This window comes from Pseudomonas sp. 5P_5.1_Bac1 (genome assembly GCF_025466015.1).
In the GTDB taxonomy this organism is placed as follows: Bacteria; Pseudomonadota; Gammaproteobacteria; order Pseudomonadales; family Pseudomonadaceae; genus Aquipseudomonas.
Window position 1 is genome coordinate 57275 of record NZ_JANLNX010000087.1, and the last position, 50073, is coordinate 107347.

Here is a 50073-nt window from a genome sequence, read left to right on the forward strand (position 1 = left end):
ACCCAGCAGCAGGTCGCCCACTTCATTGCCGAAGGCAAACAGCGCGCTGCCGTTGAAATAGGTGCCGTTGCCCAGCTCACCGATACCGTGGCCGGCGCGCAGGCGGCCGCCGTATTCCTTGTCCGGGCCGAGGAACTCACTGGCCTGAACGGTGTTGAAACTGGCGATCCCGCCCAGCACGCCGGCGCCGCCCATGCCCGACTGCGAGCCCTTTTCGATTTCCACCGAACTGACGAACTCCGGGTCCACCACCATGATGCCGTTGCGCTGCTGGTGACCGTTGACGTTGAAGTTCTGGCGCATGCCGTCGATGTTCATGTTCACCCGGCCGTAGTCCTGCACGCCGCGGATGTTCACCGACAGGCCGGGGTCGCGCTGGTTGACCGCGGTGTAGACACCGGCGGTCTCTTCCAGCATGTCGGCGGCATGGCGTGGTGGACGTTTGTCGATCTGGTCGCGGGTGATCACGCTGACCGAACGCGGCGCGGTGTAGACCCAATCGCCATCGCCCTGGGACTGAATGTGAGTGCTGCCCAGTTCCATCGCCTTGCCGTCGTCGCTCAGGCGCTCCAGACCGACCCGGTCGTTGCCGCTGAACTGATAGCGCACCGGGTTGCCGTGCAACAGAATCGCCAGGCCGTCCTGCGGCGAATGTTCGCCCCGCAGCCCTTCACTGCGCAGGCCGACCAGCTTGCGGCTGTCGAAGAACACCTGGACCTTGGCCTGCTCGGCGAAGACGAGCACGGCGCTGTCCAGCGACTGGGCGGGAATGTCGAACCGGATCAGCGCATTGCGCTGGCTGGCGCCACTGCCCTGTTCCACGGCATGCACCGAAGCGATCCCCATCGGCAAAGTGCAGGCGCCCAGCATCAGGCTGCTGGCCAGGGCAACCCGATTGAACCGGTTACGTCGTTGTTGTGGATTGGTCACGTCTGTTGCTCGCTGTGTTGGCGTTTTCTATTAATGAAAATCAATCTCAACAAACAGACGCGTTGGGGCGGAAAAGTCAGTAAATAAATTTTTTTGGGGGCTGGTCGGTGCTGGTCTTGATCTTTGCGGGGGCCCTCAGATCGAGCGCCCCGCAGAATCTTCAATAAATCAGCGTCAACCCAGGCACATCCACCCGCCTGGCCTTCAGCTCATCCGTCAGCATCGCCAGCGACTGATCGAGGTTATCCAGGCGGAACATGCCGCTGACTTCACGCTTCGCCAGCGCCGCATCGCCGATCATCACGTGCCCGCCACGGTAGCGGTTGATCTGCGCGACCACCGCAGCCAGCGGCTCGCGCTCGAACACCAGCAGGCCACGCTGCCAGGCGCTGGCGCGCAGTGGATCCTGTTGCGGCCAGGGGCGGATACCGTGTTCGCGGTCATAACGCAGGCTTTGCCCTTCGTTGAGCACCTGCTCGGCCACGCCCGCGGCCGGCGGCTCCTGCAAGCTGACCCGGGTGCTGTGTTCGAGCATCCCGACCCAGCCGCCCTGCCCTGCGCCACCCACCACGAAGCGCGTGCCCAGGGCCCGGGTGCTGGCGCCGGCGTACTCGACCACGAACGGCCGCGCCTCGCGCTCGCCAATCGGGGCCGCGGAAAACACCGCATCCCCGGCCAGCAGCTTCACCCGCCGCTCGCTGTCGCTGAAGGCGAGGCTGATGGCGCTGTGACTGTCGAGGTCGATGCGGCTGCCGTCCGGCAGTGTCACCTGGCGGATTTCGCCGCGGCCGGTGGCGTAGTCGGCGCTCATCTGGATCAGCACGCCCGGCGCCCGATCGACCGCGAACACCGCCAGCAACAACAGGGCGGTGCTGGTGGCCGCCCAGCCCAGCCGCGAGCGGCGCCGCCGTCCCGTGACCGGACGCGGTGCCGCTGCCAAAGCGGCCGGCGGCGGGACGGCGACGGTTTCGTCCAGATGCCCCAGCCGCCCCAGATCAGCCCAGGTGCCCTGGGCAAACGTCAACGCCGGGGCATGACGCGGGTCGGCGTCGCGCCACGCGGCCAGCGCCTGCCGTTGCTCGGGGCTCAGGCACCCGGCATCCAGCAGGACCGCCCACTCGGCGGCCTGCTCGCGAATTGCTTGCTCTGGCGGAATCTCGCTGCTCACACGGTTCTCTCGAATTCTGGTTATGTAAGGGCTGACGTCTGACGGCGCATTTCCCAGTAAACAGTTCGTCATTCGGGCTCCTGCAAACACTGCATCACATAGGCCAGCGCCTTGGAAAGGTGCTTCTGAACCGAGCTGTCGGAAATCTCCAGGCGCTGCGCCACCTCAGCATGGGTCAGGCCCTCCAGACGGTTGAGACGGAAGATTTCGCGGGTTCGCGGCGGCAACGCGTTCATCGCCGCGCGTAACCGGCGCATGTGCTGTTCGGCCGCGGTGGTTTCTTCCAGGCCGGGGCTGTCTTCGACGATGCCTTCGAGGGCTTCGTGGGGCACCAGATCGGTCTTGCGCCGCTGCTGCTGGCGCACGTGGTCGATCATCAGGTTGTGCGCCGTGCGGTAGAGGTAGGCCGGGGTGTTTTCGATGCGCTCGCTGGCCTGCTGCTCGGCCAGGCGCAGGAAACTTTCCTGCACCAGGTCGGCGGCCAGTTGCGGGTCGCGCACCTTGCGCGTGAGCAGGCCTTGCAGGGTTTTCGCGTGCTTGAGGAACAGGCGCTTGAGGTCGGACTCCGCCACGCGAACTCCAGAAGGCTATCGGAATGGAGGCGCCATGCTACTCGTTAGTGAGAATCAGTTGCAAGAAACCCCTTGCCTGCGCCTCATTCCTCGAACAATGCGTCCAGCGCCTGTTCCAGACGGGTCACCGCCACCACTTGCAAGCCCGGCGGGGCCTCTTTCGGGGCGTTGCCCTTCGGCACGATGGCGCGCTTGAAGCCGTGCTTGGCCGCTTCTTTCAGGCGTTCCTGGCCACTGGGCACCGGCCGCACTTCGCCAGACAAACCAATCTCGCCGAACACCAGCAGGCCATGGGACAGCGGCCGGTTGCGCAGGCTCGACATGACCGCAGCCATCAGCGCCAGGTCCGACGCGGTTTCCAGCACTTTCACGCCGCCGACGACGTTGAGGAACACGTCCTGGTCGTGGGTCGGGATGCCGCCATGGCGGTGCAGCACCGCCAGCAGCATGGCCAGGCGGTTCTGATCGAGACCGAGGGTGACCCGCCGCGGGTTCGCCAGGTGGCTATCGTCCACCAGCGCCTGAACTTCCACCAGCATCGGCCGGGTGCCTTCCCAGGTGGCCATGACCACGCTGCCCGGCACTTCTTCCTGGGCCCGGGTCAGAAAGATCGCCGAGGGGTTGGACACTTCCTTCAGGCCGCGATCGGTCATGCCGAACACGCCCAGTTCGTTGATCGCGCCGAAGCGGTTCTTCACCGCCCGCAGCAGGCGCAGGCGACCGTCGGATTCACCTTCGAAATACAGCACGGTGTCGACCATGTGCTCCAGCACCCGCGGCCCGGCCAGGGCGCCTTCCTTGGTGACGTGGCCGACAAGGAAGATCGCCGTGCCGCTCTGCTTGGCGTAGCGCACCAGCAACGCGGCGCTTTCGCGGACCTGGGCGACGCCGCCGGGGGCCGACTGCAGTTGTTCGGTGAAGATGGTCTGGATCGAGTCGATCACCATGACCTTGGGTTTCTCGACCCGGGCAGTGGCGATGATGGTTTCGATGCAGGTTTCGGTCATGACCCGCAGTTTGTCTTCCGGCAGCCCCAGGCGGCGGGCGCGCATGGCCACCTGCTGCTGGGATTCCTCGCCGGTGACATACAGCGCCGGCATGCGCGTGGCGATATTGCAGAGGGTCTGCAAAAGGATGGTGGATTTGCCGATGCCGGGGTCGCCGCCAATCAGCACCACCGAGCCGTCCACCAGGCCGCCGCCGAGCACGCGGTCCAGTTCGGCGCTGGCGGTGGAGAAGCGCGGGATCTCTTCGACCGAAACTTCAGCCAGGGTCTTGATCTTCGCCTGCTCGCCGGCCCAGCCGCTGCGTCCGCTGGGGGCCGCGGCGGCGCCGCTTTCGATCATGGTTTCGGTCAGGGTGTTCCAGGCACCGCACTCACCGCACTGGCCAGCCCATTTCGGGAAAGTCGCGCCGCACTCGGTGCAGCCGTACAACCGCTTGGCTTTGGCCATGGGGCAATCTCCTGGAAAAAGTCGCCATGATAGCCGCCGCACCGGGAAAGGCGCCAACGCGACCAAACCATTGGCTATGAGCGAGGTCATTTGAAAGCGGCGCAGCGCATGAAGCGGAAGGCTGATTTACACTGCGTTCACCCCTTCAATTGTTACAAGGAATAAACCATGGGCATGATCAGTGAATTCAAGGCCTTCGCGGTCAAGGGCAATGTCGTGGACATGGCGGTCGGTATCATCATCGGCGCAGCCTTCGGCAAAATTGTTTCGTCTTTCGTCGGCGACGTCGTGATGCCACCCATCGGACTGCTGATCGGCGGTGTCGACTTCAGCGACCTGGCGGTCACCCTGAAAGCGGCGGAAGGTGACATTCCGGCGGTGGTCCTGGCCTACGGCAAGTTCATCCAGACCATCATCGACTTCGTGATCGTGGCGTTCGCCATCTTCATGGGCGTCAAGGTCATCAACCGCCTGAAGCGCGAAGAAGCCGTGGCGCCGAGCGCTCCACCGGCACCGACGCCACAGGAAACCCTGCTGACCGAGATTCGTGACCTGCTCAAGGCGCAAAACGACAGGCCTTGAACCCAGACAAATGAAAACGGCGCCCCGAGGCGCCGTTTTACTGTCTGGCCTGATCACTCACCAATACGTCTCGACCGCCACCTGCCCCGGCCGCCGACTCAGGCTCAGGTTCATGTCGCGGGCTTTCAGCACCTGGCGGGTGTCGTCGATCATCTGCGGGTTGCCGCACAGCATCACCCGCGAGTGCTCGGGGGTCAGCTCCAGGCCCGCGGCGCGCTCCAGCTCGCCGTTCTCGATCAGCGTGGTGATGCGCCCGTTCAGCGCCCCCGGATGCTGTTCGCGCGTCACCACCGGAATGAACTGCAATTTGCCGGCGTACTCGGCCAGGTACTCGCGCTGTTCCAGGCCGGCGATCAGTGACTGATAAGCCAGCTCGCGGGACTCGCGCACCGAATACACCAGCTTGATGTTGTCGAAGCGCTCCCAGGCCTCGAAGTCCTGCAGGATCGACAGGAACGGCGCGACACCGGTGCCGGTGGCCAGCAGCCACAGGTCACGCCCATCGGCAAAGCGATCGAGGGTCAGGTAACCGAACGCCTGGCGGTCGATCAGCAGCTCATCGCCTTCGCGCAGACGGCTCAGTTCGCTGGTGAACTCACCGCCCGGCACCACGATGGAGTAGAAGTCCAGGTGCTCGTCGAAGGGCGACGAGACCATCGAGTAAGCGCGCCAGACCACACTGCCGTCGGCCTTGGTCACGCCAAGGCGGGCAAACTGCCCGGCGCGGAAACGGAAACCGCTGTCGCGCGTGGTGCGCAGGCTGAACAGGCTGGGGGTCAGCGGCTGGACATCGAGCAGGGTCTGGCGGGTGTATTTCTCCGCGCTGGCAGTCATGGTTGGCTCCGGAAATCAGGTGCGCCCAGTTTCGCGCAAAGCCGCCGGAATAAACACCGCCGGTTTGTGGTGGTTTCCCGGAGCCGAGCTAAACATTAGCGTTACGCCACATAGCCTTTCGGAGTCATGACATACGTCAAGTTATAGCGAAAAAAACCAATCGCCATGTAGGACAATTCCTATACTCAGCCTGCACCATTGAGCAGTTGGATCCATATCAGGGAGCACCGTTGAGATGCCGCATTGGAAGCAGGATCAACTCGAGCAACTGATCAGGGAGCACAACCCCGAACAATTGTTTCACCAGGCCCTGGCCCTGGCACAGCAACTGGATATGGAATACCTGAGCCTGGTGGTGCAGAGCCAGGCCTCCGGCCTCACGCCGCAGACCCTCATGCTCAACAACTTTTCCGCCGAGTGGAACGACCACTACCGAGCCTGCAACTACCTGATCCAGGACCCGACCTTCACCCATTGCCGCCACTCGTTGATCCCGCTGCTGTGGGAAGACGAGGTATTTCACGAAACCCCGCAACTGCGCATGGACGCCAAGGCCCACGGGCTGGTCTATGGCTGGAGTCAGGCCGCCCACGACATGCGCGGCAACAACAGTGTGCTGAGCCTGGTACGCAGCCAGCAGGTCGTCACTGTCGCCGAGTTCTATGACAAGACCGGCCAGGCGCTGTGGCTGTGCAATGTCCTGCACACACTGATGCTGGAACAGATCAATCCACTCAAGCCCAATGGTTTCGGCTTGTCCGACCGGGAGCGGGAAGTGCTGAAATGGTCCGCCGCGGGAAAGACCGCCTCGGACATCGCCTGCATCCTCACCCTTTCGCAGAGCACCGTGAATTTCCACATCCGCAGCGTCATCACCAAGATGAACGCCAACAACAAGGCCGGCGCCGTGGCCCTCGCCGCGCTGCACGGTCTGCTCTGACCCCGTTGGGCAATAAAGCCCTGTAGAATCGGCACCTGTCTGTCACCCCGCCTGCCCAGAGCAGCGCGGTGCACACCCATGCCCCAGAGCCCTCGTACCATGCCCCTGCTGAACAGCCCCTTTGCCGACCTCGACCTGATCCGCCAGCCCGAATACGCCAACGATCCCCTGCAAGCCTTCGATGCCGCCGACGAATACCTGCTGGAGCACCTGGCCGGGCAGGCGCTGCCCGCCAGCACGCGGGTGCTGGTACTCAACGACAGTTTCGGCGGCCTGGCCATCAGCCTGCGGCCGCACTTCGCGGTGACCAGCAGCGGCGACTCGTTCCTCGCCCGCCTGGGCCTGGAGAAGAACCTGTCACGCAACGATCAGCCCTGGGACAGCGTGCCCTTCGTGCCGGCCAGTGAAGCCTGGCAAGGCCCGTTCGATCACGTTCTGGTGCGCGTGCCGAAGACCCTGGCCCTGCTCGAAGAACAACTGATCCGCCTGCAAGGCCAGTTGGCGCCGGGCGCGCGAGTAGTAGCGGGGGCGATGATCAAGCACCTGCCGCGGGCGGCCGGTGAATTGCTGGAAAAGTACATCGGCCCGATGCAGGCCTCGCTGGCCCAGAAAAAAGCCCGCCTGCTGATCGCCACCTACGAAGACAAGCCCCGCGTCGCCTCGCCTTACCCGAGCCGCTATCGCCTCGACAAACCGGCGCTGGAACTGCTCAACCACGCCAACGTGTTCTGCCGCGAAGGGCTGGATATCGGCACCCGCGCCTTCCTGCCGCATCTGCCGAAAAATCTCGGCAGCGCCCGGGTCGCGGACCTTGGCTGTGGCAACGGGATCCTCGCCATCGCCAGTGCACTGGACAATCCACAGGCGCACTACACGCTGGTGGATGAGTCGTACATGGCAGTGCAGTCGGCGCGGGAGAACTGGCAGGCGGCGCTGGGCGAGCGCGATGTGGAGGTGCGCGCGGCGGATGGTCTGGCCGGGCAGCCGGAGGATTCGCTGGATATCGTGCTGTGCAACCCGCCGTTCCACCAGCAGCAGGTGGTGGGTGATTTCATCGCCTGGCGGATGTTCCAGCAGGCGCGGGAAGCGCTGGTGACCGGCGGTTCGCTGTACGTCGTCGGCAACCGCCACCTGGGTTACCACACCAAGCTGGCGCGGTTGTTCCGGGGCGTGGAACAGGTGGCGGCGACGCCGAAGTTCGTGGTGCTCAAGGCGCGCAAGTGATGCCGACGATCGCGACGGTTGGCTGAACCGTCGCGATCGCCGGCAGGACTAGTGCGTGGTCAATCCCGCCGCACTCATGAACATCCGCATCAGCCACGCCACCACCGCGAGGGTCGCGACGCTGGCGGTCCAGATCAGCGCCAGCCAGCCGAGCCGCTGCCACAGCGGCTTTTTCTCGGCGTCGAAGGTGTCTTTACCGGTCATGTCCTGAACCCTCCTAGTGGTAGCCGTCTTCGTGGGTCACCTTGCCGCGGAACACGTAGTAGCTCCAGTAGGTGTAACCCAGGATGAACGGCAGGATGAACAGCGTGCCCACCAGCATGAAGCCCTGGCTCTGCGGCGGCGCGGCGGCGTCCCAGATCGAGATCGAAGGCGGGATGATGTTCGGCCACAAGCTGATGCCCAGGCCGCTGTAGCCGAGGAAGATCAACACCAGGGTCAGCAGGAACGGCGTGTAGTGCGCGTTACGCGCCACCGCCCGAAGCAAACCGTAGAAGGTGACCATCACCAGCAATGGCACCGGCATGAACCACAGCAGGTTGGGCATGCTGAACCAGCGTTTGGCGATGTCCGGGTAGGCCAGCGGTGTCCACAGGCTGACCACGCCGATCACCGCCAGCAGCACCAGCGCCAGCGGCCGCGCCAGGTTGTGCATCTGCTCCTGGAGCTTGCCTTCGGTCTTCATGATCAGCCAGGTGCAGCCGAGCAAGGCGTAGGCAACGATCAGGCCCAGGCCGCTGAACAGGGCGAACGGCGTCATCCAGTCCAGCGTGCCGCCGACGAACTGGCGGTCCACCACCTTGAAGCCCTCGATGAAGGCGCCCAGCGCCACACCCTGGAAGAAGGTCGCCACCAGCGAGCCGCCGATGAACGCCTTGTCCCACAGGTGGCGCTTGTCGGCCTTGGCCTTGAAGCGGAACTCGAAGGCCACGCCGCGGAAGATCAGCCCCACCAGCATCAGCATCAACGGCAGGTACAGCGCCGACAGCACCACCGCGTAGGCCAGTGGAAAGGCCCCGAACAGCGCCGCACCGCCCAGCACCAGCCAGGTCTCGTTGCCGTCCCAGACCGGCGCGACGGTGTTCATCATGACGTCGCGGTCGGTGTCGCCCTTGACGAAGGGAAAGAGAATGCCGATGCCGAGGTCGAAGCCGTCCATGACCACGTACATCATGATCCCGAAGATGATGACCACAGCCCAGATCAGTGGAAGATCAATACCCATGATTCAGTGTCCTTTGTTCAGGCTGGCGCCTTCTTCGTGATCGTCGTCGGCAGCCGACAACGGCCGCGCCGGGGTGCGTGGCTGGCCAGGGCCACCCGGATTGGTTTCCTCGCCTTCGCCGGTCTTCGGCCCTTTGCGCACCAGGCGCATCATGTAGCCGAGGCCCGCACCGAACAGGGCGAAATACACCACCACGAATATCACCAGGGTGATCCCCAGTTGGGCGTAACTGTGGTTGGACACACCGTCGGCGGTGCGCATCAGTCCGTAGACCACCCACGGCTGGCGACCGACTTCAGTGGTGAACCAGCCCGCGAGAATGGCGATCAACCCGGACGGGCCCATCCACAGGGTCAGGTAGAGGAACGGCCGCGAGCTGTACAACGTGCCGCGCTTGCGCAGCCAGACGCTCCACAGACCCACCGCGATCATCAGCATGCCGAGGCCGACCATGATCCGGAACGACCAGAACACCACCGTCGAGTTGGGCCGGTCCTCTGGCGGGAAGTCCTTCATCGCCGGCACCTGCTTGTCCAGGCTGTGGGTCAGGATCAGGCTGCCCAGCGCCGGGATTTCCAGCTTGAAGCGCGTGGTTTCGGCCTTCATGTCGGGGATGCCGAACAGGATCAGCGGGGTCGGCTCGTCGCCGACGTTCTCCCAGTGGCCTTCGATGGCGGCGATCTTCACCGGCTGGTGCTTGAGGGTGTTGAGGCCGTGGAAGTCGCCGATCACCGCCTGGATCGGCGCGACGATCAGGGCCATCCACATGGCCATCGACAACATTTTGCGGATCGCCGGGTTGTCGCGACCGCGCAGCAAGTGCCAGGCCGCCGAGGCGCCGACGAAGAACGCGGTGGCGACGAACGCGGCCGTGGCCATGTGCATCAGGCGGTAGGGGAACGACGGGTTGAAGATCACCGCCAGCCAGTCCACCGGGATCACCCGGCCATCGATGATTTCGTAGCCCTGGGGCGTCTGCATCCAGCTGTTGGACGCGAGGATCCAGAACGTCGAGACCAGCGTGCCGATCGCCACCATGACCGTGGCGAAGAAGTGCAGGCCACGGCCCACGCGGTTCCAGCCGAAGAGCATGACGCCGAGGAAACCGGCCTCGAGGAAGAACGCGGTGAGCACCTCGTAGGTGAGCAAGGGGCCGGTGACCGCGCCGGCAAAGTCGGAGAAGCGGCTCCAGTTGGTGCCGAACTGGTAGGCCATCACCAGACCGGAGACCACCCCCATGCCGAAGTTGACGGCGAAGATCTTCGACCAGAAATGGTAGAGATCGCGGTAGACGTTCTGGTTGGTTTTCAGCCACAGGCCTTCGAGCACCGCCAGGTAGCTGGCGAGGCCGATGGTGATGGCCGGGAACAGAATGTGAAAGGACACGGTAAACGCGAACTGGATTCGGGCGAGATCGAGTGCCTCTGATCCGAACATAGTGCTTCCTCTTTCAGGTAATCCGGCGTCAGGGTCCGTTGCCTTGGCGCCAACTGCCCCTACGGTGGTTGAGTGCGGCAAGTTGGAATTGTTCTGAAAACTTTCGCACCACAGGGATTTCGGCCCGAGGGCCCATCGCTGACGCATCGATCGTTGCAAAAACAACTATTGATCCAGATCAACGACAGGGAGAAAGGATAGTCGCGAAGACGCCGCACGGTTGTGTGGTGCGTTGCCGCGTGACCGGTTGCCTCACCCCCCTTTACGAAAAGGTGAATCGGTGCGCTGACCGCACGACAACGGCGGGTTCTGCAACCTTTTGTTACAGCCCGGTGTTAACCTGCAACGCCCCTCCCCTCATGAAGGCCCGGCAGTCCGTCATGTCAGCACACGCCCCGTTGTTGCTTCGTCATCACCGTCCGTTTCTTTCGTTCTGGCTGGCCCGGGTATTCACCGCCAGCGGTTTCCAGATGCTCACCGTGGCAATTGGCTGGCACCTCTACCAGTTGACCGGCAACGTGCTGGACCTGGGCCTCGTTGGTTTGGTGGAGTTCGCGCCACGGGTGCTGTTCATGCTGCACACCGGGCATGTCGCCGACCGCTACGACCGCCGCCGCGTCGCCGCGCTGTGCCAGAGCCTGCAGGCGATGATCGCCCTGGCCTTGGCGATCGCCAGCACCACCGATTCGGTGAGCCGCGAGCTGATCTTCGTGCTGGCTTTCCTGCTCGGCAGCGCCCGCTCCTTCGAGATGCCGGCGACCCAGGCGCTGCTGCCCAACGTGGTGCCCGCCGAGCTGTTCCCGCGGGCGGTGGCGGCGTCGGCCTCGGCGATGCAATCGGCGACCATCGTCGCGCCGGCGGCGGGCGGTTTTCTCTACGCCTTCGGCAGCGTCTGGGTGTACGGCCCAACGGTGTGCCTGTACGTGATCGCCTGTTGCCTGACCCTCGGCCTGACCTCGCGCCAGACCCCGCTGACCCAAGGCCGCGCCAGCCTGGAATCGCTGCTGACGGGGATTCGCTTTATCCGCAGCCGCCCGGACATCCTCGGCGCCATCTCCCTGGACCTGTTCGCCGTGCTGCTCGGCGGCGCCACCGCGTTGCTGCCGGTGTTCGCCAAGGACATCCTGCTGACCGGGCCGTGGGGCCTGGGCCTGCTGCGTTCGGCGCCAGCGGTGGGCGCGCTGCTGATGTCCGTGTGGCTGGCGCGCTTCCCGGTGGAGCGCAAGGTGGGCCGGGTAATGTTCACCGCGGTGGGCGTGTTCGGCGTGGCGACCATCGCCTTCGGCCTGTCCACCTCGTTCTGGTTCTCCCTCGCGGTGCTGGCCGTGCTCGGCGCGGCGGACATGATCAGCATGGTGATCCGCAGCTCCTTCGTGCAGTTGGAGACCCCGGACGAAATGCGCGGGCGGGTCAGCGCGGTGAATGGCTTGTTCATCGGCGCGTCGAACCAGCTCGGCGAGTTCGAATCGGGGGTGACGGCGCACTGGTTCGGGACCGTGCCGGCGGTGGTGATGGGCGGCGTCGGGACGCTGGTGGTGACGGGGCTGTGGATAAAACTGTTCCCGACACTGGCAGGAAGGGATCACATGCACAGCCGGCGCTCGGACACCTGAGTCGAGCGCCGTCGCTCTGGGGGGCCTCATCGCTGGCAAGCCCCCGCCCCGCCGGCGGTCCGGCGCATTACCCTCGGCCAGTCATGCTGGTATGATGCGCGGCTTTTTTCCGACCAGTAAAAATCACGGAAAGGCCGGGAGCTTTGTGCTTTTCTGACTGAGTCGACAATTTTTGGCGTCACATCGCGCCACGGGGAGCAGGGCATGCTGGAAAGGCTGTTTCAACTAAAAGCACACAACACCAATGTGCGGACCGAGATCCTGGCGGGCGTGACCACGTTCCTGGCCATGGCCTACATTCTCTTCGTCAACCCGAGCATCCTCGGCGAGACCGGCATGGACAAAGGCGCGCTGTTCGTCGCCACCTGCCTGGCCGCAGCCATCGGCTCGACCACCATGGGCCTGATCGCCAACTACCCGATCGCCCTGGCGCCGGGCATGGGCCTCAACGCCTTCTTCACCTACACCGTGGTGCTGCACCTGGGCCACACCTGGCAGGTGGCGCTGGGCGCGGTGTTCATCTCGGCGGTGATGTTCTTCCTGCTGTCGATCTTCCGTATCCGCGAATGGATCGTGAACAGCATCCCGCTGCCACTACGCTCGGCGATCGCCGCCGGCATCGGCCTGTTCCTGGCGCTGATCGCCCTGCATAACGCGGGCATCGTCGTCGATAACCCGGCCACCCTGGTGGGCTTGGGCGACCTCAAGCAGCCGGCGCCGATCCTCGCCATCCTCGGCTTCTTCTTGATTGTCGCGCTGGAAGCGCTGAAGGTCCGTGGCGCGGTGTTGATCGGCATCCTCGCCGTGACCATCGCCTCCATCGCCCTGGGCGTCACGCCGTTCGAAGGCGTGGTGTCGATGCCGCCATCGCTGGCACCGACCTTCCTGCAACTGGACATCAAGGGCGCGCTGGACGTTGGCCTGATCAGCGTGATCTTCGCCTTCCTGTTCGTCGACCTGTTCGACAACTCCGGCACCCTGATCGGCGTCGCCAAGCGCGCCGGCCTGATGGGCAAGGACGGCCATATGCCGAAAATGGGCCGTGCGCTGATCGCCGACAGTACCGCCGCCATGGCCGGTTCGCTGCTGGGCACCTCGACCACCACCAGCTACATCGAGTCGGCAGCGGGCGTCAGCGCCGGCGGCCGCACGGGCCTGACCGCCATCGTCGTCGCCATCCTGTTCCTCCTGGCACTGTTCTTCGCGCCGCTGGCGGGTAGCGTGCCGGCCTTCGCCACCGCGCCGGCGCTGCTGTTCGTCGCCGTGCTGATGGCCTCGGGCCTGGCTGAAATCAACTGGGACGACATCACCGAAGCCGCACCCGTGGTGATCACCGCCCTGGCCATGCCGCTGACCTACTCCATCGCCAACGGCATCGCCTTCGGCTTCATCTCCTGGACTGCGATCAAGCTGCTGTCGGGCCGCCGTGGCGACCTGAACCCGGCGCTGGTGATCCTTTCCATCCTGTTCGTCATCAAGCTGGGCTGGTTCAACGCATGAGTGCTGTCTTCGACCCTTCCACCTACGACCAGCAAATCGCGGCCAAGGTCGAGCGCCTGCGCGAGTTGCTGGCGCCGTTCGACGCGCCGGAACCGGTGGTATTCGACTCGCCGCGCGAGCACTACCGCCTGCGCGCCGAGTTCCGCCTGTGGCGCCAGGACGGCCAGCGCCATTACGCGATGTTCGCGCCAGGGGAGAAACACACGCCGATCCTGATCGACGACTTCCCCATCGCCAGCCTGCGGATCAACGAGCTGATGCCACGCATGAAAGCCGCGTGGCAGGCCAGCGAGGCGCTGAGCAACAAGCTGTTCCAGGTGGAGTTCCTCACCACCCTGGCGGGCGACGCGATGATCACCTTGTGCTACCACCGCCCGCTGGACGCAGAGTGGGAGGCAGCGGCGCAGCAACTGGCCGCCGATCTGGGCGCGAGCATCATTGGTCGCTCCAAGGGCAAGCGCCTGGTGATTGGCCGTGATTACGCGGTGGAAGAACTGCAGGTGGCGGGTCGCAACTTCCGCTACCGCCAGCCGGAAGGCGCGTTCACCCAGCCCAACGGCCAGGTGAACCAGAAAATGCTGGGCTGGGCCTTCGATGCGCTGGGCGAGCGTGAAGATGACCTGCTGGAGCTGTATTGCGGCAACGGCAACTTCACCCTGCCGCTGGCGACCCGGGTGCGCAACGTGCTGGCCACCGAGATCAGCAAGACCTCGGTCAACGCGGCGCTGCACAACCTGGACGACAACGGCGTGGACAACGTGCGGCTGGTGCGGCTGTCGGCCGAAGAACTGACCGAAGCGCTGAACGAGGTGCGGCCGTTCCGCCGCCTGGAAGGCATCGACCTGAAGAGCTACGCGTTCGGCAGCGTGTTCGTCGACCCGCCGCGTGCCGGCATGGACCCGGACACCTGCGAACTGACCCGGCGTTTCGACAACATCCTGTACATCTCCTGCAACCCGGAGACGCTGGCGGCCAACATTGCCCAGTTGCAGGACACCCACCGGATCGAGCGCTGCGCGTTGTTCGATCAGTTCCCGTACACCCACCATATGGAAAGTGGGGTGTTGCTGGTTCGGCGGTGATCACGGTCGGGCCTGCTTTGCAGGCCCGACAGCTATCACGCCATCAACAACGGCACCAACTGATCCGCATCGGTCAATGCCCCATGGTGGCCTTGCCAACGACTGGCATCGCGCTCCACCTCGCTGCGAATGATCCCGCCAGCCCCGGTCGGAATCACGATCAGATCGCCGATCCGCGCCTCCGCCTGGCTCAATACCACATCGCCGAACAGCCCGCTGCCAATCGCATCGGCCTTGCTCAACACCTGATAACCGTCTCCCAACCGTCCGCGCCAGCGCTCCTGCACCCGATCCTGATGGAGCCCGCCGGTGTAGACATGCCGTGCGCGAATATCCCCAGCCAGCGCCAGCACATCCTCCCGCAACCCCGGCTCGCGGTCGAAATCCACCACCGCGGCACTGTCCAGCGCCAGCATGCCGTGGTCCGCCGTCACCAGCAGTTGCGCGCCAGCGGGTAGCTGACGGTAGATGCTTTCGGCCAGCCGGTCGGCGTTGCGCAGTTGCACCAGCCACTGCTCGGTGCCAGGGCCGCAGAGGTGCCCGACAAAATCCAGGTCGCCGAAATAGGCAAAGCAGAACGACGCCGCATCCAGCGTCAGCGCCTGACGCACCAGCGCCGGGTACGCCTCGTAGCTCGGAGCGCCGAGAATCTGCGCGCCTTTGTAGATCGCCCGGGTATAGGGGGAATCGGCAAAACGCGCCGACATCACCGTGCTGATCCGCACGCCCTGTTCGGCGGCCTGTTCCCAGGCGGTCTGCGGGACGATGAACTGTTCCGGCGGCGGTGGTGGCGTGACCAGCCTTTCAGAGCCAAAGGGCGCGCAGGTCCAGCTCAGAGGCGAAAACTCAGTCCCGGCATCCAGGGCGAAAGTGCAGCCGACGATGCCATGAGCGCCGCTGCCCAAACCCGACGCCAGCGCCGCCAGGCTTGAGGCGGTGGTCGCGGGAAAGCCGACGCGGAACACACCTTCCGGGCGCATCAGCGAAGCGAGAAACGGCGCATGCCGGGCATGCGCCTGAAGCAGGTGCTGGCCCAGCCCGTCGATCAACAGCAGGCAGGTCGCGGGCGACGGCGCCAGACCGAACGGATTGCGACCCTCCGCCCCCAGCCCCGACAGGATCGACTGAGTAAGACTGGCCAGCCCCGGCCACGTCAGTTCATCCGTCACTTGTGCTTGAAAAGCCATCCCTCGCCCCTCCTCCTCTGATGAACCACAAGGTTTAGCACAGCCTGTTCGATCAGCGAACACTTATGACGCTGGCCGATTGATTCCTGTTAACCAACCGGTACATTTTAGCGGGACACTCCTCCCCGACTTTTTCCCAAGAACAACAACGGAGTCTTTACCGATGAATCTGGCCAAACCGCCCGGCATTCTCGCCGGCCTTATAGGCGCGGGCATCCAGGCCTCGCGCACCCCCGCGCTGCACGAGCACGAAGGCGCCGCCCAGGGCCTGAATTACCTTTACCGGTTGATCGACCTGGACCAGCTCAAGCTCGACAGCACGGCCCTCGAAGAACTGCTGACCGCCGCCCAGTACATGGGCTTCACCGGCCTCAATATCACCTTCCCGTGCAAGCAGGCGATTCTGCCGCTGCTCGATGAACTGTCCCCGGAAGCCCGCGGCATCGGCGCGGTCAATACCGTGGTGCTCAAGGACGGCCGCCGTATCGGCCACAACACCGATTGCCTGGGCTTCGCCGAAGGCTTCCGCCGCGGCCTGACGGATGTCTCGCGTCAGCGCGTGGTGCAGATGGGCGCCGGTGGCGCAGGCGCGGCAGTGGCTCATGCCCTGCTGAGCGAAGGCGTGGAACAACTGACGGTGTTCGATGTGGAAACCGAGCGCGCGCAGGCCCTTGTGGATAACCTCAACCAGCACTTCCCGGCGGCCCCGGCGAAAGTCGGCCACGACCTGGAAAGCGCCATGGCCCAAGCCTGCGGACTGGTCAACACCACGCCGATGGGCATGGCCAAGCTGCCCGGCATGCCGGTGCCCAAGGCGCTGCTGCGGGCTGAATTGTGGGTCGCGGAAATCGTCTATTTCCCGCTGGAAACCGAACTGCTGCGCGAAGCCCGGGCGCTGGGCTGTCGCACGCTCAATGGCGGCACCATGGCGGTGTACCAGGCGGTCAAGGCGTTCGAGCTGTTCAGTGGCGTGCAGCCCGATCCGGAACGGATGACCGGGCACTTCCACAGCCTGGGTAACTGAGGACCATCGCGGGCCGCGCCCGCGATGAACACATCAGGCCTGCAGGTAACGCAGGACCGACTCGCAGATCATTTCCTTGTGCCGGGCCTTCACGGCCTGGTCCTCGAAATCGATCTGGAAGATTTCACCGAAGGTGTGACGGTTCGACACCCGGTAGAAACAGAACGAACTGATCAGCAGGTGCACATCCAGTGCATCCAGCCCCTCGCGGAACAACCCTTCGCTTGCCCCCCGAAGCAGAATCTCGTTCAGCGCCTTGAGCACCGTATTGTTCATCGAGCGAATCGCCGAAGACTGCTTCACGAACTCGCCGTGGTGCATGTTCTCGTTGCACACGATGCGCACGAAATCGACATTGCGGTCGTGGTGATCGAAGGTGAATTCGATCAGCCGGCGGATGCCCTGGCGGGGCTCCAGTTCAGCAAGGTGGAGGTTGCTTTCGGTGCTGCGGATATCGCCGTAGAGCTTCTCCAGCACTTCGACGTACAACTGCTCCTTGCTGTTGAAGTAGTAATAGATCATCCGCTTCGAGGTCTGGGTGCGCTCGGCGATGGCGTCGACGCGCGCACCGGCCAGTCCCTGATGGACGAACTCGGTGATCGCCGCCTGGAGGATGTTCTCGCGGGTTTTTTCCGGATTGTTCTTGCGACCTTTGCGTGGCGCGGTTTCGGGCGCGACGTAAAGTGCTGGAGTGGTTGTCATACGCAGCTCATGGCCTTCGATTAACCGCGCAATTATGGGCCTCGGTTGCGTCAGAAGAAAGCCTTGCAGGTGTAGGGGATTTTGCATTGACCCCATCGCGAGCTCGCTCCTACAACTATAGGAGCGAGCTTGTCGGGGGCGCCGAACCGTCGCGATGTACGCTCAATCGAATCAGAGCTTGGCGTGCCGCAACCCGCCCGCCCGGGCCTTGGCCATCGCCGCCAGGCGCACCGCCACGTTCGCCGCGCCATACCCGGCATAACCATTGCGCCGCTGAATCACCTCGAAGAAGAAACGCTCCTCGAACGGTTCGGTGTAGACGTGGAACAGCTCGCCACCGTTGGCATCACGGTCATACAGCACGTTGTAGTACGCCAGCTCGCTGAGGAACTCGTCGTCGAAATCAAAACGCGCGGCGAGGTCGTCGTAGTAGTTCAGCGGAATGTCCAGCAGGGCCACGCCGGCTTCCTTGGCACGCTTGACCGCGGAGAAGATGTCCTCGCAGTCGAAAGCGATATGGTGCACGCCCGAACCACGGTAGTTGGACAGCGCATGGGAGATCGCGGTGTTGCGGTTCTCGGAGATGTTCAGCGGCAGGCGAATGGTGCTGCACTTGCTGCGCAGGGCGCGGCTCTTCACCAGGCCATACGGGTCGGGCAACACCACTTCGTCGTCAGCGGTGAAGTCCAGCAGGCTTTTGTAGAACAGCACCCAGTTATCCAGGCTGTCGGCCGGCAGGGCCATGGCCATGTGGTCGATGCGGGTCAGGCCGAGGCTGGTCGGTGCCGGCTGGCCGTTGAGGCTGAAGTCGGTGTCGTAGATGGTGCGGCCATCGACATCCTGGTCCACCAGGTAGATCAGGCTGCCGTCCGGCGCGCGCACTGCCGCCAGCTCACGCTCGTTCGGGCCGACCAGGCCGCGATAAGGCTGGCCGTGATAAGCCACGGCGCGGGCCAGGGCCTTGGCGCTGTCCTTGACCCGCACGGCCGTGGCGCACAGCGACGGGCCGTGGCTTTCGAAGAAGTTGTGGGCGAAGGAATAGGGCTCGGCGTTGAGGATCAGGTTGATATCGCCCTGACGCAGCAAGCTGACGTTCTTCGAACGGTGCTGGCCAACGCGGGCGAAGCCCAGTTGCTCCAGCCAGTTGCCGAGCTTGGCGCCCAGCGCGTCGTCCACGGCGAATTCAAGGAATTCGATGCCGTCGTAAGCGCCGACCGGTGGCGTGCTGAACAGCAGGTCCGGCTCGACGGCCACTTCGGGCGCGACCTGGGCCAGACGCTCGCGGGTCTTCTCTTCCAGGTACAGCAACGAGCGCAGGCCGTCGGCGGCGTTGGCCCGTGGCGGCGCGGCGCGGAATCCATCGTTGAAGATTTCCAGCGACAGCGGGCCGCGATAACCGGCCTGCAGGATCGGGGCGAGGAACGCCGGCAGGTCGAATTCGCCCTGGCCGGGGAAGCAGCGGAAATGCCGGCTCCACTCCAGCACGTCCATCGCCAGGATCGGCGCGTCGGCCATCTGCACGAAGAAGATCTTGTCACCCGGAATCTTGGCGATGCCGCTCGGGTCGCCTTTGATCGAGTAGGTGTGGAAACTGTCGAGAATCATGCCCAGGCTGCGGTGATCGGCCTCGCGCACGATGTCCCAGACCTGCTCCCACTGGTTGACATGACGCCCCCAGGCCAACGCTTCGTAACCGATGCGCAGATCACGGGCGCCGGCACGTTCGGCCAGCAGGCGCAGGTCGTCCACCAGAATCTGCCGCTCGCCCAGGGCGTCGGCGGCGACGTTGCTGCAGACCAGCACCAGATCGGTGCCCAGTTCCTGCATCAGGTCGAACTTGCGCTCGGCGCGGTCGAGGTTGCGCGACAGACGGTCGCGGCGGCAGCCCTCGAAGTCGCGGAACGGCTGGAACAGGGTGATCGCCAGGCCCAGATCGGCGCAGCGCTGGCGGATCTCACGGGGGCTGCCGTCGTAGTACAGAAGGTCGTTTTCGAAAATCTCCACGCCGTCGAACCCGGCGGCGGCAATGGCTTCGAGCTTTTCTGGCAAAGTGCCGCTCAAGGACACGGTGGCAATCGAACGCTGCATCTTCAGTCTCCAACGGGCAGGCAGTGCCCCAACTGTGACGAATTATTGGCCGGCGCGGAAAACACCTCAACCAAAAGGTACGAACCGGTTAGTTTTGTGTGCGATTATCGCCCGAAATGCGCTGTGACGAATTGACCCTTTTTTGAGCAGTGCGCACCATTTCCATCCATGAAGCGGGTACTCATCGGCCACCTGACCGGGACGATCCTGCCAAGTAATCCACATGCACTACGTTTTCTTGCGTCACCCAGGCTCGACCCATAAACATAAAAATACGGGTAACCCACGATGATACAAAGCTCCAGCAATCCCGCAGCCCAGCCTCTGGGCAACACCCCGCACGCAGGAATGGGCGACAAGATCCGCGGCGCCATGGCCGTGGGCAAGACCCGCTGGGTCATGCTTGCCCTGGTGTTCTTCGCCACCACCCTGAACTACATCGACCGCGCCGCCCTCGGCGTCATGCAGCCCATCCTGGCCAAGGAAATGAGCTGGACGGCGATGGACTACGCCAACATCAACTTCTGGTTCCAGGTCGGCTACGCCATCGGCTTCGTGCTGCAGGGCCGCTTGATCGACAAGGTCGGCGTGAAGAAGGTGTTCTTCTGCGCCGTACTGCTCTGGAGCCTGGCTACCGGCGCTCACGGCCTGGCCACCTCGGCGGTCGGCTTCATGGTCTGCCGGTTCATTCTCGGCCTGACCGAAGCGGCCAACTACCCGGCCTGCGTCAAGACCACCCGCCTGTGGTTCCCGGCCGGTGAGCGCGCCGTCGCCACCGGTATCTTCAACGCCGGCACCAACGTTGGCGCCATGTTCACGCCGATGCTGCTGCCACTGATCCTCACCGTGTGGGGCTGGCAGGCCGCGTTCATGGCCATGGGCGCACTGGGTCTGGTCTGGGTCACCTTCTGGGGCCTGAAGTACTTCAACCCTGAAGAACACCCGACCGTGAGCAAAGCCGAACTGGCTTACGTCCAAGGCGAAGCCGAACCTGAGCAGAAAGGCGTGCCGTTCTCGCGCATCCTGCGTATGCGTGGCACCTGGGCCTTCGCCCTGGCCTACTCGATCACCGCGCCGGTGTTCTGGTTCTACCTGTACTGGCTGCCACCGTTCCTGAACCAGCAATACAGCCTGGGCATCAGCGTTACCCAAATGGGTATCCCGCTGATCGTGATCTACCTCAGTGCCGACTTCGGCAGCGTCGGCGGCGGCATCCTCTCCTCGTTCCTCATCGGACGCGGCGTGGCACCGGTCAAGGCGCGCCTGATGTCGATGGCCCTGTTCGCCGCCACCATCATCGGCGTGATCTTCGCCGCCGGCGCCAGCAGCCTGTGGATCGCGGTACTGGCCATCTCCCTGGCGATCGCCGCGCACCAGGCCTGGACCGCCAACATCTGGAGCTTGGTGATGGACTACACGCCCAAGCACATGATGAGCACGGTGTTCGGCTTCGGCGGCATGTGCGCAGCCATCGGCGGCATGTTCATGACCCAGATCGTCGGCTACGTGCTGACCGTCACCAACAACAACTACAGCATCCTGTTCACCATGATCCCGGCGATGTACTTCATTGCCCTGACCTGGATGTACTTCATGGCACCGCGCAAAGTGCCTAAAGTCGACATCTGATTCCTCCGCAACATGACGCGGGGCCTGCCCTCTCCGGCAACGGAGCGGGGCCGGCCCCGCGGTCGTTTCAGCGCCGCCGTTGCAACCAGGCCGCCGCCAGCCCGCTCAGGCAGACCACGGCGATACCGGTCATGCCCCACAGGTCCGGCCGCTGGCCGAACAGCACGATGCCCATCAACCCGGCAAACACGATCTGACAATAGCTGAACGGCGCCAGCATCGCCGGGGTAAACAGCGCACCACCGGGGTGCACGATCACCAGCACGCCAACGAAACTCGCCAGCACCGCCAGCCATTGCCCGCGCGTCACCCGCTCCTTGAGCAGCGGCATCGACAGCGCCGTGACCATCAGCGGCGCAAGGAAGTTGACCGCCGTCGCCTCGGCCAGCGGCAGGTACTGCAACGCCTTGGTAAACAGCAAACTGCAACCGAGCAGACACAACGCCCGCGCCGCCTGCAGACCCGGTCGACGCGTGCGCAAGCCACGCAAACCGGCCCGTGGCAGGAAGATCCCGAGCATCAACAAGGTGTGTACGAGGTAGCGCGCCCAGACCACCCAGACAATCGGGTAGAACCCCGAAAGGTACTTGGACATGGCGTCATGGCTGGAAAACAGAAAGGTCGCGACAACGACCAGGAGGATGCCTTTGAACGGCTGGCTGAGAGGGGGCATGGACGGGCTCGGGTCGATGATTTCGCGAAGGGCTCGGCCGAGCAAGGGTCAGGCCAGGCGGCGCCCGACCTCACCGATGCGCGGGTGACTACAGCACCTGACTGAGAACCTGGCGCGTCTTGTCCAGCGCCCATTGCGCGCGCTCCAGCGCCGGGACGCCCTGCTCCAGCAACTGCCGGGTGGGGATTTCCAGGCTCAACGGAATGTCGGGGGAAACGCTGGTGAGCAACCCGCGCAGGTCGCAATCGCCATCACCGGGGAACCGCCGCTCGTTACGCGCCTGGCGCAGGATCTCGGCCATATCGTCCGGCCGTGGCCCGGCCACATCGCACAGTTGCAGGTAACGCATGCGCGAGGCCGGCACCTGGCGCAGGTCTTCCAGGCGCGAGGCGGAACGGTCGAAGTGGAAAGCGTCGACCAGCACGCAGCCGTTTTCACGCCCGGCGTTCTCGACGATACGCAGGGCCTCGGTGAGGTTCTTCGCGTCGGTCCAGGGCATAAATTCCAGGTGCGGGTGAATGCCGTATTTCGCGGCCAGATCGCAGAGGGCGGCGAAGTTTTCGGTCATCCGCGCCGGGTCTGGGTCATTGCCGGCCACCAGCAGTTCGGTGGCGCCGAATTCGGCACCGACCGCCAGCAGCGCGTCGAAATCAGCGACGCGGGTTTCCGGCTTGAGGCGGAGGATTTCCACGTCCATCACCTTGATGCCGGTATCGCGCAGGCGCTCGGCGGTCTGCCGGCGCAGGTCGGCATCGCGGACCAGCGGGAAATGGTGTTCTTCCGGCGTGGCCGGCTCCAGGCGCAGGCCGACATGGCTGTAGCCGGCGCGGGCGGCGACCTCGACCATTTCCGGTGGCGACAGTTCGAGGACAGTCAGGGCGGCCAGGGACAGGACTCGTTGACTCATTGGCGGGCATCTCTTGGGGTTGTTGTTCTGGATGCGAATATTTAGAACTTGGTTCCAGTTTCAATGCAAGCAGAAAAAAACCGATGAGCGCCTGAACAGGTCAGGTGGTTTGTATGGCCCTAAGCAGAAATCAGACGAACAACTCAGACGCCGGACTCGCCGCCGACAACTCCTGCGTCGTCGCCAGCAACGCCGCCGACAGCTCATGCATCCGCGCCTCGGTCATCCGCGCCGTCGGCCCGGCAATGCTCACCACGCCCACCGCATGCCCGTCGCGCGGATCCGCCACCACCGCCGCCAGCGCCGACATGCCCACCGCAGAGCTCTCCACCACCCAGGCATAGCCATGTTCACGGGCCACGCGCAGGCGCTCGAGCAACTCGGCATTGGACTTCGGCGCATTCGGCCCGAAGTTCTCGCGCGGCCCCACGCCCTGGCGTTCCACCAGCAACAACGCCTGGGCGTCGCTGAGGCTGGCCAGCCACGCATGCCCCGATGCGCTGTAGAACAACGGCGCATCACGGCCCATGTCCGGGTCGTAGCGCAGCCCGGAGCGAGCGCCCTGGGATTTGGCGATCCAGGTCTGCCGCTCGCCGTCGATCACGCCCAGGCGCACCAGTTCGCCGCTCTGCCGCGCCAGCTCATCGAGGATCGGCTGGACGATGTCCGCGCCGCTGTTGGCCAGGTAGCGAAAGCCCTGCGCCACCAGCCGGGTGCTTAGCAGGTAGCGGCTGTTCTCGGGATTCTGCCGCACGTAACCCAGGCGGATCAGCTCGGCGAGCATGCGGTGGGTCGCGCTCTTCGGAATGTCCAGTTGCTCGGCCAGGGCCTGCATCGGCAACCCGCGAGGTTCGCTGGTAAGGCTTTCGATAAGGCTGAGCGCGCGTTCGATCTGACTGCCGGCCATGGTCATGGTCCCTGAAAATGTTGCCGAATTCTAAAGAGCGCCGGACAAAGCGCAAACCACTGTTCGATCTTCGCCCAACTTCGCGACACAACGCTTGGCAGCGCCGAGGCGATCAGAGAATATGGAATCATGTTCCAAAAACAACAATCCAGCCTTTTCTCCGAGGACGCTCCATGACTGCCCTTCCCTCACACGCCCGCACAGTGGACTGCGATGTCCTGGTGATCGGTTCCGGCGCCGCCGGCCTCAGCGCTGCGGTCACTGCCGCCTGGCACGGGCAGAAGGTCATCGTGGTGGAGAAAGACCCGGTCTTCGGCGGCGCCACCGCCTGGTCCGGTGGCTGGATGTGGGTGCCGTGCAACCCGCTGGCGCGCCGCGCCGGCATCGTCGAGGACCGCTCGGCGCCGCGTACCTACCTGGAACACGAACTCGGCGAGCGCTTCAACGCGCCGCTGATCGACGCCTTCCTCGAAGCCGCGCCGAACATGGTGAGCTTTTTCGAGAAACACACTGCGCTGCAGTTCGCCGACGGCAACGGCATTGCCGACATCCACGGCGACACGCCCGGCGCCGGCACGGGCGGTCGTTCGGTGATCGCCGCGCCCTACGACGGGCGCAAGGCCGGCAAGTTGCTCAAGCGCCTGCGCCGGACCATGCGCGAAACCTCGTTCTGGGGCATGCCGATCATGGCCGGCAAGGACCTCGGCGCCTTCCTCACCCTGACCCGCTCCTGGCGCTCGCTGCTGCACGTGACCCGGCGCATCGGCAAACACCTGATCGACCTCGCCACCCACGGCCGCGCCCTGCACCTGGTCAACGGCGTGGCCTTGATTGCGCGCCTGGCGAAATCCGCCGAAGACCTCGGCGTGCTGCTCTGGGAGTCGGCGCCCGCGCGGCGCCTGCTACATGAGCATGGCCGGGTCAGCGGTGCGGTGGTGCAGACCGCCAACGGCGAAGTGACCATCAATGCCCGCGCCGTGGTCCTCGCCGCCGGCGGCTTCCCCAACGACATCGAACGCCGCAAGGCGATGTTCCCGCGCACGCCAACCGGCCACGAGCACCTGGCCCTGCCGCCGCTCGCCGCCAATGGCGACGGCCTGCGCCTGGGCGAGAGCGTCGGCGGCCGCGTCGCCGACGACCTGCACAGCCCGGTGGCCTGGGCGCCAGTGTCGAAGGTGCCGTACAAGGACGGCAGCGCCGGCCATTTCCCGCACATCATCGAACGCGGCAAGCCGGGGATCATCGGTGTGCTGAGCAACGGCCAGCGCTTCGTCAACGAAGCCGGCGGCTACTACGACTACGTCAGCGCCATGGTCGCCGCCGCGCCGGGCGAGAAGGTCGAGTCCTGGCTGATCTGCGACCACACCTTCCAGCGCCGCTACGGCTTGGGCATCGCCCGCCCGTTCCCGCTGCCGACCTCGGCGCTGGTGCGCAACGGCTACCTCAAGCGCGTGGACAGCCTGCACGACCTGGCCAACCAATGCGGCATCGACGCCCGCGGCCTGCTCGACACCGTCAGCGAATACAACCGCCACGCCGAGCGCGGTGAAGATCCGCAATTCGGGCGCGGCACCACCCTCTACAACCGCAAACAGGGCGACGCCCTGCACGGCCCCAACCCGTGCGTGGCGCCCATCGAGAAAGGCCCGTTCTACGCGGTCAAGGTCGAGCCCGGTTGCTTCGGCACCTTCGCCGGGCTGCGCACCAACGAACACGCGCAAGTGCTGGACGCCCGTCAGCAGCCCATCGAAGGCCTCTACGCTGCTGGTTGCGACATGGCCAGCATCATGGGCGGGCACTACCCCGCCGGCGGCATCAACCTCGGCCCGGCGGCGACCTTCGGCTACATCGCCGCACGCCACATCAGTGGCGTCAGCGCCTACGAATGATCAGTTGAAGCGTTGCCCGGAAATCGCCGGGTGATAGATCGGCTGGACCTTGTTCCCCGCAGGGTCCAGCAGGTGGAAGCTCCAGGTGCCATCGCCATGGGCGAACGGCGTGTCCAGCAAGGTCACGCCGCATTCCTTGAGATAGCCATACCAGGCGTGCAATTCGTCCAGGCTGTCGACCACGAAACCGTAATGATCCACCGCCTGCGCCCCGCTGCTGGGGGCGAAGGCGCGGCCCAGCGACAGGTTGTCGTTGCCGCAGGTGAGATAGACCAGGTCTTCGTGGGCACGGTGCAGCACCTCCATCCCCAGCACATCGACATAGAAGCGCTCACAGACTTCAAGGTTCGGCACCAGAATCGCGATATGACGCAGGCCGTTGAGGCGGCTTGGACGAACAGGCATGGTTTCGGCTCCGTTTTTGTATACAATTTTTCGCAAATATAAGACAAAACGGAGTTCGACGTGTACAGCCTTCTACTCAAGACCCAGCTTCAGCCCGGTAGCCTGGAGCAATTCATGGATGCGATGAGCGTCAATGCCGCCAGTTCGGTGCGCGACGAACCGGGGTGTCTGGTGTTCGATGTGGTGCGGGACAGGAGTGCGCCGGATCTGGTCTGGCTGTATGAGGTGTACACGGATGAGGCGGCCTTCGAGGCCCATCTGCTGACGCCGCATTTCCTCGCCAGCCGGCCATTGGTGGACCCGCTGATCGTGCGGCAGGAGGTAATCGAGGGGGATGTGCTGGCGTTCAATGCCACGCGGGGATGACAGGTATTTGGGACCACCTTGTGGTCCCAAACAAAGAAGACTCCGATCAGAAATCGAAGAACACCGTCTCACCCTCACCCTGAATCCGGATATCAAAGCGATACGCCGTCTTCCCGTTCAACTCGCAACGCTTGGCCACCAGGGTGGCGCGACGCTGTGGCTGCTCGATCAGGTTCAGCACCGGGTCCTTGGCGTTCGCCTCGGCTTCGTCATCGAAGTACAGACGGGTCTGCAGGTGGATGTTGATCCCCCGGGCAAACAGGCTGACGTTGATGTGCGGCGCCATCGGCACGCCGGCGGCGTTGTTCGCCACGCCGGGCTTGACGGTGTGCATGGTCCACTCGCCTTCGTCGAAGGTGGTGGCGGTGCGCCCGAAACCGTTGAACGCATTTTCCACGTTGTAATCGGTGTTGTAGGCGCCGGTGTGGTCGGCCTGCCAGAACTCCACGAAGGAGTCGCGGACCAGGTGGCCATTACCGTCATAGACGTTGCCGAACACCACGATGTGCTCGCCCGGCGCGCCTTCGCGGGCCATCTGGCTCCAGATTTCCTGAGCGCGGGGCGGGTTACCGGCGGCCGCCAGGGCCAGGCCGATGTGGACGTAAGGGCCGGCGGTCTGCGAAGGGGTTTCCGGCAGCAGTTCGATAGGCATGACTGGACTCCTCTCAGCGGTTTTCGAAGTGGGTCTTGCGCTCGCCGCGCAACACGATGTCGAAGCGGTACGCCAGGCAATCCATCGGATTGGCGTTACCCATGTCCAGGCGCGCGATCAGGCGCTGAACGGCGTCCGGGTTGGCGATGGACTTGACGATCGGGCACAGCGGGATCAGCGGGTCGCCTTCGAAATACAGCTGGGTGATCAGACGCGTGGAGATCGACGGGCCGCTGATCGACACGTGGATGTGCGCCGGACGCCAGTCGTTCGGGCCGTTGCGCCATGGGTACGGGCCCGGCTTGATGGTGCGGAAGCTGTAGAAACCTTCGCTGTCGGTCAGTGCACGGCCGACACCACCGAAGTTGGGGTCCAGCGGCGCCAGGTAGCGGTCGTTCTTGTGGCGATAGCGGCCGCCAGCGTTGGCCTGCCACATTTCAACCAAAGTGTTGGGAATCGGCTTACCGTATTGATCGAAAACACGACCAGCAACGATGATGCGCTCGCCGACAGGCAGGCCACCGTTGTTGAAGTTCAGCAGCAGGTCGTTGTCGTGCTCACCGAAACCCAGGTGGGAAAAGTTCGGGCCGGTGCTTTCGCTGATGGACTGCGGAATGCTGACCAGCGCCTGGCTCGGCGAGCGGGCGATGGAGGTCTTGTAGTCCGGGGTGAAGGCTTTTGGATGCCAGTTTCGATCACGGATAACGAAGCGACTGGTGTCTGTAGCAGACATGCCGTTCTCCTGTTCTTGGATTTATGGAGAGCCCGATCAGGACGGGCGAGGTGGTGTGACAAAGTGTCTCGCGGACCAGCCCCGGCGAATACTGAAAAGAACACCGACAGACATAACCATTTGGTTATGAATAACGAGTTAGCCTCCTTGACCAAGGGTCGTGGGCTAACCTTTCATGGCAATAAATCCACCCGGGAGAGACAACCCATGCAATGGCGAAAAGGCAGACGCAGCGACAACGTGGTCGATGCACGGGGCGACAGCCCGGGCGGTCCGCGCTTCGGTGGCGGCAAGGGCCTCACCCTCGGCGCGGTGGTGCTGATCGTCGGTATCGGCCTGCTCACCGGGCAAGACCCGATGCAGATCCTCGGCCAACTCGCCGGACAAATGGAACAAGGCGCCCCGACACAAACCCAGACTGGCCAGAAGCCGGCGGCCAATGACGAAGGCAGCCAGTTCGTCGCCAGCATCCTCGGCGACACCGAAGACACCTGGCGGGCGCTCTTCGCCCAGGCCGGCAAGCAATACAAGGACCCGAAACTGGTGCTGTTCAGCGGCCAGGTGAAATCCGCCTGCGGCTTCGCCACCTCGGCCACCGGCCCGTTCTACTGCCCGGCGGACCAGCAGGTGTACCTGGACATGAGCTTCTTCCGCGAAATGGAACAACGCTTCGCCGCCGCTGGCGACTTCGCCCAGGCCTACGTGATCGCCCACGAGGTCGGCCACCATGTGCAGACGCTGCTGGGCGTCTCGGCCAAGGTCGACACGGCGCGGCGCAGCGGCCAGCGGGTCGAGGGCGCCAACGGCCTGCTGGTGCGTCAGGAATTGCAGGCCGACTGCCTGGCCGGGGTCTGGGCCTATCAGGCGCAGCAACGGCACAACTGGCTGGAACCGGGCGACGTCGAAGAAGCCCTCAACGCCGCCAACGCCATCGGCGACGACCGCCTGCAGCAACAGGGTCAGGGCCGCGTGGTTCCCGACTCGTTCACCCACGGCACTTCGGCGCAGCGAGTACGCTGGTTCAAGGCCGGTTTCGGCAAGGGTGATATCAACCAGTGCGACACCTTCAACGCCAAGGCGCTCTGATAATCCCCCTGCAAATACCCCTTCTTTTTCCATCCACAGCCCCGCACTTGCGGGGCTTGTCACATTTTGTTGAGTGTTTTTGTCGGTTTTACTGAAAAAGCGTTTCAGCTCCCCGTCTTATCGCCGATAAAAGCTCCTCAACATCCGCTGGCCTCCAAGAAAAACAAATCATCAGCGACCCGATTACACCTTTTCCTGGAGGGAACCCATGAATAGTTGGTTTGCCAACATCAGCGTCAACCTGAAACTCGGCCTGGGCTTCGGCCTGGTCCTGCTGCTGACCGCCTTGCTTGCACTGACCGGCTGGAACAGCCTCGACAGCCTGATCCAGCGCAGCAACTGGATGAGCGACATCACCCGCCTCAACAGCGACCTGACCAACCTGCGGGTCGCGCGCCTGCAATACATGCTGGCCAACGGCGACGACGACGCCGCCGGCAACGTGCAGGTCAAGCTCAATGAATTCAGCCAGCAACAGCAACGCTTGCTGAAGACCTTCAAGAGCCCGGAAAACGTCAAGCTGCTGGAAGAGCAGGCGCAGATCATCAGCGCCTATCAGGTCTCGCTGAACAAGATGCGCGCCACCTACAAGGCCAGCGCGACCGCCCGCAGCGACCTGGAAACCACCGCCGCTACCGCCCTGCAACTGATCGAGGGCATCAACCGCGACGTGCTCACCCAGCCGGACAGCGATTCCGCCCGCCTGGAGCAATACCGCGCCGCCAGCGCCGCCAAGGAGCAACTGCTGCTGGTACGCCTGGAAGTCCGCGGCTACATCGCCGACAACACCGCGCAAAGCGAACAGACCGCCCTGCGCCAACTGGACAGCGCGCTGGACCAGGCCCGCCAGCTGAGCCGCGCCCTGCCCAACGAGACCGCGCGCATCCAGCAGTTCGAAACGGCCTTGAGCGGCTATCGCGATGCCCTCAACCGCTACAAGGCGGCTATCGCCGAGATCGGCGTAGCGCGCCAGGAAATGACCGCGCAGGGCTACGACATCGTCAATCGCAGCGAAGCCCTCTACAAGATCCAGCTCGAGCGCCGCGACGCCGAAAGCGCCCAAGCCAGCACCCTGCAACTGATCGCAACCCTGCTGGCACTGCTCACCGGCATCGTCGCTGCGGTGCTGATCACCCGCCAGATCACCCGCCCGCTGCGCCAGACCCTGGACGTGGTCGAGCGCATCGCCGCCGGCGACCTGACCCACGAACTGCGCGTCACCCGCCGCGACGAAATGGGCGTGCTGCAACAAGGCATCCAGCGCATGGGCACGACCCTGCGCGAGTTGATCAGCGGCATCCGTGATGGCGTCACACAAATCGCCAGCGCCGCCGAAGAACTCTCCGCAGTGACCGAGCAGACCAGCGCCGGCGCCAACAACCAGAAAGTCGAGACCGATCAGGTCGCCACCGCCATGCACGAAATGGCGACCACCGTGCAGGAAGTCGCGCGTAACGCCGAGCACGCTTCCGAAGCCGCAACCGACGCCGACAAGCAGGCCCGGGCCGGCGATCAGGTGGTGTCGCAAGCCATCGCCCAGATCGAAAAACTCGCGGGCGAAGTGGAGCGCTCCACTCAAGCCATGGCGCAGTTGCAGCAAGAAAGCCAGAAGATCGGCAGCGTCATGGACGTGATCAAGTCGGTGGCCGAACAGACCAACCTGCTGGCCCTCAACGCCGCCATCGAAGCGGCCCGTGCCGGCGAGGCCGGACGTGGTTTCGCGGTGGTCGCGGATGAAGTCCGCGGGCTGGCCCAGCGCACCCAGAAATCCACCGAAGAAATCGAAGAACTGGTCGCCGGCCTGCAGAGCGGCACCCAGCAGGTGGCCAACATCATGCTCGGCAGCCGCAGCCTGACCGACAGCGGCGTCGAACTGACGCGCAAGGCCGGCACCTCACTGGAAAGCATCACCCGTGTGGTGTCCGACATCCAGTCGATGAACCAGCAGATCGCCGCAGCAGCCGAACAGCAGAGCGCCGTGGCCGAAGAAATCAGCCGCAGTATCTTGAGCGTGCGGGATGTGTCGGAACAGACAGCGGCGGCGAGCGATGAGACGGCGGCGTCCAGTGTCGAGCTGGCGCGGCTGGGGAATCAGTTGCAGTTGATGGTGAGTCACTTCCGGGTGTGAGCATGAGGCTCCAGTCAGGAGACCGGGTAATGGCGACCAGATGCTAGTCGACAGTTTTTCAGCGTTCTCAAGACCGAGCGCCGCGCGGGCGGCGCTCGATCTCAAGAACGCTGGAAAACTTCGGGCTAGCGCCTAGTGGCCATTACTCGATCTTTTGACAAGCGCCTTCTAGCCATTACCTGACCACCTGCCCTACCCCTCTCCCCCGCGGATCCGAAGCCGTCTCCAGCTTGGTCCCCATCACCCGGATCGCCTGCACATCGCCCATCTCCCAGCCCTGGTCCTCAAGGGTGTAGCCCATCTTTTTCAACTCCTGCGCCACCTCACCGGTGAGCGGTGCATACGCGTCGAAATAGATGGTGTCCTTCGGCAACAACTGGTGATGCACCCGCTGCGCCGCGACGGCTTTTTCCAGTGGCAGGTTGAAGTCATACAGGTTGTTCAGCACCTGGAAGATCGAGGTGAAGATCCGCGAACCGCCCGGCGTGCCCAGCACCAGCGTGACCTGCCCATCGCGGGTCACCAGGCTCGGGCTCATGGACGAGAGCATGCGCTTGCCCGGCTCGATGGCATTGGCATCGCCGCCCACCACGCCAAAGGCGTTGGCCACCCCCGGCTTGGAGCTGAAGTCGTCCATTTCATCGTTGAGCAGGAAGCCCGCGCCCTTGACCACCATGCCGCTGCCGTAGTCCCAGTTCAGGGTGTAGGTGTTGCTCACCGCGTTGCCCTGGTTGTCGACGATGGAGAAGTGGGTGGTCTGGTGCGGCTCCAGCCCCGGCCGGACTTTATCGGTCTCGGAAATCGCGTTCGGGTTGACCTCCTTGGCCCGCCGCGCCAAGTACTCGGGCGCCACCAGTTCCGCCACCGGCACCTTGGCAAAGGCCGGGTCGCCGAGGTAATCGGCGCGGTCGGCGAACACCCGTTTTTCGATCTCGGCCAGCAGGTGGATATAGCGCGCCGAGTTCAGTTCGACGCCCTTGAAGTCAGCCGCACGCTGCTCCTTGATGCCCAGCAGTTGGGCCAGGGCGATACCGCCCGAGCTGGGCAGCGGCGCGGTGTAGACCGTGTTGCCGCGCCAGTCGATGCGCATCGGCTCGCGCCACACCGCCTTGTAGTCCTTGAGGTCGTCCTTGCTGATCAGGCCGTTGCTGGCCTGCATCTGCGCCACCAGCAGGTCGGCGGTCTTGCCCTGGTAGAACTCGCTGACGCCCTTGTCGGCGATGCGTTCCAGGGTCTGCGCCAGCTCCGGCTGCTTGAAGGTTTCGCCGACCTTCATCTGGCCGAAGTAGTCGTTGAAGTTGGTGCTGTCCTTGAACAATCCCAACGCATCTTCGCGGTACTGGTATTGCTTGGCGGCGACCTTGAAGCCGTTCTTCGCGTAGCCCACCGCCGGGGTCAGCAGTTCGGACCAAGGCAACTTGCCGAATTTCTGGTGCGCTTCCCACAAGCCCATCACCGTACCGGGCACACCAGCAGCGCGGGCACCGACCAGGCTCAGGTTCTCGATGATCTCGCCCTTCTCGTCCAGGTACATGTTGCGCGTGGCGGCCTTGGGCGCCACTTCGCGGTAGTCGAGGAAATACGCTTTGCCGTCCACGTACAGGGTCATGAACCCGCCGCCACCGATATTGCCGGCTTCGGGGTAGGTGACCGCGAGGGTGAAGGCCGTGGCGACTGCGGCGTCCACCGCGTTGCCGCCCTTCTTGAGGATGTCGGCGGCAACCTGTGCGCCATATTGATCGGGAGCGGCAACGGCGCCGCCTTCCAGGGTGACTGCATAAGCCGATGCGCTGGCGAGAATCGCCGCACCGAGGCCCAAGGTTCGAAACATCACAACGCGCATAAAACGTCCTTGGTGTTGTTTTCGTTGAACAACCAGTAAGGACTATGAAGGACGAGTTTTCAAACGCGAACCGACGTTTCGTCAGCAGGCGTAGGCCGCCAGCTTGCGCTGGATGAAATCGAGGAAGCACTGGATGCGCAGCGCCAGTTGCGAGTTGCGGTAATACACCGCGTTGATCGGCTGCCGGTAGCCGCTGTTGAATTCGCCGAGCAGCACCTGCAAGCGGCCGTGGCGGATGTCTTCGTGAGTCATGAAATGCGACAGGCAGGCAATGCCATCGCCGGCCAGCGCCAGTGCGCGCAGGGTTTCGCCGCTGGAGGCGGACAGGTCCGGGCGGATCAGCAAGCGGTCGCCCTCGACATGACGCAGCGGCCAGTGGTTGAGGGTTTCGGTCTGGGTGAAACCGAGCAAGGTATGCCCGGCGAGGTCTTCGACCCGCTGCGGCGTGCCGTGGCGTTCGAGGTATTCAGGACTGGCTAGCAGGTTCAGCGGGCTGCAGCCGAGCGAGCGAGCATGCAGGCTGGAGTCGGCCAGATCACCGATGCGGATCGCCACGTCGGTGCTCTGCTCCAGCAGGTCGATGATCAGGTCGCTGGTGTTCAGCTCCAACTGGATCTGCGGGTAGAGCGCGCGAAACTCCGCTACCCACGGCACGATGGCATGCAGCATGAACGGCAGCGCCGCATTGATGCGCAGGCGCCCGGACGGCGTCTGCTGATGCCGGGAAAGGTGGTCTTCCAGATCATCCATCTGTTCGAGAATGGACTTGGCCCGCTCGAAGAAATACCGCCCCTCTTCGGTCAGGTCCATGCGCCGCGTGGTGCGGTTGATCAACGTGGTGCCGAGCTTGGCTTCCAGCCGCGACAGGGTGCGGCTGATCGCCGAGGGCGTCTGCCCGCCCTGCTCGGCGGCGGCGGAAATCGAGCCGCACTCGATCACCGAGACGAACACCTGCAACTCATCGGACCTGGCTTTCACGGGGCTACCTCACGACACACGACGCGCAGAGTGATAGCCCGTCGCAGCCAGCGACGCAAGTCGCATCAGGCCTCGACGCCAAACACCTTCGCCAGGTGCGCTTCATACGCGGCGACCGCGGCCGGCACGTTCGGGCGCTTCATCACATCCACCGCCAGGTAGGTCGGCAGGCCACTCATGCCGAGGAATTGGTTGGCCTTGTGGAACGGGAAGTACACCGCGTCCACGCCCTTGCCTTCGAAGAAGTCGGTCGGGTCGTCGAACGCCTGCTGCGGCGCGTTCCAGGTCAGCGAAAGCATGTACTGCTTGCCGTGGATCAGGCCGCCGCTGCCGTACTTCTGCGAGGCATCGGAGCGGGTCCGACCATCGCTGGCGTAAAGGCTGCCGTGGCCGGCGGTGAAGACTTCGTCGAGGTACTGCTTGACGGTCCACGGCGCCCCCATCCACCAACCAGGCATCTGGTAGACGATGACGTCGGCCCAGAGGAATTTCTCGACCTCTTCCTGATTGTCGTAGCCGCCGTCGATATAGGTGGTCTTCACGTCGAAGCCGGCGCGGTCGAGAAAGGCCAGGGCCGTCTCATGCAGGGTTTCGTTCAGGCGGCCATCGGAGTGGGCGAATTTCTTGCCACCGTTGAGCAACAGGACCTTTTTCATCATTTGCCTCATCTGTCGGGGTCCTGCCGGGCGTCTGGCCTGGGGACCGGGATAACTGGATGGCGGCAGATTAATGAGGCCAGGGCTACGGAAAAACCCACGCGCGGGCAAAATACTTTTGCCTTAAAAGCACGAATTGACCGCTTATTAATGAAATAAAATCAGCATCCCATTCAACGGAGGTCACCCCATGAGCGAACCCTATGGCTTTATCCTCAAAGCCAAGACCCGTCCGGAAAAAGCCGAGGCTTTCGAGGCGTTGTTCCGTGGCTACGTCGAGCCAAGCCGTGCCGAACCCGGCTGCATCGAGTACCACATGCTGCGCGACAAGGAAGACCCGAGCCTGTTCGTGTTCTACGAAATCTGGGCCAGCAAGGCGGCGCTGGACGTGCACTCGGCCCTGCCGCACATGCAGCAGTTCTCCGAGCAGCGCATGGATTACCTGGAACGGGATTTCGATATCCAGTTGATCGAGATGCTCAGCGAGTCCTCGGCTAACCGTTGATCATCAGGTGCGCGCCGAGCAGGCCCAGGCCGATGAAGAAGCAGCGCTTGAACAGCGCCGCGCTGATGCGTTGGCGCAGCCATTGGCCAAACAGCATGCCCAGCAGCGCCGGCGCCAGCACCAGCAGCGAGGCCCCCAACGCCTCGCCGCCCAGCGCGTCCTGCCCGGCCAGACCGATGGCGAGCGCCACGGTGGACACCGTGAACGACAGGCCGAGGGCCTGAACCCGCTCATCGCGGTCCAGGTCCAGCGCTTGCAGATAAGGCACCGCCGGAATCACGAACACCCCGGTCGCGGCGGTGATCAGCCCGGTCACTGCGCCACACAGCGGCCCCAGCCAGCGCTCTTGCCCCGGCTTCAGACTGAACGGCTGCAACCACAACCCGACCAGCGCATAGAGCAACAACGCCCCGCCCAACGCGTGCACAGCCCAGGCCCCGCTGCTGATGCCCAGCCAGACGCTGCCCAGCAGCGTGCCGAAAAACACCATCACCAGCATCGGCCACAACCGCCGCACCAACGCCCGCAAATGCCCGCCGCTCGCCAGTTGCCAGACGTTGGTCACGGTCGAAGGCACGATCAGCAACGCCGCAGCCTGCGCCGGCACCATAGCCAGGCCGAGCAGGCCCATGGCGATGGTCGGCAAGCCGAGGCCGATCACGCCCTTGACCGCGCCGGCCAGGAGGAAGGTTGCGATCACCAGCAGTGATAGGGCTGGGCCGATGTCTTGGTAGAAGCCGATAAGTGTGTTCATAGGGCCAATGTTGCGGTGGGCGATGCGCGCTGAACAGCCGCGATTAGTTGAGCCTGCCTATCGCCAGACAATAGTCTGGCCGTTCTATACTTCGCTAACCTTCACGCTGGCCCCGCCCATGCATTTCGACCTCATCGACCTCCGCCTTTTCCTCCTCACCGTCGAGTGCGGCAACATCACCGCCGGCGCGCAGCGCAGTCACCTGTCGCTGCCGGCGGCCAGTGCGCGGATCCGGGCCATGGAAAGCTCGCTCGGCATCGCCCTGCTGGAACGCAATCGCCGTGGTGTACAGCCGACCCCGGCCGGTCAGGCGCTGGTCAATCATGCGCGGCAGATCGGCCAGCAGGTGGAGCGCCTGCAGTTCGACCTGGCGCAATACGCCAGCGGCTTGCACGGCCAGGTGCGCCTGCTGTGCAACACGGCGGCGCTGACCGAGTACCTGCCGGAACTGCTCGCCGGTTTTCTGCGCCAGCGCCCGCACATCGATGTGGATATCCAGGAACTGCCGAGCCTGCGCATCGTCCAGGCCCTCGGCCAGGGCGTCGCCGACCTCGGCATCGTCTCCGACGCGGTGGTTACCGCAGACCTGCAGACCCGCCCCTTCCGCGACGATCCACTGGTGCTGATCATGGCCCCGAACCATCCGCTCGCGGCTGTGGATAACCTCGACTTCGCCCGCTCGCTGGAGCACGGTTACGTCGGCCTCGGCGCCGCCAGTGCACTGGCGTTGCACCTGGAAGAACAGGCGCTGCACCTGGGCCGGCGGATGCAGGTGCGGGTGCGGGCGGAGGGTTTCGATGGGGTGATTCGCATGGTCGCCCATGGTGCCGGGCTGGGCATCGTGCCGCTCGCTGCGGTGCAGCGCTGGCAAGGCGTGTTGCCGCTGCGCAGCGTGGCGTTGCGCGAAGGCTGGGCCGAGCGTCGGCTACTGCTGTGCGCGCGGGATTTCGCCGCGTTGCCGGGTCAGGCCACGGCATTGCTCGATGCACTGGCGCCGCGCGTTTAGACAACTCGACGTCGAGTACAGGCAATTGCCGGATGGACGGGCTCGCTAGGCTGCGGGCTCTTTCTTCTGTCTGCCGGAGCCTGTATGTCCAAGCCAATCGTCGTCCTTCGCGATACCCATCCGCTGCCGGTCCTCGACGCCTGCAAATGGGAAAAACTGGCGGGCGACCCGCACACCGTCAACCTCAACGCCTACACCAGCGAAGACGGCAGCAAGATCATGGGCACCTGGATCTGCACCCCGGGCAAATGGCGGGTGAACTACGAGAAGTGGGAGTACTGCCATTTCCAGGAAGGCTACTGCGTGATCACGCCGGATGGTCAGGAGCCGATTCATCTGCGGGCGGGGGACATCTTCATCGTCGAGCCGGGGATGAAGGGGACCTGGGAAGTGGTTGAGACGGTGCGCAAGTATTTCGTGTTTGCCTGATATTCAAAACCCAATCGCTGCGGTTCGGCGCCCCGAACCGCAGCGATTGTTTCAGCATCACTCCGGCTTGCGATAACTCTCCACGATCGCTGAAAAGTCTTTCCCGCCATCCCCGCGCAGGCTCATCGCCTGATACAACTGCTGCGCCACCGCGCCGAGGATCACCGGCTGGTGCGCCTGCTTCGCCGCTTCGGTCGCCAGGCCCAGGTCCTTCAGCATCAGATCAGCACCAAAGCCACCGGTATACCCACGCGCCGCCGGCGCCGTTTCGATGATGCCCGGCCATGGGTTGTAGGTATCAGAACTCCAGCAGCGCCCGGTGGAACTGTTGATGATCCCCGCCAGCACCTTGGTGTCGATGCCCAGCGCGTTACCCAGGGCCATGGCCTCGGACACGCCGACCATGGAAATCCCCAGCAGCAGGTTGTTGCAGATCTTGGCGATCTGCCCGGTGCCCACGCCACCGCAATGCACGATGTTACGGCCCATCTGCGCCAGCACCGGCTGCAAGGTGGCGAACAGTTCGTCACTGCCGCCGACCATGAAGGTCAAGGTGCCCGCCGCCGCCCCGCCGGTACCGCCAGACACCGGCGCATCGCCCATGTCCACGCCCTGCTTCGCCGCCGCGGCGGAAACGTCGCGGATGGTCTGCGGGTCGATGGTGCTGCAATCCACCACCGGAGTGCCGGCGCGCACACCGGCCAGCACGCCGTTTTCGCCGAGGTACACGCCGCGCACATGGGCCGCGGCCGGGAGCATAGTGATCACCAGTTCGGCGTTGCCCGCCGCATCACGCGGCGAGTCGCTGATATGCCCGCCCAGCTCGGCAAGCTCGGCCAGGACGGTGGTGTTGAGGTCGAACAGGTTGAGGCTGTGGCCGGCCTTGATCAGGTTGCGCGCCATCGGCGCGCCCATGTTGCCCAGACCAATGAATGCAATACGCATGTTCAACTCCTTAGCGCAGGCTGATGGTGGTGTTCACGCCATCGTTGACGCTGTCGTCATCGAACCAGCGAGCGGTGACGGTCTTGGTCTGAGTGTAGAACTGCACCACTTGCTTGCCGTAAGGACCGAGGTCGCCCAGCTTGGAGCCGCGCGAGCCGGTGAAGCTGAAGTACGGAACCGGCACTGGAATCGGGATGTTGATACCGACCTGGCCGACATCGATTTCAGACTGGAACTTGCGCGCCGCCGCACCGCTCTGGGTAAACAGGCCAGTGCCGTTGCCGAAGGGGTTGCGGTTGACCAGGGCGATGGCTTCGTCGAGGGTGTCGACTTCCAGCGTCACCAGCACCGGGCCGAAGATTTCCTGGGTGTAGATCTGCATATCGGTGGTCACCCCGGAGAACAGGGTCGGGCCGACGAAATTGCCGTTCTCGTAGCCCGGCACCTTCACGTCACGACCGTCCAGCTCCAGCGTGGCGCCTTCGCGAATGCCGCTTTCGATCAGGCCCAGCACACGCTCCTTGGCACGCTTGGAAATCACCGGACCGACATCGGTGCCCGGCTCGCTGCCGGCATTGACCTTGAGTTTCGATGCCAGCGCTTTCAGCTCCGGCAGCCACTCGCGGGACTTGCCGACGAACACCGCCACCGAGGTCGCCATGCAACGCTGGCCGGCCGCACCGAACGCGGCACCCGCCAGGGCGTTGAGGGTCTGGGTGCGGTTGGCGTCGGGCAGGATCACCGCATGGTTTTTCGCGCCCATCATCGATTGCACGCGCTTGCCGTGCTTGCCGGCCAGGTCATACACGTGGGTGCCGACTTCCGTGGAACCGACGAAAGACACCGCCTTGATATCGCTGTGGGTGCACAGGCCATCAACCACCTGCTTGCCGCCGTGCACGACGTTGAGCACGCCGGCCGGCACACCGGCCTCGATTGCCAGTTCCACCAGCAGCATGGTCGACAGCGGATCCTGCTCGGACGGTTTGAGGACGAAGGTGTTGCCGCAGACGATGGCCATCGGGAACATCCACAGCGGGATCATCGCCGGGAAGTTGAACGGGGTGATGCCGGCGCAGACGCCGATCGGCTGGCGCAGGGTGTAGGTGTCGACGCCACCAGCGACGTTCTCGGCGAACTCGCCCATCTGCAGGGTGCCGATGCTGCACGCATGCTCCACCACTTCCAGGCCGCGGAAGATATCGCCCTCGGCATCGGCGATGGTCTTGCCCTGTTCGGCACTGAGGGTCACGGCAATGCGTTTGGAGTGCTCACGGATCAGCGCCTGCAGGCGCAGCATGATGCGCATCCGCGCGCCGATCGGCGTGTCTTTCCAGGTCTTGAAGGCGCGTTGCGCGGCGGCCACGGCAGCATCCAGCTCTTCGGCGGTGGCGAAGGGGACGCGGGCCAGGACTTCCTGGGTGGCCGGGTTGACCACGTCACGCCACTCGCTGGTTTTCGATTCGACCCATTGGCCGTCGATCAGCAGGCGGACCTGGTCGACCTTGGTCTGGCCGGGGGTGAGGGATGCGTTCATGAGGCTTCTCCTGGAAATTGTTTTTAGCGAGAGAATTGCCGGCGCGGCAGCCGCGACGGGGCTTGGGGCCTGGGCTGTTTTCGAGTATAGATGTGCAAACTTCCAACAAAAACGCACATAAAAGCCGGTCCAACATGCAAAAAAACATCACCTCCCTGGGTTCACTGAACTGGGATGACCTGAAGTTCTTTCTTGAAGTGGCGCGGACCCGCAAGGCCAGCAGCGCGGCCAAGCGCCTGAATGTGGATTACACCACCGTGTCGCGGCGCATCAGTTCGCTGGAGCAGGCGCTGGGCACCTTGCTGTTCGAAAAATCCCGGACCAACGGCTTCGTCCTCACCACCGAAGGACAACGCCTGCTGAGCTACGCCGAGTCGATCGAAAGCACGCTGCACATGGCCTGCGAACAGGTCTCCGGCTCCGGCGTGGCCCTTTCCGGGCATGTGCGCATGGGCTGCACCGAAGGCTTCGGCAGCTTCTTCATCACCCCGCAGCTGAGCCACTTCGTCGACACCTGGCCGGCCATCTCGGTGGACATCCTGCCGCTGCCGCACTTCATCAGCCTGTCCAAGCGCGAGGCCGATATCGTCATCGCCCTGGAGCGCCCGGAACATGGCCCGTACGTGTGCTGCAAACTGTGCGACTACCGCCTGCGCCTGTACGCGACCCAGGACTACCTCGACCGCCACCCGCCAATCCGGCGCAGCAGCGACCTGGGCGAGCACCCGTTCATCAGCTATGTCGACGACCTGGCGTTCAGTTCCGAGTTGCTTTACCTCAACAACCTGCTGCCCAACGCCACCGCGCACCTGCGCAGCACCAGTGTCATCGCCCAGTACGTCGCCGCCCAGCAGGGCCGCGGCCTGGCCATCCTGCCCTGCTTCCTCGCCGCCCAGGACCCGCGACTGGTGCCGGTCCTGCCGGACGAAGTGAGCGTTACCCGGCAGTTCTGGATGTACTGCCGGGAGGATTTGCGCAAGTTGAAGCGGATTACCTTGTTGTGGGATTACATCAGGGATGTGACGGAGAAGAACAGGCCGCTGTTGATGGGGGAATCGCGGGAGATGGTGTTTCCGGAGTGACGGCCGTGCCTCATCGCTGATGAAAGAGGCACCGAACCGTCACGAGGCGGCCTACACCGTTTCCAGCATCAACCCCGAAATCCGCTTCACCTTTCTGCCCACCGCCTCTTCCAGCACACCCTGGCGCGGTTCGATCAGGCTGAACCAGTCCCGGGCCCGGGTGATCCCGGTGTAGATCAGTTCCTTGGTCAGCACCGGGTTCAGCGCATCCGGCAGCACCAGCGCGGTGTGGGCGAACTCCGAGCCCTGAGATTTGTGCACAGTCATCGCGTAGACGGTTTCCACCTCGCTGAGGCGACTCGGCAACACGAAGCGCACACCGCCGCGGCCATCGTTGCGCGGGAAAGCCACCCGCAGCGGCGCGATCTCGGATTGGCCGTCCGGCACCCGCAGGGCGATACCGATATCGCCGTTCATCAGGTTCAGGCCGTAGTCATTGCGGGTCACCAGCACAGGGCGGCCTTCGTACCAGGGCTGGTCGCCGTCGATCAGGCCCGCAGCGGTCAGCACCCGGCTGACGCGCTGATTGAGCCCTTCCACACCCCAAGGCCCTTTGCGCACAGCGCAGAGCAACTGGAAGCGTTCGAAGGCTTTCAATACCTCAAGCGCCCACTCGCTCCAGCGCGGATCATCAGCCGGCAGGTCCGCCGCCGGACGGCCTTGGCGGATGGCGTGCAAATAATCGCGGTAGCCCAGCGGCCCTTTCGGCCCGCGCTCCAGGCCGTCGAGTACCAGCTTGTCGAGGGCACGATCCTGTTCGCCGCGCAGGGTCAGGCCGAACACGTCGGCGTATTGCCCTTCGCGCAGCAGGGCGCGCGCATCGCTCGCCAACTGGCGATTGACCAAACGCGCCAACTGGCCGATACCGCTGCCTTCGCCAAAGCGCCGCGAGCGCCGCAACATCACCACTTGTTGCGCCAGCGGATAACGCCCGGCATCTCCTGCCTGCAGGCCGCTGGCGCTCAGCGACTCGCCGCTGACCTGCTCCAGCCAGGCTTGAGTCTCGTCACTGTAACGGCCCTCCTCGGCGTCGCGGCACAGGTCGCCGAGCACCGCGCCGGCCTCCACGGAGGCCAGCTGGTCCTTGTCGCCCAGCAGGATCAGCCGGGCATTTTCCGGCATTGCCGCCAGCAGGTTGGCCATCATTTCCAGGTCGATCATCGACGCTTCGTCCACCACCAGCACATCCAGCGGCAGCGGGTTGCCGGCATGATGACGGAAGTGCCGCGAGTTGGGCCGACTGCCCAGCAGACGGTGCACAGTGGAGACGTCGCAGGGAATCTGCGCCCGCACGTCTGCGCTCACCGACAACCGCTCGACCTGCTGACCGATGGACTCCGTCAGGCGCGCCGCGGCCTTGCCGGTGGGCGCTGCGAGACGAATCCGCAGCGGACGCCCGGCCTCCACCGCCGGCGCCTGCAACAACGCCAGCAGACGCACCACGGTGGTGGTTTTGCCAGTGCCGGGGCCGCCGGTGATGATGCTGAACGCCGCACGGGTGGCCAGGGCGCAGGCGAGTTTCTGCCAGTCGATCTGCCCGGCTTCTGCGCCGTCCTTGAACAGGTTGTCGAGGCGCGCGCGCAGGTCCGTGGGCGTCGCTTCGGTCTGCTGTAGCCGCTGGCGCAGGGCGTCGTCGATCTGCCGTTCGTAGGTCCAGTAACGGCGCAGGTAGAGTCGCCCGCCGCTCAATACCAGCGGTCGCGACGTGTGCTGCGGCTGGTCGCCCGCCGCCACCAGCGTGCTGCGTTCCAGGCGCTCCAGCCAGGTGTCGCCGGTGAGCCGTTCGAGCAGTTGCGAAGGCAGCAACAGCGGCCCGGCCAAGGCATCGCCTTCCGGCGGCAGCGACAGGGCGAAGTCCGGTTCGGCGAGGGTCTTTTCCAGGTCCAGGCATACATGGCCGTGTCCCAATTGATGGCTGGCCAAGGCCGCGGCCAACAGCACCAGCGGATCGCCGCCCGGCTCCCGCTCACGCAGGAAACCGACGAAGGCGCGGTCCAGCGCCCGCAGCCAGCCTCGCTCAACCCAGCGATCGAGCAACGCCAGCAGGTCGGCGCTATCGCTCAAGGGCGCGAGGGATGCCAGGTGCTCGGCGTCCAGCGGTGTCGGCAGCAAATCGTTGAACGTGCGGATCATTGGACTTCTCCCGAGAACAGGTCCTGCTGCGTCACCTGTGGAACACCGCGGAACAGCGCGTCGAGTTGCTCGATCAGCGCCCGCGGCGGCTTGGCGAAATACACGCCCTGAGTCGATGAGTGCGCACCGCGCAGGAAGATATACACAGCGCCGCCAACGTGCTGGTCGTAGTCGTAGTCGGGCAGGCGCGCGCGCAGTTGCCGGTGCAGGGCCAGCAGGTAGAGCACGTATTGCAGGTCGTAGCGGTGTTCGAGAATCGCCGACTCCATGGCCGCTTCGCTGTAGGCCAGGTCATCAGGGCCAAGCCAGTTGGACTTGTAGTCGGCCACGTAATAGCGGCCCTCGTGCTCGAACACCAGGTCGATGAAGCCCTTGAACATGCCGTTGAGCAACGCCGCCTGCGCGGCCGGGCGCGAGGTGCCCTGGTGGGTATGCTGGGCCACCAGCCGGTCCAGACGCAGCACATCGACGCGATGACTGGCGAACCAGAATTCCATCTCGATCTGGTACTGGCTCAGCCCACCAAGGGCCACCGGCGCGCTGTCGTCACCCAGCCGCAGCGGCGACTGCAACAGGTGCTGCAACCAGTCACTCAGGGTGTTGATCCAGCCTTTCCAGTCGCGGCGGTTGCAGCGCTGGCCAACCATCTCGCGCAGTTCTTGCGGCGCGGCGGCCACCCGTGCGAAACCTTGCTGCCCAGCCCACTCCAGCAGGCCGTGGAGGAAGGTGCCGGGATTGGGGCCGCGCGGGAAGCGGTGGATGTCCCCGGCGATCGCTGCGACTTCGCGCAGGGCATTCGGATCAGGACGTTCGTCATCGAGCAATTGCTGGGCCTGGGGCACATCGGCGTCCAGCTCCAAAGCATCCTCGCCGATGCGCAGGGCACTGTAGGAGGCGATCCACCAGTTCTCGGCAGCGCGGCGCTTGGGCTCGCGCGCGGCAAGCAATTCGGCGGTCTGCCGGGGGGCGACGTAGAGCTGTTCGTTGGCCTCCGGCAGCGCCTGGCTGTGGATGGCGTCGCAGTCCTTTTGCAGGGCATCGAGCCAGCTCGTCAGCGCCGCGGACTCCGCCAGCCGCTGGCCGCCGCCCAACAGATAACCGAGGGCGCTGCGGTGCAGCAGCGAGTCTTTGCCGGTGCCGCGCTTGAGGTCGGCCACACCCAGCCAGCAGGCGTGCCGTGCTCGGGTCAGGGCGACATAGAACAGGCGAAGGTCTTCGGCGAGTCGCTCGTCATCGGCCTTGGCAATCTGCTCATCGGTAGGGCTCAGGGTCACGTGCGCAGCGCCATTTTCGTCGTGCCAACCCAGCGGCAGGCGCTTGCCATCCACCGGCTTGGCGGTGCAGATGAACGGCAGGAACACCAGTTCGTACTCCAGACCCTTGGATTTGTGGATGGTCACCACCTTGACCAGTTGCTCGTCGCTTTCCAGGCGCAGGATCTGTTCCTCGCCCGCTTGCCCGGACGCAGCGAGATGCTCGCCCAGATGACGGATCAGCGCCTGCTCGCCATCCAGTTCAGTAGCGGCCTGCTGCAGTAGCTCGGCGAGGTGCAGCAGGTTGGTCAGCACCCGTTCGCCATCGGTGCGGCCGATCAGCACCTGGGGTAGCTCGAAGTCGTGCAGCAGGCGTCGCAGCATTGGCAGCACGCCCTGGACTCGCCAGATCAGCCGGTACTGACGGAACTGCATGACCCGGCCTTCCCAACGCATTTCGTCTTCGTTCAGTCGCGCCAGTTCGCGCAGTGGCTGAGCGAGGGTGCCGCTGGCCAGCGCCGCCTTGAGTAGGCGCTCGTTGTCCGGCTCGGCGCAGGCCTTGAGCCAGGCCAGCAGGTCGCGGGCTTCCTGGGCGGCGAAGACCGAATCCTTGTCCGAGAGGTACACACTGCGCACGCCGCGCGCCGCCAGTTCAGCGCGAACAAGCTGCGCCTCACGGCCATCGCGCACAAGGATGGCGATATCCGATGGCTGGCAGCCACGCAATTGCTCGCCCTGGACGAAGCCGCTGCGGCCCTGCTGCCCGCCGTTGAGCAAGCTGACGATAAGGCTCGCGCAACTCGCGGCCATCTTCTGCCGGTAGAGGGTGTTCGACACCGGCTCATCGCTCGCCAGGTGCCACAGGTTCAGCGCCGGCACCGCCTCGCCATCGACCTGCAACTGCTCTTTGTGCCCACGCGCATGCACCGAAACGAAGGGCACCGGGTTGTCGCCATCCTTGTCGCGAAACAGGAAGGCACCACGGCCGACAGAACGCTGCTCGGCCTGCTCGAACACATGATTGACCGCGGTGACCATCGACTGGGTGGAGCGGAAGTTGGTGTCGAGGCTGTGCAGGCGCCCGGTGGTGGCGCGGCGGGCGCCGAGGTAGGTGAAAATGTCGGCGCCGCGGAAGGCGTAGATCGCCTGCTTCGGGTCGCCGATCAAGAACAGGCCGGTATCCCGCACGTTTTCTTCGATGCGGTAGATGCACTCGAAGATGCGGTACTGCACCGGATCGGTGTCCTGGAATTCATCGATCAGCGCGACCGGAAACTGCTCGCGGATCAACCCGGCCAGTCGCTCGCCGGCAGGCCCGCTCAGGGCGCTGTCGAGGCGTTGCAACATGTCGTCGAAGCCCATTTCCGCGCGGCGGCGCTTCTCTTGTTCAAAGCGCTGAGAGACCCAGGCGGCAGCGTGTTCGAGCAGTTGCGCGTCCGGCGTCGGCAGGCTTTGCAGCTGCTCGCGCAAAGCGACCATGGCCTCCAGTGCCGGGTGACTCGGCGGGTCGACTTTCCAGGCGACCGCCACGCCTTCCGGGGTCAGGCGGGTGAAACCGGTGCCGATATCCAGCTCTTGCGCCTGCTCGTCCTCGGCCCAGTTGCGCAGCTTCTCGCACCAGGGTTTGAAGTAGCGTTCCTGGATCATGCTGCCGTTGACCTGCTTGGCCTTCACGCCCTCGCGGCAGAGTTGCAGCAGTTCATCCGACCATTGCGCCCAAGGCGCTTTCAGTTCGCGCAACTGCTCGGCACGTTGGCGCAGCACGTCGGCGATGACCTCTTGCGGCTCTTGCGTGCGCACCTCTCCGGCATGCCGGCCAAACAGTGCGCGTACCCGCGGCAGCAGGTCGTCCGGGTTGCCCCAGTTGTTACGCACCCAAGCCAGCGCCTCGCCTTCCATGCCGTAGCAGAAGCGCCGCCAGTAATCGCGCATGACCTGGCCGAGCAATTCGCTGTGGTCGGTTTCCAGTGTCTGGGTGAACAGGCTGCCGCTGTCGAAGGCGTGCTCGCGCAGCATCCGCTGGCACCAACTGTGGATGGTCGAGACGGCCGCCTCGTCCATCCACTGCGCAGCGACTTCCAGGCGATTGGCGCAGGTCGGCCAATGGGCAGGATCGTATTGCTCGCGCAGTTGGGCGAGCAGCGGGTCCGCTTCGGCCAGGTCACCGCGGAAGAACCGCGCCGCCTCGGCCAGACGGATGCGGATTCGCTCACGCAGCTCCTTGGTCGCGGCATCGGTGAAGGTCACCACCAGAATCTGCGGCGGCAACAGTTCGCGACCAAAGCCCTGCTCACCACCGTGGCCGAGCACCAGGCGCAGGTACAGGGCGGAAATGGTGAATGTCTTGCCGGTGCCAGCACTGGCTTCGATCAACTGGCTGCCATACAGGGGAAAGGTCAACGCCAGTGGCGCCTGGGTTACTGCAACGCTCATGGACGCACCTCTTCACTGGCCAGTGTCTGCCATTTAGCTTCGAACATCGGCTTGTACAGGGCTTCGCACCAGCCCTCGAATTCTTCGCTCGCAGTCATCGCCGCGAAATCACTGAACTGACGCAGCAGCGCCGCGCTCTCGCTGCGTTCGCCGTCTCGCTGGCCGTCGCCATCGTAGGTTTTGGCGGCGTCGGCCAAGGCCCGTTCCGGGTCTTTCTCCTGTTGGGCGAGCCAGGCAAAGGCGGTCTTGATCGCTACTGGCAGCGGCGCATTCATGCCGGTCTGACGCGACAGCAGCAGGTGGGTCAGCAGCTCGGCTGCCTCCTCTTGCGGCAGAGGCTCCAGCATCAGCGTGATGTCGGTGGCGACCACGGCGCTGTGCAGCGAATGGCCTACCGCGCAGGCGGCAAGGTGCATGACCCAGGTGGCCGTCAAGCGATGCCACTTCAGCGAGCGACCACTGCTGATGCCGTTGGGCAAGGTGGTGATGCTCAGCAGCGCCTGGTCGGCACGTTGCTGGACACGACCAAGCCAGCCTTCGAGCTTGAGCGCGCCGGCCTCGAAACGAATCGGCAAGGCGCTGTCGATGCGGGTCGGCCACTGTTGCAACAACTGGCGGTGGCGCTGCAGCAGGTCCGGTAGCGGTTCAATCAGTTCTTCGCGCAGGCACTCGCCAAAACCGGCCAGCGGCAACAGGCCGCTGCCTTGCAAGCGATGCGCCTGGCCGAGCAGCGCCGCATCGCTTTGCGCGGGATCGACCAGCGCAGCGTTGAGCAGGCTTTCGCTCAGGCTGTAGCGTTGCAGGGCATCGAGCACGAAGGGTTCATCATCGGCCAGTGGCGCTTCGACCGCCTCGAAGAACACCTTCAGCCGATGTCTGAAAAAGTGCCGGACCGGGTGACGAACAAAGTCCTGAAGCAGCGACAGGGTCAGCGGTTCGTCGGGTTCATAGCGCTCAAGTTGATCGTGCTCCGGCGCTGCGGCATCAGCCGGCAGGTGCAGGCTGCGCCACTCGCGGGCGTAGCTGAACAGGTCGCTGCCGCGGTGGTAGTAACGGGCACTGAAAGGCTGCAACGGATGTTCGGTGGTGAGCTTGTGCAGGAGTTGTTCGCCGGCGTTGTGCTTGCTGTCGCTGGCGGCGCCTTTGAGTCGCCAACCCGCGGCAATGTGGTCGCGCAGTTGGCCAATCAACACCGACGCCGGGCGATCGCTGTTGTCACGAATGCTGCGACCGACCCAACTGACGTAAAGCTGCGCCCGGGCCGACAGCAGCGCTTCGAGCAGCAGGTAGCGATCGTCCTCGCGACGGGAACGGTCGCCAGGGCGGTAGTCGCTGCCCATCAGGTCGAAATCCAGTGGAGGCTGGGCACGGGGGTAGTCACCGTCGTTCATGCCCAGCAGGCACACCACCTTGAATGGAATCGCGCGCATCGGCATCAGGGTGCAGAAGTTCACTGAACCTGCGAGGAAACGCTGCGAAAGGCGGCCTTGATCCAGACCGGCCAACCAGGCTTCGCGGACCACTGTGAGCGGCAGCAGGTCTTGCAGACCGACCGATTCACAAGTCCCCAGCCAGGTATCGCAAAGGGTCTGCAACTGGACCAGCAGGTAGTCGTCATGCTCGCTTTCAGCCAGGAAAAACACCTGCAACAGGGCGTTGAGGCGCTCGCCCCATTGCGCTGCGGGAGCGGGGCGGGACAATTCCGCGTGGGCCACTTCCAGAGCGTCGAGCAAGGCAACCAGCGGGCCAATCAACGCGGCGTCGAGGCCGCCGATTTCGTCGTACGGCTCAATGCCGTCGCAGCTCTCGCCCGCTCCCACCGCATAGCCGAGCAACATCCGACGCAGGCCGAAACGCCAACTGTTCTGTTCCAGGTCATCCGGCAAACCGAGGCTGGCGCGCTGCTCGGCATTGAGGCCCCAACGCACGCCGGCACCTTCGATCCAGCGATGCAGGGTCGGCAGATCGCTTTCCTTGATGGCGAAGCGGGCGCGCAAGGCCGGCACGTCGAGCAGATCGAGGATTTCGCTGACCGGGAAGCGGCTGTCGGGTAGTTTGAGCAGGTGTTCCAGGGCGATCAGCAAGGGGTCGCGACCGCGTTGGCCCTGGTCGGTGAGGGTGAACGGGATGTAGCGGGTTTCGCCGCGATCGAGCTGGCCAAATACCGCCCGGATGTGAGGGGCGTAGGCGTTGATGTCCGGAACCATGACGATCACATCGCGCGGGCGCAAACCGGGGTCGGCGCTGAAGCGGGCGAGTAACTGGTCGTGGAGAATCTCTACTTCGCGCTGGGCGCTGTGGGCGATATGGAAGCGCACGGAACGGTCTTTTGCCGGGTCGACGTCGGGCCAAAGCTCGCGGGTTTCGTTCAGGGGGCGCAGTTCGAGAATGTCGTCCTGCAATTGGCCGAGCAGGTGCTGGGGCTCGTCTTCACTGAACAGGTCGATGCGACCATCGCTGAAGGCGGTGCGGTAACTGGACGGGTCATCGTAACTGTCGAGCAGGTTGATGTAGTCGCGCCCCTGCTTGCCCCAGGCGGCGAGCAACGGGTGAGCATGCTGGTGCAGGCTTTGCGCATCGATCGGGCCGGCCATGCCTTGCTTGCGCTGCTGGCGCTTGTACTGGTGGCGGAGCAGGTCCTTGTCGGCAACGATATCGGCCCAATGGTGGCGACAAGGGTTATGCACACAGAGCAACACCTGACTGAAGCGAGCCAGGCCGGCCAACGCCTCGAGGGCCTGGGCCGGCAGGGAAGAAATACCGAAGACGATGACGCGGGATGGCAGCCCGGCCGGGGCCTGCGCCAAACCGTTGATGCGCTCGATAAAGCGCTGATGCACGCCGGCGCGGCTTTGCGCCATTCCAGCTTCGCCAACATCCAGCAACAACGCTCGCCAAAGCTCAGCCTGCCAGCAATTGGCCGGGGACAGCGGGCGCGACTCACCGCGAGCATTGATCATCACATGGCGACCGGCGGCCCACTCTTTTAGCCAGTCGGCGCGATAGACCTGATATTGGTCGAACAGGTCGGCCAGGCGTTCGGCCAATTGATAGCGCTTGCGCAGGTCGCTGTCATCGAGAAGGAAGCGCTGCAGCGGTTCGAAGTGGGGTTGATGGATCAGCTCGGGGAGCAGGCGCATCAGGCGCCAGGTCAGCGGGGCTTTGTCGAGGAGCGACGTTTCCGGAATCTCTTCGCGACCGAGGACTTTCCGGTATAGCTGCCACATGAAACTGCCGGGGAGCTGTACCTCGATGGCTGCGGCGATGCCGCTGCCGCCCGTATCGTCTTCTTCGGGGTCTTCAGCCAGAGCGAGCTTCAGCCACTGGGCGATGCCGTTGCTCTGCACCAGGACGATCTCGTTTTCCAAAGGTGCCAGGGGATAACGCCGCATCCAGCTCACCACCAGGCTTCGCAGCTCATCCAAACGGTTGCCGTGAACAACCATGAAACCTGGAAGAAGCGTGCTTGCATGCGACATAAGGCATCCCTGTGGCAGTCGAGAAAAGAAAGGAACATAGCACGGCGCCTGAGTCGAACGACAAGGCTGAATCCGTGAAAGTAAGACCGTTATTTTCGGACGC

42 protein-coding genes and 1 pseudogene (1 of these 43 running past the window's edge) are annotated in these 50073 nt (G+C 64.3%); 17 read left to right on the forward strand and 26 right to left on the reverse strand.

Annotated elements, in window-relative coordinates; translation table 11 throughout:
* The 4 genes from NTD82_RS18100 to radA form a co-directional block, all read right to left on the reverse strand.
* On the reverse strand, nucleotides 1–870 hold the 5' end (the start) of the coding sequence (locus NTD82_RS18100) for a TonB-dependent receptor (RefSeq protein ID WP_262129700.1). It extends 1830 nt beyond the left edge of the window; the window shows 870 of its 2700 coding nt (coding positions 1–870); its start codon is at nucleotides 868–870; its stop codon lies beyond the left edge, outside the window.
* 220 nt (nucleotides 871–1090) lie between these two features.
* Nucleotides 1091–2098 (reverse strand): FecR family protein, encoded by a 1008-nt coding sequence (locus tag NTD82_RS18105; protein ID WP_262129674.1) that lies wholly within the window; start codon nucleotides 2096–2098, stop codon nucleotides 1091–1093.
* 68 nt (nucleotides 2099–2166) lie between these two features.
* Nucleotides 2167–2670, reverse strand: a complete 504-nt coding sequence (locus NTD82_RS18110) for an RNA polymerase sigma factor (protein WP_095159908.1) — start codon at nucleotides 2668–2670, stop codon at nucleotides 2167–2169.
* 83 nt (nucleotides 2671–2753) lie between these two features.
* A complete protein-coding gene (gene radA, locus NTD82_RS18115) occupies nucleotides 2754–4124 on the reverse strand; it encodes a DNA repair protein RadA (RefSeq protein ID WP_262129675.1) in 1371 nt (456 codons plus the stop codon).
* 168 nt (nucleotides 4125–4292) lie between these two features.
* Between radA and mscL the strand changes: the two genes are divergently transcribed.
* Nucleotides 4293–4706, forward strand: a complete 414-nt coding sequence (gene mscL / locus NTD82_RS18120; RefSeq protein WP_095159910.1) for a large-conductance mechanosensitive channel protein MscL — start codon at nucleotides 4293–4295, stop codon at nucleotides 4704–4706.
* A gap of 57 nt (nucleotides 4707–4763) precedes the next feature.
* Here the strand turns inward: mscL and NTD82_RS18125 are convergent, their stop codons facing one another.
* Nucleotides 4764–5540 carry a ferredoxin--NADP reductase gene (locus NTD82_RS18125; RefSeq protein WP_262129676.1) on the reverse strand — a complete coding sequence of 259 codons (777 nt, stop codon included), beginning with the start codon at nucleotides 5538–5540 and terminating at the stop codon, nucleotides 4764–4766.
* 235 nt (nucleotides 5541–5775) lie between these two features.
* Here NTD82_RS18125 and NTD82_RS18130 point away from each other — a divergent pair, with 235 nt between their 5' ends.
* On the forward strand, nucleotides 5776–6480 hold the full coding sequence (locus tag NTD82_RS18130; RefSeq protein ID WP_262129678.1) for an autoinducer binding domain-containing protein: 705 nt from the start codon (nucleotides 5776–5778) through the stop codon (nucleotides 6478–6480).
* Nucleotides 6481–6579: 99 nt separating this feature from the next.
* Nucleotides 6580–7704 (forward strand): methyltransferase, encoded by a 1125-nt coding sequence (locus tag NTD82_RS18135; RefSeq protein ID WP_262129679.1) that lies wholly within the window; start codon nucleotides 6580–6582, stop codon nucleotides 7702–7704.
* 48 nt (nucleotides 7705–7752) lie between these two features.
* Here the strand turns inward: NTD82_RS18135 and NTD82_RS18140 are convergent, their stop codons facing one another.
* Genes NTD82_RS18140 through NTD82_RS18150 form a run of 3 tightly spaced genes read right to left on the reverse strand, consistent with a single transcriptional unit; the run spans nucleotide 7753 to nucleotide 10366 of the window.
* Complete coding sequence (locus NTD82_RS18140; protein WP_095159914.1) at nucleotides 7753–7908, reverse strand: DUF2474 domain-containing protein; 156 nt, start codon at nucleotides 7906–7908, stop codon at nucleotides 7753–7755.
* Between the two features lie 13 nt (nucleotides 7909–7921).
* A complete protein-coding gene (gene cydB / locus NTD82_RS18145) occupies nucleotides 7922–8929 on the reverse strand; it encodes a cytochrome d ubiquinol oxidase subunit II (protein WP_095159915.1) in 1008 nt (335 codons plus the stop codon).
* A 3-nt stretch (nucleotides 8930–8932) separates the two neighbouring features.
* The gene (locus NTD82_RS18150; protein WP_262129680.1) at nucleotides 8933–10366 is read right to left on the reverse strand and encodes a cytochrome ubiquinol oxidase subunit I; all 1434 of its coding nucleotides are present in this window, start codon (nucleotides 10364–10366) and stop codon (nucleotides 8933–8935) included.
* A gap of 380 nt (nucleotides 10367–10746) precedes the next feature.
* On the opposite strand from NTD82_RS18150, the gene NTD82_RS18155 reads away from it, so the two are divergent.
* The 3 genes from NTD82_RS18155 (at nucleotide 10747) to trmA (ending at nucleotide 14561) form a co-directional block, all read left to right on the forward strand.
* Nucleotides 10747–11979, forward strand: coding sequence for an MFS transporter (locus tag NTD82_RS18155; RefSeq protein ID WP_262129681.1), 1233 nt, complete (start codon nucleotides 10747–10749; stop codon nucleotides 11977–11979).
* Nucleotides 11980–12183: 204 nt separating this feature from the next.
* Nucleotides 12184–13479: an NCS2 family permease gene (locus NTD82_RS18160; RefSeq protein WP_095159918.1), complete on the forward strand. Its 1296-nt coding sequence runs from the start codon at nucleotides 12184–12186 to the stop codon at nucleotides 13477–13479.
* On the forward strand, nucleotides 13476–14561 hold the full coding sequence (gene trmA / locus NTD82_RS18165; RefSeq protein ID WP_262129682.1) for a tRNA (uridine(54)-C5)-methyltransferase TrmA: 1086 nt from the start codon (nucleotides 13476–13478) through the stop codon (nucleotides 14559–14561). Before NTD82_RS18160 ends, trmA begins: the two co-directional genes overlap by 4 nt.
* Before the next feature lie 35 nt (nucleotides 14562–14596).
* On the opposite strand, the gene NTD82_RS18170 is transcribed toward trmA, so the two are convergent.
* Entirely contained in the window at nucleotides 14597–15748 is a 1152-nt protein-coding gene (locus NTD82_RS18170) for an alkaline phosphatase family protein (protein ID WP_262129683.1), read from the reverse strand.
* A 163-nt stretch (nucleotides 15749–15911) separates the two neighbouring features.
* On the opposite strand from NTD82_RS18170, the gene NTD82_RS18175 reads away from it, so the two are divergent.
* Nucleotides 15912–16772 (forward strand): shikimate dehydrogenase, encoded by an 861-nt coding sequence (locus tag NTD82_RS18175; RefSeq protein ID WP_410017066.1) that lies wholly within the window; start codon nucleotides 15912–15914, stop codon nucleotides 16770–16772.
* 33 nt (nucleotides 16773–16805) lie between these two features.
* Here the strand turns inward: NTD82_RS18175 and NTD82_RS18180 are convergent, their stop codons facing one another.
* Nucleotides 16806–17474 carry a TetR/AcrR family transcriptional regulator gene (locus NTD82_RS18180; protein WP_095159922.1) on the reverse strand — a complete coding sequence of 223 codons (669 nt, stop codon included), beginning with the start codon at nucleotides 17472–17474 and terminating at the stop codon, nucleotides 16806–16808.
* A gap of 171 nt (nucleotides 17475–17645) precedes the next feature.
* The gene (gene quiC / locus NTD82_RS18185; RefSeq protein ID WP_095159923.1) at nucleotides 17646–19562 is read right to left on the reverse strand and encodes a 3-dehydroshikimate dehydratase QuiC; all 1917 of its coding nucleotides are present in this window, start codon (nucleotides 19560–19562) and stop codon (nucleotides 17646–17648) included.
* Nucleotides 19563–19850: 288 nt separating this feature from the next.
* On the opposite strand from quiC, the gene NTD82_RS18190 reads away from it, so the two are divergent.
* The gene (locus tag NTD82_RS18190) at nucleotides 19851–21191 is read left to right on the forward strand and encodes an MFS transporter (protein WP_095159924.1); all 1341 of its coding nucleotides are present in this window, start codon (nucleotides 19851–19853) and stop codon (nucleotides 21189–21191) included.
* 67 nt (nucleotides 21192–21258) lie between these two features.
* Here NTD82_RS18190 and NTD82_RS18195 read toward each other — a convergent pair whose 3' ends face one another.
* From NTD82_RS18195 to NTD82_RS18205, 3 genes are all read right to left on the reverse strand, one after another.
* Entirely contained in the window at nucleotides 21259–21864 is a 606-nt protein-coding gene (locus tag NTD82_RS18195) for a DMT family transporter (RefSeq protein WP_262129684.1), read from the reverse strand.
* 88 nt (nucleotides 21865–21952) lie between these two features.
* The gene (locus NTD82_RS18200) at nucleotides 21953–22771 is read right to left on the reverse strand and encodes a sugar phosphate isomerase/epimerase family protein (protein WP_262129685.1); all 819 of its coding nucleotides are present in this window, start codon (nucleotides 22769–22771) and stop codon (nucleotides 21953–21955) included.
* A gap of 130 nt (nucleotides 22772–22901) precedes the next feature.
* On the reverse strand, nucleotides 22902–23678 hold the full coding sequence (locus NTD82_RS18205; protein WP_262129686.1) for an IclR family transcriptional regulator: 777 nt from the start codon (nucleotides 23676–23678) through the stop codon (nucleotides 22902–22904).
* 173 nt (nucleotides 23679–23851) lie between these two features.
* Between NTD82_RS18205 and NTD82_RS18210 the strand changes: the two genes are divergently transcribed.
* The gene (locus NTD82_RS18210) at nucleotides 23852–25567 is read left to right on the forward strand and encodes an FAD-dependent oxidoreductase (protein ID WP_262129687.1); all 1716 of its coding nucleotides are present in this window, start codon (nucleotides 23852–23854) and stop codon (nucleotides 25565–25567) included.
* Here the strand turns inward: NTD82_RS18210 and NTD82_RS18215 are convergent, their stop codons facing one another.
* Nucleotides 25568–25972 (reverse strand): VOC family protein, encoded by a 405-nt coding sequence (locus tag NTD82_RS18215; protein ID WP_095159929.1) that lies wholly within the window; start codon nucleotides 25970–25972, stop codon nucleotides 25568–25570. It abuts the gene before it with no gap.
* Nucleotides 25973–26032: 60 nt separating this feature from the next.
* Between NTD82_RS18215 and NTD82_RS18220 the strand changes: the two genes are divergently transcribed.
* Nucleotides 26033–26338: a putative quinol monooxygenase gene (locus tag NTD82_RS18220; RefSeq protein WP_175653304.1), complete on the forward strand. Its 306-nt coding sequence runs from the start codon at nucleotides 26033–26035 to the stop codon at nucleotides 26336–26338.
* 46 nt (nucleotides 26339–26384) lie between these two features.
* Here NTD82_RS18220 and pcaG read toward each other — a convergent pair whose 3' ends face one another.
* On the reverse strand, nucleotides 26385–26990 hold the full coding sequence (gene pcaG / locus NTD82_RS18225; protein WP_095159931.1) for a protocatechuate 3,4-dioxygenase subunit alpha: 606 nt from the start codon (nucleotides 26988–26990) through the stop codon (nucleotides 26385–26387).
* A 13-nt stretch (nucleotides 26991–27003) separates the two neighbouring features.
* Complete coding sequence (gene pcaH, locus NTD82_RS18230) at nucleotides 27004–27723, reverse strand: protocatechuate 3,4-dioxygenase subunit beta (protein WP_095159932.1); 720 nt, start codon at nucleotides 27721–27723, stop codon at nucleotides 27004–27006.
* Nucleotides 27724–27930: 207 nt separating this feature from the next.
* On the opposite strand from pcaH, the gene NTD82_RS18235 reads away from it, so the two are divergent.
* The 3 genes and pseudogenes from NTD82_RS18235 (at nucleotide 27931) to NTD82_RS29400 (ending at nucleotide 30937) form a co-directional block, all read left to right on the forward strand.
* The gene (locus NTD82_RS18235) at nucleotides 27931–28809 is read left to right on the forward strand and encodes a neutral zinc metallopeptidase (protein ID WP_262129689.1); all 879 of its coding nucleotides are present in this window, start codon (nucleotides 27931–27933) and stop codon (nucleotides 28807–28809) included.
* A 343-nt stretch (nucleotides 28810–29152) separates the two neighbouring features.
* Nucleotides 29153–30082, forward strand: a pseudogene (locus NTD82_RS29395) (methyl-accepting chemotaxis protein); the annotation flags it as partial.
* A complete protein-coding gene (locus NTD82_RS29400) occupies nucleotides 30074–30937 on the forward strand; it encodes a methyl-accepting chemotaxis protein (protein ID WP_371864354.1) in 864 nt (287 codons plus the stop codon). The pseudogene NTD82_RS29395 and the gene NTD82_RS29400, both read left to right, overlap by 9 nt.
* A gap of 175 nt (nucleotides 30938–31112) precedes the next feature.
* Here the strand turns inward: NTD82_RS29400 and ggt are convergent, their stop codons facing one another.
* The 3 genes from ggt to NTD82_RS18255 form a co-directional block, all read right to left on the reverse strand.
* A complete protein-coding gene (gene ggt / locus NTD82_RS18245; RefSeq protein ID WP_262129690.1) occupies nucleotides 31113–32780 on the reverse strand; it encodes a gamma-glutamyltransferase in 1668 nt (555 codons plus the stop codon).
* Between the two features lie 81 nt (nucleotides 32781–32861).
* Nucleotides 32862–33758, reverse strand: a complete 897-nt coding sequence (locus tag NTD82_RS18250; protein WP_262129691.1) for a LysR family transcriptional regulator — start codon at nucleotides 33756–33758, stop codon at nucleotides 32862–32864.
* A gap of 65 nt (nucleotides 33759–33823) precedes the next feature.
* Nucleotides 33824–34414, reverse strand: coding sequence for an NAD(P)H-dependent oxidoreductase (locus NTD82_RS18255; protein WP_262129692.1), 591 nt, complete (start codon nucleotides 34412–34414; stop codon nucleotides 33824–33826).
* 190 nt (nucleotides 34415–34604) lie between these two features.
* On the opposite strand from NTD82_RS18255, the gene NTD82_RS18260 reads away from it, so the two are divergent.
* Nucleotides 34605–34919, forward strand: a complete 315-nt coding sequence (locus tag NTD82_RS18260) for a putative quinol monooxygenase (RefSeq protein WP_095159938.1) — start codon at nucleotides 34605–34607, stop codon at nucleotides 34917–34919.
* On the opposite strand, the gene NTD82_RS18265 is transcribed toward NTD82_RS18260, so the two are convergent.
* Nucleotides 34909–35673, reverse strand: coding sequence for a sulfite exporter TauE/SafE family protein (locus NTD82_RS18265; protein WP_262129693.1), 765 nt, complete (start codon nucleotides 35671–35673; stop codon nucleotides 34909–34911). The genes NTD82_RS18260 and NTD82_RS18265 overlap by 11 nt on opposite strands.
* A 118-nt stretch (nucleotides 35674–35791) precedes the next feature.
* Between NTD82_RS18265 and NTD82_RS18270 the strand changes: the two genes are divergently transcribed.
* A complete protein-coding gene (locus NTD82_RS18270; protein WP_262129694.1) occupies nucleotides 35792–36679 on the forward strand; it encodes a LysR family transcriptional regulator in 888 nt (295 codons plus the stop codon).
* A gap of 84 nt (nucleotides 36680–36763) precedes the next feature.
* Complete coding sequence (locus NTD82_RS18275; protein ID WP_042124881.1) at nucleotides 36764–37108, forward strand: cupin domain-containing protein; 345 nt, start codon at nucleotides 36764–36766, stop codon at nucleotides 37106–37108.
* A 57-nt stretch (nucleotides 37109–37165) separates the two neighbouring features.
* Here the strand turns inward: NTD82_RS18275 and mmsB are convergent, their stop codons facing one another.
* Nucleotides 37166–38053 carry a 3-hydroxyisobutyrate dehydrogenase gene (gene mmsB, locus NTD82_RS18280; RefSeq protein ID WP_262129695.1) on the reverse strand — a complete coding sequence of 296 codons (888 nt, stop codon included), beginning with the start codon at nucleotides 38051–38053 and terminating at the stop codon, nucleotides 37166–37168.
* Between the two features lie 10 nt (nucleotides 38054–38063).
* Nucleotides 38064–39590, reverse strand: a complete 1527-nt coding sequence (locus NTD82_RS18285) for a CoA-acylating methylmalonate-semialdehyde dehydrogenase (RefSeq protein ID WP_095159942.1) — start codon at nucleotides 39588–39590, stop codon at nucleotides 38064–38066.
* A gap of 134 nt (nucleotides 39591–39724) precedes the next feature.
* Between NTD82_RS18285 and NTD82_RS18290 the strand changes: the two genes are divergently transcribed.
* Nucleotides 39725–40672: a LysR family transcriptional regulator gene (locus tag NTD82_RS18290; protein ID WP_095159943.1), complete on the forward strand. Its 948-nt coding sequence runs from the start codon at nucleotides 39725–39727 to the stop codon at nucleotides 40670–40672.
* Nucleotides 40673–40723: 51 nt separating this feature from the next.
* Here the strand turns inward: NTD82_RS18290 and recD are convergent, their stop codons facing one another.
* The 3 genes from recD to recC are packed head-to-tail and all read right to left on the reverse strand — an operon-like array spanning nucleotide 40724 to nucleotide 49970.
* Nucleotides 40724–42805 (reverse strand): exodeoxyribonuclease V subunit alpha, encoded by a 2082-nt coding sequence (gene recD, locus NTD82_RS18295; RefSeq protein ID WP_262129696.1) that lies wholly within the window; start codon nucleotides 42803–42805, stop codon nucleotides 40724–40726.
* On the reverse strand, nucleotides 42802–46491 hold the full coding sequence (gene recB, locus NTD82_RS18300) for an exodeoxyribonuclease V subunit beta (protein ID WP_262129698.1): 3690 nt from the start codon (nucleotides 46489–46491) through the stop codon (nucleotides 42802–42804). Before recB ends, recD begins: the two co-directional genes overlap by 4 nt.
* The gene (gene recC / locus NTD82_RS18305; RefSeq protein ID WP_262129699.1) at nucleotides 46488–49970 is read right to left on the reverse strand and encodes an exodeoxyribonuclease V subunit gamma; all 3483 of its coding nucleotides are present in this window, start codon (nucleotides 49968–49970) and stop codon (nucleotides 46488–46490) included. Before recC ends, recB begins: the two co-directional genes overlap by 4 nt.
* Between the last annotated feature and the right edge of the window lie 103 nt (nucleotides 49971–50073).

What these genes read in the sequence shown, in the direction of transcription:
- radA (WP_262129675.1), bottom strand. Translation starts at nt 4,124, where the DNA reads ATGGCCAAAGCCAAGCGGTTGTACGGCTGCACCGAGTGCGGCGCGACT.
- mscL (WP_095159910.1), top strand. Translation starts at nt 4,293, where the DNA reads ATGGGCATGATCAGTGAATTCAAGGCCTTCGCGGTCAAGGGCAATGTC.
- NTD82_RS18125 (WP_262129676.1), bottom strand. Translation starts at nt 5,540, where the DNA reads ATGACTGCCAGCGCGGAGAAATACACCCGCCAGACCCTGCTCGATGTC.
- NTD82_RS18130 (WP_262129678.1), top strand. Translation starts at nt 5,776, where the DNA reads ATGCCGCATTGGAAGCAGGATCAACTCGAGCAACTGATCAGGGAGCAC.
- NTD82_RS18135 (WP_262129679.1), top strand. Translation starts at nt 6,580, where the DNA reads ATGCCCCTGCTGAACAGCCCCTTTGCCGACCTCGACCTGATCCGCCAG.
- NTD82_RS18140 (WP_095159914.1), bottom strand. Translation starts at nt 7,908, where the DNA reads ATGACCGGTAAAGACACCTTCGACGCCGAGAAAAAGCCGCTGTGGCAG.
- cydB (WP_095159915.1), bottom strand. Translation starts at nt 8,929, where the DNA reads ATGGGTATTGATCTTCCACTGATCTGGGCTGTGGTCATCATCTTCGGG.
- NTD82_RS18150 (WP_262129680.1), bottom strand. Translation starts at nt 10,366, where the DNA reads ATGTTCGGATCAGAGGCACTCGATCTCGCCCGAATCCAGTTCGCGTTT.
- NTD82_RS18155 (WP_262129681.1), top strand. Translation starts at nt 10,747, where the DNA reads ATGTCAGCACACGCCCCGTTGTTGCTTCGTCATCACCGTCCGTTTCTT.
- NTD82_RS18160 (WP_095159918.1), top strand. Translation starts at nt 12,184, where the DNA reads ATGCTGGAAAGGCTGTTTCAACTAAAAGCACACAACACCAATGTGCGG.
- trmA (WP_262129682.1), top strand. Translation starts at nt 13,476, where the DNA reads ATGAGTGCTGTCTTCGACCCTTCCACCTACGACCAGCAAATCGCGGCC.
- NTD82_RS18170 (WP_262129683.1), bottom strand. Translation starts at nt 15,748, where the DNA reads ATGGCTTTTCAAGCACAAGTGACGGATGAACTGACGTGGCCGGGGCTG.
- NTD82_RS18175 (WP_410017066.1), top strand. Translation starts at nt 15,912, where the DNA reads ATGAATCTGGCCAAACCGCCCGGCATTCTCGCCGGCCTTATAGGCGCG.
- NTD82_RS18180 (WP_095159922.1), bottom strand. Translation starts at nt 17,474, where the DNA reads ATGACAACCACTCCAGCACTTTACGTCGCGCCCGAAACCGCGCCACGC.
- quiC (WP_095159923.1), bottom strand. Translation starts at nt 19,562, where the DNA reads ATGCAGCGTTCGATTGCCACCGTGTCCTTGAGCGGCACTTTGCCAGAA.
- NTD82_RS18190 (WP_095159924.1), top strand. Translation starts at nt 19,851, where the DNA reads ATGATACAAAGCTCCAGCAATCCCGCAGCCCAGCCTCTGGGCAACACC.
- NTD82_RS18195 (WP_262129684.1), bottom strand. Translation starts at nt 21,864, where the DNA reads ATGCCCCCTCTCAGCCAGCCGTTCAAAGGCATCCTCCTGGTCGTTGTC.
- NTD82_RS18200 (WP_262129685.1), bottom strand. Translation starts at nt 22,771, where the DNA reads ATGAGTCAACGAGTCCTGTCCCTGGCCGCCCTGACTGTCCTCGAACTG.
- NTD82_RS18205 (WP_262129686.1), bottom strand. Translation starts at nt 23,678, where the DNA reads ATGGCCGGCAGTCAGATCGAACGCGCGCTCAGCCTTATCGAAAGCCTT.
- NTD82_RS18210 (WP_262129687.1), top strand. Translation starts at nt 23,852, where the DNA reads ATGACTGCCCTTCCCTCACACGCCCGCACAGTGGACTGCGATGTCCTG.
- NTD82_RS18215 (WP_095159929.1), bottom strand. Translation starts at nt 25,972, where the DNA reads ATGCCTGTTCGTCCAAGCCGCCTCAACGGCCTGCGTCATATCGCGATT.
- pcaG (WP_095159931.1), bottom strand. Translation starts at nt 26,990, where the DNA reads ATGCCTATCGAACTGCTGCCGGAAACCCCTTCGCAGACCGCCGGCCCT.
- pcaH (WP_095159932.1), bottom strand. Translation starts at nt 27,723, where the DNA reads ATGTCTGCTACAGACACCAGTCGCTTCGTTATCCGTGATCGAAACTGG.
- NTD82_RS18235 (WP_262129689.1), top strand. Translation starts at nt 27,931, where the DNA reads ATGCAATGGCGAAAAGGCAGACGCAGCGACAACGTGGTCGATGCACGG.
- NTD82_RS29400 (WP_371864354.1), top strand. Translation starts at nt 30,074, where the DNA reads ATGGGCACGACCCTGCGCGAGTTGATCAGCGGCATCCGTGATGGCGTC.
- ggt (WP_262129690.1), bottom strand. Translation starts at nt 32,780, where the DNA reads ATGCGCGTTGTGATGTTTCGAACCTTGGGCCTCGGTGCGGCGATTCTC.
- NTD82_RS18255 (WP_262129692.1), bottom strand. Translation starts at nt 34,414, where the DNA reads ATGAAAAAGGTCCTGTTGCTCAACGGTGGCAAGAAATTCGCCCACTCC.
- NTD82_RS18260 (WP_095159938.1), top strand. Translation starts at nt 34,605, where the DNA reads ATGAGCGAACCCTATGGCTTTATCCTCAAAGCCAAGACCCGTCCGGAA.
- NTD82_RS18265 (WP_262129693.1), bottom strand. Translation starts at nt 35,673, where the DNA reads ATGAACACACTTATCGGCTTCTACCAAGACATCGGCCCAGCCCTATCA.
- NTD82_RS18270 (WP_262129694.1), top strand. Translation starts at nt 35,792, where the DNA reads ATGCATTTCGACCTCATCGACCTCCGCCTTTTCCTCCTCACCGTCGAG.
- NTD82_RS18275 (WP_042124881.1), top strand. Translation starts at nt 36,764, where the DNA reads ATGTCCAAGCCAATCGTCGTCCTTCGCGATACCCATCCGCTGCCGGTC.
- mmsB (WP_262129695.1), bottom strand. Translation starts at nt 38,053, where the DNA reads ATGCGTATTGCATTCATTGGTCTGGGCAACATGGGCGCGCCGATGGCG.
- NTD82_RS18285 (WP_095159942.1), bottom strand. Translation starts at nt 39,590, where the DNA reads ATGAACGCATCCCTCACCCCCGGCCAGACCAAGGTCGACCAGGTCCGC.
- NTD82_RS18290 (WP_095159943.1), top strand. Translation starts at nt 39,725, where the DNA reads ATGCAAAAAAACATCACCTCCCTGGGTTCACTGAACTGGGATGACCTG.
- recD (WP_262129696.1), bottom strand. Translation starts at nt 42,805, where the DNA reads ATGATCCGCACGTTCAACGATTTGCTGCCGACACCGCTGGACGCCGAG.
- recB (WP_262129698.1), bottom strand. Translation starts at nt 46,491, where the DNA reads ATGAGCGTTGCAGTAACCCAGGCGCCACTGGCGTTGACCTTTCCCCTG.
- recC (WP_262129699.1), bottom strand. Translation starts at nt 49,970, where the DNA reads ATGTCGCATGCAAGCACGCTTCTTCCAGGTTTCATGGTTGTTCACGGC.